The organism is Microbacterium lacus, from assembly GCF_002812805.1.
GTDB lineage: Bacteria > Actinomycetota > Actinomycetes > Actinomycetales > Microbacteriaceae > Microbacterium > Microbacterium lacus_A.
This window is the reverse complement of record NZ_NMUM01000027.1, coordinates 1-57,671: the sequence shown is the minus strand read 5'-3', so window position 1 is coordinate 57,671 and position 57,671 is coordinate 1. Positions and strand designations below refer to the sequence as shown.

The window sequence follows — 57,671 nt, the reverse complement described above, 5'->3', positions numbered from 1 at the left end:
GATGAGTTTCGATGCCGCTTCGCGTGGGCCGCGGTCAGCAATATATGAAGGCCGGGCCTTGATGACTACGAGCGATCCTTCGGCGTCAGCGCCTTCCTGAATTGCATTGGCGAGCTGCTGGGGCAAGTTCCTCTTGCAGTTGTGGCCGGGTGCTCAGAATTTCACGACTCCGCCCGATCGAACCGAAACCCCCCCCCGACCACTCGGCATGACGTTGATGGGCCTCCGGACCTTCATTAGGACGCCCCTCGAATCTGCGTCCATTGTCTCGCATCGGCTCAAGCGCATCCCTCGAATCGTTCGCGAACTGGCGAATATGGAGAGCAGCATGCTGGCTGGGCTCGAAGACACTGGGGGTACGTGCGTTTTCACAGGTGCGTCAGTGATCTCCAACCTTCATCCGACGATGCTCACGACGGATGGACCGCCGACTTAGACGGATCGGACGCCAAGCTATCTGACTTCGTCGCGTGACCCAGATGTGGATGCCTGTGCGGGATTGTGTCCGCCGTCGTGAGGGTCCGCATGACCTCGTCGAGTACTTCGCCCACCGACGTGTACCGAGAGGAAAGCACTAGGTCACGCAACCACACGACCTCGGTAAGTTCCGCGACGCACGCCACTGCGCATCGCGGATCGTTGTGCGGAAACCAGTGATCCTGGATGATCGACTCCGTCGCCGTGAGACGACGCAACTCGAATCGGGGGCTATCACACACTGACATGCTCACTCCCAAAGTCAAATCTGACCTGCGCACGAGCCTCCGTGACACCCCGAGAATAACCCTGGCGATACGACCAGGCAAGGGGGCCCCGCAGCGAAGCCGTCATCCCCGTGCGCGCGCTACGTCGGAGCGCTCCGCAGTGGATAGCCGCACCAGGTGGGGGAGGACTCACGACATGGGCGGTGGTGTTCGACTGCCGCTCAAACAGAAATGCCCCGCCAGGTGCTGTGACCGGACGGGGCCGGCGAGAACCAGCCTCGGATTTTTGGACTCGCCGTGCTCAAGGATATCTACCCGGATGGGGAGCGCCGATACGCCCAGTCCGTATGCTGCCCGTCTAGCTCGGCTTGTGCCTTCGCGACGACAACGATCGAACCCAAAAAATATTTGGATGCACTCTCGAGTCACTCCGGTCAATTCGCGCCTTCGGGCCCCTTCGTCGCCTCGGGCGAGCCGGCATGCGTTCTCGTCGTCTTCCCGGCACATTCCCGGCACATGACGCCCAGACGTGCGGGTACAAAAGGATGCTGAATTGACTGGAGGGCTTAGTGTCCGGTGCGGACGGTCAGCGATAAATGCCAGCTAGTCAGGGAATTAGAGAAACCCCCGCGAGTAGAAGCCTCACGAGGGTTTCAGTGGCTCCGACGGGCGTCGATCCCGTGACCTCACGATTTTCAGTCGTGCGCTCTACCAACTGAGCTACAGAGCCTCGCGGCGTCCGCTCGAAAGCGAGTCTGCCGCGATCTAGACGAAAGGCCCTCTCATAAGAAAGGGCCCGTCGCTTAGAGCGACCCTGACGGGACTTGAACCCGCGACCTCCGCCGTGACAGGGCGGCACGCTAACCAACTGCGCTACAGGGCCATGCTATTTAGTTGTACGAGTGACCCCAACGGGATTCGAACCCGTGCTACCGCCGTGAAAGGGCGGCGTCCTAGGCCGCTAAACGATGGGGCCGAATGAACCCGAGGGCTCACGCTTACCGACGCTCAAGCATACGCATTCCCCGACCAAACCGCCAATCGCGGGCGCGCCGACCCGTGCCAACCGAGACGGGCAGGGATGCTGGTGGTCTACGCCCATATAAGTCGTCGACCGACATGGACTGGGAATCGCCCCGAACTGGGCGAATACTTGCAGCACAAGACATCGCATGTTACGAATGTTAAAGATGTTGTTAGTGTGATTTATGTTACTGGCGTAGCAATCGGGAGGAACGACGTGTCAGCTCTGCACGGCGATGCCTTCGTGCGCGACGCATCCGGTCCCGATCCGGACTGCGGGTGTGCTCCGACTCCGGCCGAAATGCGGGCCAACGCCGCAATCGCGAAGCGGTCCGTATCCCGTCGCTGGCTACTCGGCGCTGGTGCGCTCGGTCTGGTCGCCGCCGGTGCGATCGGCGGACCCATGATTCCCGCCGCGTTCGCCGCCACCTACCCCTCGTGGGATGACGTTCAGCGCGCCAAGGGCAACGAAGCATCCAAGGCCAGCGAGGTCACTCGCATCGAGGGCCTCATCAACCAGCTCCAGGCCAACGTCGCAGCCACGCAGGCCGCCGCCGAGCAGGCCTCGATGGAGTACTTCGAGGCCGAAGAGGAATACCTCAACTCGGTCATGATCGCCGATGATCTGCAAGCCCAGGCTGACGCCCAGGGCGCGGCGGCGAGCGCGGCATCACAGCGCGCGGGCAAGGTCGCCTCGCAGCTGTACCGCAGCGGCGGCGACGACACCTCGCTCGAACTGTTCTTCGCAGGGTCCGCGACGGGGGCAGACGACCTGCTCGGACGCCTCGGCCGCATGGACAAGGTGCTCGAGCGGAACAAAGACACCTTCGCCAGTGCGGTCACGGCCCAGAACTCCGCGCAGTCGCTGAGCGACCAGGCATCCGTCGCCCGCGACGAGCGTGACCGCCTGAAGCAGGTCGCCGAACAGAAGATGGTCGAATCCCAGGCTGCTGCGGATGCCGCCCAGGCGGCCCTGGACGCTCAGTCCGAGCACCTCGTCGTGCTCGAGGCGCAGCTCGCCGCCCTCAAAGACCAGACCGCGCAGACCGTCGCCGGGTATCAGGCGGGTGTCGAAGCCAAGCGCAAGGCTGAAGAAGAGGCTCGGCGCCGTGCGGAGGAAGAAGCGCGTCGCCTCGCCGCGGAAGCCGCTGCGGCAGCTGCTGCGAACGGCGGCGGCGGCGGCGGTGGAGGCGGCGGTGGCGGTGGCGGCGGACAGGTCGGCACCACCGGTTGGGCCCGCCCATCCAGTGGGCGTCAGAGCGACCGCTACGGGTCTCGCGCCACGCTGTGTACACCGGGATACGGATGCACGGGCTTCCACAACGGCACCGACATGTCGACCGGCTGCGGCGCCGGCGTTTTCGCCGCGTACAGCGGTCGGGTGACCTACGCAGCCGCCAACGGGCAGAGCGGCAACCAGATCCACATCGACCACGGCGGTGGCGTCGTGACGCGGTACTCGCACATCCAGAACGGCGGCTTCATGGTCGGCTACGGTGCGAACGTCAGCTCCGGCCAGCTCATCGGCCGGGAGGGTATGACGGGCCTGTCGTACGGGTGCCACCTGCACTTCGAGGTCTGGATCAACGGCTACCGCACGAATCCCGAAGTGTTCATGCGCGCCCGGGGCATCTCGATCTAGCTGGGCGAAACCTGACGACCTTTCTGTGGGTTTGCGTCGGGTCGGGGGGTCGTGCCTAGCCTGGTAACGACCCGATCGGAGATCCCGTGCCCGAACCCTGGTCAACACTTCTGACCTTTTCCCTCGCCCTCGTCGGCGCGCTCATCGCCGTCCTCATCATCTCGGCGATTGCGTCCGTCATCGTCCGGACGACGTCCCGCCACAGGCAATGGGCGACCACGCTCATCGCGCGCGCACGGTGGCCGTTCCGCGTCACTCTGCTCATCGTCGGGGTGTGGATCGCCGTGGCGATCAGCTTTCCGGGGGCCGACTGGCGCGATGTCGTCGATCACGCACTGCTGATCGCGCTGATCTCATCCGGCGCGTGGCTCGTCTGCCAGCTACTGCTGTTCATCGCCGACCTCAGCCTCAGTCGCTATCGCCTCGACGTACCCGACAACCGCGTCGCGCGTCGCCTGCACACGCAGCTGCAGATCGTTCGTCGTCTGGTGGTCGTCATCGTGGTGATCGTCGCGATCGGTGCCTGCCTTCTCACCTTCGACGGTGTGCGAGCCGTGGGCGCGAGCGTCCTCGCATCTGCGGGTATCGCCTCGATCGTCGCCGGTCTCGCCGCGCAGTCCGTGCTCGCGAACGTGTTCGCCGGCGTGCAACTGGCTTTTTCGGAGGCCATCCGCGTCGACGACGTCGTGGTCGTGGACGGCCAGTGGGGCCGTATCCACGAGATCACGCTCACCTACGTCGTCGTCATGACCTGGGATCAGCGCACCGTGGTGCTCCCCTGCAACTACTTCACCTCGACCGCGTTCGAGAACTGGACCAAGTACGGCAGCGAAATCGTCGGATCGGTCGAGCTGGACGTCGACTGGCGCGTCTCGACGGATGCCATGCGCGCCCGACTCGAGGCCGTGCTGGCCGAGTCGTCGCTCTGGGATGGCCGCACGCAGGTGCTGCAGGTGACCGAGGCGACGGGCGGCATGGTGCGGGTGCGTGTGCTGGTCAGCGCGGCGGACTCGGCAGCGCTCTGGGATCTGCGGTGCGTCGTGCGCGAATCCCTCGTCGAATGGGTGCGCGATGAGGATGCGGCATCCCTGCCGCTACAGCGTGTTCTGGTCGGCGATCCCGGTCAGCAGCGCTCGTCGGCCGTGAAATCGGCAGCGCCCGCCGAAGCGCGTGACCGCGCCGGACTCTTCTCGGGCAATGCCGATGGGGAGGCCCGGGCATCCGAGTTCACCGCCGCGATACCCGTCCAGATGGACGACCGCGACAGCCGCGAGCATCCGCTGCTCGAGCCCGCCCGCGACGACGACTGACGCGCCGACGGGCTCCGGACCGGGTCAGATGGACTTGGGCGCTTCGCCCTCACCCTGCGTCTTGGTCTGACCCTCGTGCTCTTCGAAGCGGACGATGGACTCGGCAACGAGGCGCTCGGCCTCGGTGACATCGCCCCACGCGTCGACCTTGACCCACTTGTTCGGCTCGAGGTCCTTGTAGTGCTCGAAGAAGTGCGCGATCTCTTTCTTCGTGAACTCGGGAATGTCGTTGACGTCCTGGATGTGGGACCAGCGCGGGTCCTTCGCCAGCACGGCGACGAGCTTGTCGTCGCCGCCGGCCTCGTCGCTCATCTTCAGCACGCCGACGGGGCGGACGGTCACCATGACGCCCGGAAAGAGCGTGACATCGAGCAGCACGAGCACATCGAGCGGGTCGCCGTCCTCGCCGAGGGTGTTCTCGAAGAATCCGTAGTCGGCGGGGTAACCCATGGGTGTGAACAGCACGCGGTCGAGGAACACGCGGCCGGTGCCGTGGTCGACCTCGTACTTGACGCGGCTGCCGCGGGGGATCTCGATGACGGCGTCGTACGCGCCCATGCGTGGCTCCTCGATATAGATGGTGCGAAAAATGAGTGGCGGACCTGCTGATCGCCGCGTTCCAGCCTAGTCAACCGGTGCAGGGCGTAAATCTGACAGGAATCTCGGATCCCCCGGGCCCCGATGGGGTGGATTTCGAGGTCTGAGGTGTCGTGGTTCCTTTCAGATTTACGGCACACCACGGCGGGTACGGTGGGGGCGTGCCCGAGACTGCCGACCACAGCGCCCACCGCGGGCGTCTCGACCCCGCCGTTGCGGCCGTGCGGTCGGCGGTTCGTGCGGCCCTGACACCCCTGCGCGGTGAGCCCGGCGCCGCGGAAGCCCGCGTGCTCGTCGCTCTCTCGGGCGGTGCCGACTCGCTCGCGTTGACCGCGGCGGTCGCGTTCGAGGCGCCACGGCTCGGCATTGAAGCCTCTGCCGTCGTGGTGGACCACGGACTGCAGGATGCCTCGGCCGCACAAGCCGAGGCCGCGGCCGGTGCCGCACGGACCCTCGGGCTCACCGCGATGGTCGTCCCAGTCGAGGTTGCAGCGGATGGTGGGCCCGAGGCCGCTGCCCGGGACGCGCGCTACGGTGCGCTGCGTGCCGAGGCCGAGCGCACCGGCGCTGTCGCTGTGCTGCTCGGCCACACCCTCGACGATCAGGCCGAAACCGTGTTGCTCGGCCTCGCGCGTGGTTCGGGTGGATCGAGTCTGATGGGCATGGCGCCCGTGCGGGCGGACGAGACATCCGGTGTGCTCTGGATGCGTCCGCTACTCGCCGTGCGCCGCGAAGCAACCCGCGCGGCATGCGCGGCCGAAGGACTGGCGCCGTGGGATGACCCGCACAACGCAGATCCCCGATTCGCCCGTGTGCGCGTCCGCAACCGGGTGCTGCCGCTGCTGGAGGACGAACTCGGGCCCGGCGTCGCCGAGGCCCTCGCGCGCACCGCCGAGCAGCTGCGAGAGGACGCCGAAGCGTTCCGCGACATGATCGACGAGACGATCGAAGACATCGTCGAGCACGCCGAGGCGGGCATTTCGGTCTCTGTCGCCGCGCTCGCCGCCAACCCGGCAGCGCTGCGTCATCGCGTGATTCGCCACGTCGTGCAGAGCGAGTTCGGGGTCAGCCTGACCCGCTCGCAAACCCTGGAGGTTGCGCGACTCGTGACCGACTGGCACGGTCAGGCCCCGATCGATCTGCCCGGCTGCTTGGCCGAGCGCCGCGGCGCCCGGCTGGTGTTCACGGCTCGCGCCTGACTTTCGGATGCCCCGGCCCCGGAGCCTAGACTCGAGCCCATGCGCGCCGCCGATATCGCCGATGACCTGACGGATGTCCTCGTGACCGAGGAGCAGATCCTCGCCAAACTGCAGGAGCTGGCCGCACAGGTCGCCAAAGATTACGCGGGCAAGGACCTGGTGCTCGTGGGCGTGCTGAAGGGTGCCGTCATGGTCATGGCGGACTTCGCCCGTGCGCTGCCGATGCTGGTGCCGATGGACTGGATGGCCGTCTCCTCCTATGGGGCCGGCACCAAGTCGAGTGGTGTGGTGCAGATCCGCAAGGACCTCGACACCGATCTGCACGACAAGCACGTGCTGATCGTCGAAGACATCATCGACTCGGGGCTCACGCTGAGCTGGTTGCTCGACAACTTCCGCGTCCGCGGTGCGGCGTCGGTCGAGGTGCTCGCGCTGCTGCGCAAGCCCAAGTCGGTCAAGGTGCATGTCGACGTCAAGTACGTCGGCTTCGACATCCCGAGCGAATTCGTCGTCGGCTACGGTCTCGACTACGCCGAGCAGTACCGCAACCTCCGCGACGTCGCGGTGCTGGCGCCGCACGTCTACTCCTGATCGCCCATGTCCCACTTCTAGGCGCATGTGTCCCACTTCTCACCGGTAAACGGTCGCCAAACCGGCAGAAAGTGGGACATCACAGGCCGGGCCGGCGCTGTACGCCGTGGGCGAATGCACAGCCGGTGCAAAGCGGGGGAGCGATACCCTGTCTGAACCGCCCTGGTGCGGCACGTCGACGAAAGGCTTCGGGCTCGCCCCGCCACCATGGACTTCAAGAAGATCTCCCGTAATCCCCTGATCTATGTGCTGTTGATCGGGGTCTTCCTCATCGTGGGCTTCACGCTGATCTCGAGCCTCGGCGGAGCCAAGCAGATCTCGACGCAACAGGGACTCGAGCTCCTCAGCGGGGGCACCGTCACGGAGGTCGTCACGACCGACGGCGACCAGCGCGTCGACATGACCCTGTCGGAGGCCTACGAGGGCTCGACGGACGTCCAGTTCTACTACGTGACCGCTCGCGCGGAAGAGGTCGTCAACGCGATCAATGCCGCGGACCCGTCCGACGGATTTAATGACGTCGTGCCCCAGGCATCCTGGTTCGACGGCTTCCTCTCTCTCATGATCCCGCTGCTGCTGCTGGGTCTGCTCTTCTGGTTCCTGCTCTCGTCCGCCCAGGGTGGCGGTAGCAAGGTCATGCAGTTCGGCAAGTCCAAGGCCAAGCTGGTCTCGAAGGAGTCGCCGACGGTCACGTTCGCGGATGTCGCGGGTGCTGACGAGGCGATCGAAGAGATGCAGGAGATCAAGGACTTCCTGAAGGATCCGACGAAGTTCCAGGCTGTCGGTGCCCGCATCCCTAAGGGCGTGCTGCTGTACGGCCCTCCCGGAACCGGTAAGACCCTGCTCGCTCGCGCCGTCGCGGGGGAGGCGGGCGTGCCGTTCTATTCGATCTCGGGTTCGGACTTCGTCGAGATGTTCGTGGGTGTCGGCGCGAGCCGCGTGCGCGACCTGTTCAACCAGGCCAAGGAGAACTCGCCGGCGATCATCTTCATCGATGAGATCGATGCCGTCGGTCGTCACCGTGGGGCCGGTATGGGTGGCGGGCACGACGAACGCGAGCAGACGCTCAACCAGATGCTCGTCGAGATGGACGGCTTCGACCCCAAGGTCAACGTCATCGTGATCGCGGCGACGAACCGCCCCGACATCCTCGACCCGGCTCTGCTTCGTCCCGGCCGCTTCGACCGTCAGATCGGCGTCGACGCCCCCGACCTGCAGGGCCGCAAGCGCATCCTCGAGGTGCACGGCCGCGGCAAGCCGCTCGCCGACGGGGTCGACCTCGAGGTCGTCGCTCGGAAGACGCCCGGCTTCACGGGCGCCGATCTCGCCAACGTTCTGAACGAGGCCGCTCTGCTGACAGCTCGCTCGAACGCGCAACTGATCGACAACCGCGCGCTCGACGAGGCAATCGACCGCGTGATCGCGGGACCGCAGCGCCGCACGCGCATCATGAAGGACAAGGAACGCCTGATCACGGCGTACCACGAGGGTGGGCACGCGCTCGCCGCGGCGGCGATGAACCACACCGACCCCGTGACGAAGGTCACGATCCTGCCGCGCGGCAAGGCGCTCGGATACACGATGGTGCTGCCGCTCGACGACAAGTACTCGGTCACCCGCAACGAGCTTCAGGATCAGCTGACGTACGCGATGGGTGGTCGCGTGGCCGAAGAGATCGTCTTCCACGACCCGACCACGGGTGCGTCGAACGACATCGAGAAGGCGACGAACATCGCCCGCAAGATGGTCACCGAGTACGGAATGACGATGCAGCTCGGGCCGGTCAAGCTCGGCGCCGCGAGCGGTGAGGTCTTCATGGGCCGTGACATGGGTCACGGCCGCGAGTATTCCGAGTCGATCGCCGAGCGCGTCGATGCCGAGGTGCGCGCGCTCATCGAGCAGGCGCACAACGAGGCCTACCAGGTGATCAGCGACAACCGCGACGTGCTCGACAAGCTTGCGCTCGAGCTGCTCGAGAAAGAGACGCTCGATCACCTGCAGCTCGCCGAGATCTTCACCGAGGTGCGTCGCCTGCCGCCGCGTCCGCAGTGGCTTTCGAGCGAGAAGCGGCCCGTGTCGGCCCTTCCCCCGGTCGAGGTCCCGAAGCAAACCCTGCCGGAGGGTCTCGCGGCGGACATGCCTGCCGAGGAGGTCGTCGCCGAGAAGCAGCCGCGCCGGCGGCCGTCGGGTCAGGCACGCCCGGCTACGGCGTAGTTCATGGCTGTCGACTCCGGGCGCGTCGAGGCGCTCGTTCGTGAACTGCTGGTCGCCATCGGCGAGGACCCCGATCGTCCGGGTCTGAAGCGGACCCCGCAACGTGTCGCCGAGGCTTACACCGAGTTCTTTTCCGGGCTGGACCAGGATCCCGCCGAGCCGCTCGGCAACCCGATCTCGGTCGCGCGCGGACCCGAGCCCGAGACGGTTGCCTCGGGCGCGGTGCTGCTGCGCGACATCGCCTTCCGTTCGGTGTGCGAGCACCACTTGCTGCTCTTCCGCGGTGTGGCGCACGTCGCCTATCTGCCGGGCGACACCGTGGTCGGGCTGGGCGCTCTTCCGCGGGTCGTCGACATCCTCGCGGCGCGCCCGCAGGTGCAGGAGCGGCTCGGCGAGCAGATCGCCGACACGATCCAGAACGAGCTCGACGCGCGCGGTGTTCTGGTCGTACTCGATGCGCGTCACGGATGCGTCACCATGCGTGGCGGTCGTCAACCGGATGCGTCGACCGTCACGGTTGCTGCCCGCGGCGAACTCGCCGAGCCCGCAGCTCGGGCCGAATTGATCGGTTTGATCGGCGGCGTCCGCTCGTGAGCGCGGCGAACATCGAACCCGTGGTAGGCACCGTGAGCGCGGCGAACACGGGCGGCACCGTGATCATGGGGATCGTCAACGCGACGCCCGACTCTTTCAGCGATGGCGGACAGTATCTCGACCCCGAAGTCGCGATCGCGCACGCGCTCGAACTCGTCGCCGACGGCGCGAGCGTGATCGATGTCGGAGGCGAGTCCACCCGGCCCGGCGCGGAACGTGTGGCCGTCGCCGAGGAGATCCGGCGGGTTCTGCCGGTCGTGACCGCCCTCGCGGGGCGCGGCGTCGTGGTCAGCATCGACACGATGAACGCCGGGACGGCCGTCGCGGCGGTCGAGGCGGGCGCGCGGATCGTGAACGATGTTTCGGGTGGGCTCGCCGACCCCGGCATGCTCGCCGCGGTGGCCGAGACATCCGCCGACTTCGTGCTGGGTCATTGGCGGGGGCCGTCGTCGGACATGTACGCGCGCGCGGCCTACGCAGATGTCGCGCGGGATGTGACGGCCGAACTCGCCGACCGAGTGCGCGATGCGGCCCGCGCGGGCCTTGCCCCGTCGCGGGTGATCCTCGACCCGGGCATCGGTTTCGGGAAGACGGCCGAGCAGAACTGGGCGATGCTCGCGGGCCTCGACCGCCTCGTCGCCCTGGGGCCTCGCGTTCTGGTCGGCACGTCACGCAAGCGATTCCTGTCCGCGGCGCTGGCCGGGACATCCGGTGACGAACCCTCGATCACCCGCCGGGACGCCGCGACCGCTGTGACGAGTGTGCTGGCCGAGCGCGCGGGCGCGTGGGGTGTTCGTGTGCATGACGTCACGGCGACCCGGGACGCCCTCGTGATCGCGGCGGCCTGGAGGGAGGGGGCACCGTGGACGGCCTAGATGAGATCACGCTGACCGGCCTGCGGGTCTTCGGGCGACACGGGGTGTTCGACTTCGAGCGCGAGCAGGGCCAGCACTTCGTGATCGACGTCGTGCTCAAACTCCGCACCGCCGAGGCGGCCCGCACGGACGACGTGCGCGACACCGTCCACTACGGCGAGGTCGCCGACGCGATCGTCGCGATCGTCGCGGGCGAGCCGGTCAACCTGATCGAGACGCTCGCCGAGCGGATCGCGGTGGCGGTGCTCGCAGATCGGCGGCTGGCTTCCGTCCGCGTGACCGTCCACAAGCCGAGCGCGCCCATCGAGGCCGAGTTCTCGGACGTCTCGGTCAGTATCGAACGAGCCAGCATCGAACGAGCCAGCATCGAACGAGCCGCGATCGACTTCCCCCGGAGCACCCCATGAGCCGCCGCCTGGCCGAAGAACTCCCGCCCCGCGACGCGCGGCCCGAAAACGAAACGATCGTGGCCGTTGTGGCACTCGGCAGCAACCTCGGTGACCGGGGGGCAACGCTCGAGGATGCGGTGCGCGAGATCGCCCGGCTGCCTCTCGTTGATCACGTGCGGGTGTCGCCGACGCGCGAGACGGTTGCCCTGCGCCCGGATGGTCCGGATGCCTCAGCGCCGGCGTACCTGAACGCCGTCGCCCTCGTCTCGACCCGTCTGGCCCCGAGCGTTCTGCTGGCGATGCTGCACCGCATTGAGGCTGAGCACGGACGTCAGCGCCACGAGAAGTGGGGCGACCGCACGCTCGACCTCGATCTGATCGCCTACGGCGACGTGCAGTCGGACGACCCGAACCTGACCCTGCCGCACCCGCGCGCCGCGGAGCGGGACTTCGTGCTCGAGCCGTGGCTCGAGGCGGACCCCGCGGCCGTGCTGGTGGGTCACGGAGCGGTGCGCGATCTCGTCGAGCGGCTCCGCGCACAGGCGGCGGACACACATCCGGATGCTTCGGGTGGGGACCGCGCGTGAAGCGCACCAGTCCGCTCGCCCTGGTCTCGGCCGCCGTGCTCGGTGCGCTCGCCGGCTTCCTGTTCGATCACCTCCTAACGGTCTCAGGCCGCCCAACCTTCACACCGTTCATCTCGCTGCCGATCATGCTGCTGCTGCTCGGTGCGATCGTGGTGGTTCTGGCGTTGCCCATCCGCCGAGCGATCCGGGGCCCGCGCGGCGAGAGCGGCGCCGTCGCCGCGGGATCGCAGCCCGCATCCGGGCCCCCGGTCAATCCCTTCCGCGCTTTGCGGATCGCGATCCTGGCCAAGGCGTCGAGCATCGTGGGCGCGGCGACCGGGGGAGCCGGCGCGGGTTTGGCCCTCTACCTGCTGACACGCCCGGTGCCGCCGCCGTTAGGCTCGATCACGGCGGTCGTCGCCACCGCCGTTGCGGGGGCGATCCTCGTCGCCGCGGCACTCGTCGCCGAGAACATGTGCATCATCCGGAAGGACGACGATGACGAACCCCCAGAGCCCGCCGCCGGAGGCGACACCCACCCCTGGTGAAAGCACCAGTCTCGCGGCGCCCGTGAATGAGATCCCCGTTGACGAGAGCCCGGTCGCTGAGGGCGATACAGATTCGCTCGACTCCGAGTCGCTGGATGCCGGCACCTTCACCGCGCTCGTCGAACCGCGCTCGCCCAGTCGGCTCGAGCTGGACGGCGGCGATTGGCACCAGATTTCGCCGAAGTACGTCTGGGTCCAGCTCATCTCGAGCGGCGTGCTGATCGTTTTCGTGGCTGCCGCCATGCTGTTTCTGACGCTATTCCTGCACCAGACGTGGGCCTACATCCCGGGCGGCATCATCCTGGCGATCTCGATCTGGACGACCGCCATCGTCCCCCGCCAGGCGCGCTCGATCGGGTATCGCCTGCGCCAGGACGACCTGGTGTTCCGTCGCGGCATCCTGTGGCAACGCCTGGTCGCCGTGCCGTATGGACGGATGCAGCTGATCGACATCACCCACGGCCCCCTCGATCGGGGGTTCGGTATCGCGCAACTCAAGTTCGTGACGGCCGCCGCCGCGACGGGAGTCACGATCCCCGGCCTGGAGCAACAGACCGCCGAACACCTGCGTGACCTGCTGGTCGAGGTCGCCGAATCGCGACGGACGGGGCTGTGAGCGAATCCGCAGCGCCCGGTGCGACGCCCGAGGCGTCCGCGCCGAAAACGGATGCGGCCGCGACGGATGCGGCCGCGACGGATGCGGCCGCGACGGATGTGCCCGTGCCCGGTGAGCCGTTCGAGGCGCGCAGCGAGCTGAGCGATGGCGAGTGGCACCGGATGCATCCGCTGTCCCCGATCTTCCGGGGCGGCATCTTCCTCGTCGTGGTGATCGGCATCGTGATCGCCAACCTGCGCGACAGGCTGGTGGCGATCTTTCTGCCTTCGGTGCTGCCCGAGCTTCCCGACGGTGAAGAGTGGAACTCGGGCGACCCGGTCGACTGGGTGCTCGACAACGGGCTCCTGCTTCTGGCAAGCCTCGCCGTTCTAGGTGCGCTCCTGCTCGTCGTCGGCGGCTTCTACCTGTCGTGGCGGTTCCACACTTTCCGGATCACGGAGGATGACGTCGAGGTCAAGCAGGGCATCCTGTTCCGCTCGCAACGGCGTGCACCGCTCGACCGTGTTCAGGGCGTCAACCTCACGCGCCCTCTCGTGGCGCGTCTCGTCGGACTCGCGAAGCTCGAGGTTGTCGGTGCGGGCACAGATGCGAACGTCAAGCTCGACTACCTGTCGACGGGTAACGCCGAGAGGGTGCGCGCCGACATCCTGCGCCTGGCCTCGGGCCGTCAGCTCGCCGAGGCGTCCGGGTCCGTCGCATCCATGAACCGCATTCGCGGTGCATCGAGCGCCGTTAGCGAGGGCATCACCGGACTCATCGCCGGGGCCGAAGGGCCGGCGAGCGAGCCCGAGAGCGTCGTCCATATCTCGACCGGGCGACTGATCGCCTCGCAGGTGCTCGGGGGCAGCACGGTCGCCTTGCTCGTGATGACGGGCGTCGCGATCGCCGGTGGAATCTGGGGGTCACCGTGGGTACTGCTCGGCCTCGTACCGGCATTGCTCGGATTCGGTGCCTACTGGGTGTCGCAGATCGTGAAGTCCCTGCGGTACTCGATCGCGCCCACGCGGCACGGGCTGCGGGTGACGTTCGGGCTGTTCACGACCGTCACCGAGATCATTCCCCCGGGCCGCGTGCACGCGATCGAGGTGCGGCAGTCGATCTTCTGGCGCCCTTTCGGATGGTGGCTGATCAAGATCAACCGCCTGACGGGGCGAAGCGCGGGTGACACCTCGACCGATCAGTTCACGACGGTCCTGCCGGTCGGTACCCGTGCCGACGTCGAGCGCGTCCTGCGCCTGGTGCTGCCCGGCACGCGCGACGACGAGTGGTCGCTGCTCTTCGAGCACGGGATCCTCGGCCCGCGCGAGGGTGACCCGTACTCGCAGACCCCCCGTCGCGCCTGGTTCATCCGGCCCTTCTCGTGGCGGCGCAACGGATTTTTCGTCTCACCGCACGCGCTGCTGCTCCGTCGCGGTCAGATCTGGCGGTCGCTCGCGATCTTCCCCTTCGCCCGCATGCAGAGCGTCGGCCTGCATCAGGGGCCGCTCGACCGGTCGCTGCGCGTCGCGTCCCTTCGCCCGCACACCGTCGCCGGACCCGTCTACGGCTACGTCGCCGCGCTCGATCGGGACGACGCGTTGGCGGCCTTCGCGGATGTCACGGCTCGGGCATCCGCCGCCTCCACCGCGGATCGCAGCCACCGGTGGGCGGAAACCGTCGTGGCCGAGGTGCCGGACCACGTACCGGATTCGACAGCGGAACCGGAGTCGATGGTGGGCCAGGCGCCGGAATCGACGTCCGGCCAGGCGCCGGGGACGACGTGAACCGGGCGGGACGCCTCGGCGTCGGGATCATCGGCGCTGGACGCGTCGGCCCGATCATCGGCGCCGCGCTCGGCGGGGCCGGGCACGCGCTGACGGGCATCACTCCCGGGTCCGACCCGGACCGCGTCGAGGCGATCCTCCCGGGTGTTCCGCACCTGGATCCGCCCGAGATTGCGCGGCGCAGCGAGCTCGTCATCCTCGCCGTGCCGAGTGATCAGCTCGCCGAACTGGTCGCCGGCCTGGCAGCGGTGTCGGCCTGGCAGCCGGGCCAACTCGTGCTGCACACGGATGCGCGATTCGGCACCGACATCCTTCGTCCGGCTGTCGAGCAGGGAGTCATCCCCCTCGCCGTTCACCCCGCAATCACCTTCACCGGTACGAGCATCGACCTGCGACAGCTGCAAGCGGGGTACGCGGCCGTTACGGCACCCGCTGCCGTGCTGCCGATCGCGCAGGCCCTCGCGGTCGAACTCGGCTGCGAGCCCGTCGTCATCGCCGAAGCGGATCGCGCCTCGTACGCCGAGGCGATCGCGACGGCGACGGAGTTCTCCCGCGCCGTCGTCCAGCAGTCCACGTCGCTGCTGCGCGGTATCGGCATCGACAACCCGGGCGGATACCTGTCGGCACTCGTCCGCTCGACCGTCGACCAGGCGCTCACCCTGGAAACGACGCCCGATTGGGAGGGCATCGTGCGGGGCGGTCCTCGCGATGGCAATTCGGGCGGTGGGGGTTGGGCCGAGCTGGACGGCCCGGATGCGCTGCCGGGGTAGCATCCAAGGATGATCAGCTCCATCGCCGAGCTGCGCACCCGACTGGCGGAAGCCAGAAGCGCAGCACGGACGACGGGGGACGCGGCGCGAGATATTTCCGCCGAGCCCACCGTCGCACTCATCTCCACCATCGGCGCGCTCCACGACGGGCACATCGACCTCATCCACCTGGCCCGGGAACGCGCCGACGTCGTGGTGGTATCGGTCTTCGTCAACCCGCTGCGCTTCGCCACGACGAGCGCTTTCGAGGCCTATCCGCGGACGCCCGACGCGGATGCTGCGCTGCTCGAGTCTCTCGGAGTCGACATCGTCTTCGCGCCGAGCGCCGAGGAACTTCTGCCGCACGGGTCGCAGACGACGAAGATCACCGCGGGCGACCTCGGTTTGCGCTTCGAGGGACGTGCCCGGCCGGGCTACTTCGATGGGCTGCTGACGGTCGAGGCGAAGCTCATGAACCTCGTCCGGCCCGACTTCGCCGTCTACGGTCGCCGCGACGCGCAGCGCATCTTCCTTGTCCGCCGCATGGTGCGTGACCTGTACCTCGATGTCGACGTGCTGGAGGCAGACACCGTCCGCGACGACAACGGCCTGCCGATCTCGACCCGTATCGGCATGCTCGAGGAGCGCGATCTCGCGGCGGCAAGCAAGCTCGTGGCCGCCCTCGATGCGGCGGCATCCAACGCCGACCGCGGCATCGACGCGTGCATCGCCGCCGCGCAGTCGTCGCTCATGGGGGAGCAGCGGATCCGGCTCGAGTATCTCAGCGTCGTTGATCCCGAGACCTTTTTGCCCGCCGACGAGGGGCACCAGGGCACGGCTCTCGTGCTGATCGCGGCGACGGTCGCGGGGCACCGGTTCATCGACAATGCCGAGGTCTACATCCGCTGACCCCGCGGCCGATGGCGGTTCCTCCGCGCGCCGGGGCGCGCGGAGGTGCGCGGATAGACTTGTGTCGACTTTCGAGGAGCCCCCGCAGATGACCGATTCTTCCGTTCCGCCTGCCGTGGCAGCATCCGACGCTTCTGTTCCGGAAGGCTCGGTCGACCAGGAGGACGTCTTCGAGCAGAAGGCGGTCCGGCTCGCCAAGCGCGAGCGCCTGCAGGACGAGCGGACGGATGCCTCGGGTGGCGCCTACCCCGTCAGCGTGCCGGTGACCGACACGATCGCGGCGCTCCGCGAGGCATACGGCGAGCTCGAGGCCGACACGGCCACGGGCGTGCGCGCCGCGGTCGCCGGCCGCATCGTCTTCAGTCGCAACACCGGCAAGCTCTGCTTCGCGACGCTCCAGGCCGGCGACGGCAGCCGGATCCAGGCGATGGTGTCGCTCGCGGGGGTCGGTGAGGAGTCCCTGCAGCGCTGGAAGGAGCTCGTCGACCTGGGCGATCACGTCTTCGTCGCCGGTGAGGTCATCTCCAGTCGCCGCGGCGAGCTCTCGATCATGGTCGACGAGTGGCAGATCGCGGCCAAGGCGATCCTGCCGCTGCCGAACATGTACTCCGAGCTCAACGAGGAGAGCCGCGTGCGCGCGCGGTACCTCGACCTGATCGTGCGCGACCAGGCGCGCCAGACGGTGCGGGCCCGCGCGGCGGTCAACGCGAGCCTGCGCGCGACGTTCGCGGCACACGACTTCCTCGAGGTTGAGACGCCGATGCTGCAGGTGCAGCACGGCGGTGCGGCGGCTCGTCCGTTCGTGACGCACTCCAATGCGTTCGACACCGAGTTGTTCCTGCGGATCGCGCCCGAGCTGTTCCTGAAGCGCGCCGTCGTCGGGGGTCTGGACCGGGTGTTCGAGATCAACCGCAACTTCCGCAACGAGGGCGCCGACTCGACGCACAGTCCCGAGTTCGCGATGCTCGAGGCGTACCAGTCGTACTCCGACTACAACGGCATCGCCGACCTGACGCAGGAGCTCATCCAGAACGCCGCGCGCGCCGTATCGGGCTCGACAGATTCTCCCGGGACGACCATCGTCACCTGGGCCGATGGTACCGAGTACGACCTGGGCGGCGATTGGGACCGCATCTCCATGTACGAGTCGTTGTCGGCGGCGAGCGGGCACGATGTCACTCCTCAGACATCCGTTGACGAACTGCTCGCTCTCGCCGCGGCATCCGGTGTCGACGCGCCCGCGCACGTCACGCACGGCAAGCTGGTCGAGGAGCTGTGGGAGCACTTCGTGAAGGGTGGCCTCGAGCGCCCGACCTTCGTTCTGGACTTCCCGGTCGACACGAGCCCACTCGTGCGGGCCCACCGCTCGATCGAGGGCGTCGTGGAAAAGTGGGATCTCTACATTCGCGGATTCGAATTGGCCACGGGCTACTCCGAACTCGTCGACCCCGTGATCCAGCGTGAGCGCTTCGTCGAGCAAGCCGTTCTGGCCTCGCGGGGGGATGTCGAGGCCATGCGCATCGACGAGGACTTCCTCCGTGCCCTCGAGCACGGCATGCCGCCCTCGGGGGGAATGGGCATGGGGATCGACCGTCTGCTGATGGCGATCACGGGGCTCGGCATCCGCGAGACGATCCTGTTTCCGCTCGTCAAGTAGCGTCATTTCGTATCGACCCTGCGGGTCTCGCTCAATGACCGGCGGGCTGCACGCACTCACTCGCGGGCGAACGCCCACTGCGCTCACTCGCGGGCGAACGCCCACTCTGGCAAGTGCGATGCCGCGCACATGGTCATCACGATTTGCGACAGACCGTGCCCGGGGTCGATCTCGAGCGCTCTCTCGGCGTACCAGCCCGCGTGCGTCGAACCGCCCAGCGCCCAGCTGAGCCACGCTGCCGCAGCCAGGGGTCCCGGCCGAGCATCGCGCGGAGCGGCGGCCGCGATGCGCCGCACGAGGTTGCGCGCGCGGTGCAAGCGACCCGGATCGGGGCGTGGCCCCTCCCCGCAGAACCGAGCGCCGAGCTCGACCGGATATTCGTGGCCCGCCTCCCAGCGCAGTTGAGCGTCGAGGGCGAGCTCGCCGGAGCGGATGTCACCGGCCCACTGCTGTAGGGCCACATCGCGCAAGGCCGGGCGGCACAGACACCACAGCAAAGCGGCACCCGAAAACGCGTCGAGGGCCTCGGTATCCCAGTGGAGCGCGTCCTCCAGCAGCTCCGGAAGATCGTCCAGAGCACCGACCGCCGCGAGCGCTCGGGGGTCCAATCGCGCCAACGAGGGGACATCGGCGTCCTCGGCGTCCGCGGGTGCGGCCAGGAGCACCTCGGCCGCAGCGTCGATCGCGAGGAGAGCCCGCCCGAGTCGTTCCTTCTCGGCCAGGTCGACCTCGGGGAGGTAGGCGCCGGCGCCCTGATCTCCCGTCGGCACCTGCATCGGCAGCTCTGCCTCGCGCTGAAGCACCTCGGAGAGGGGTCGCGCCTCGGCATCCTCGTACGATCCCCACGCGTCGCCGGCGACGCAGAGCGCCTCCACCACCCGCAGACCGCAGACATGCGCCCGCTTCTCGAGCGCCGCGACGAGCTTCTGCCACGCGATCGGGCCCGATGGGTCGTCACGGAAACCCCCGTCCGTGTAGATGACGATCGCAATGCCGTCGATGCGGTCGACCTTGCAGGCGAGCCCGATCGTGGTCGAGGCCATCGCTTCGACCGCATCGGGGTCCGGCAGGTCGTAGCGCATGACGCCCGCGGTGCGTTTGCCGCGGAACAGCACGAGAGCGAGGCTCTGGCGGGGGCGATACCCGGCCAGGGCGGGAACGAGGGCGAGAAAGTCTGCGGCGTCGGAGGCCTTGATGATTGTGGGCATGCGGCCAGCGTGGCGTGCGGGCTCCTGCCGCGAGCGGCCGAAAGGCGGAATCGGGGGACGACCGGCTCCGCGACGTGCTGTTGAGGAGACATCCGAACGTCCGTCGCTTCTCCGCAGACGTATCCTGGAGGGGTGGAAGGCTACTGGGCGGCACTGATCTGGTCGATACTGCCGACCCTCGTGGTCTCGGCGGTTTTCTTCTTCGTGCTGCGCGGCATCATTCGCATGGACCGCACCGAGCGCCGCGTCTACGCCCAGATCGAGGCTGAAGAGCGCGCAAAGCGGGGCATGGCTCCCGCGCCGGAAGACCCGCGTCCCGCGGCACCCTGACCCGCCCCGCTACGCTGAGCACGAGCCGGCGGAGGGAAACGGGTGCTCGTCCTCAATTTCGATGTCACGTGGTGGCTGGTCGCCGTCCTCATTTTCGACCTCACCATCCGCATCTGGGCGATCATCGTCATTCCGCGGAACCGCCGCCCCACAGCGGCGACGGCCTGGTTGCTGGCCATCTACTTCATCCCGTTCATCGGGCTGCTGCTCTTCTTCCTGATCGGTAACCCTCGTCTGCCGCGTGTTCGCCGCCGCAAGCAGCGCCAGATCAACGAGTACATCCACGACGCGACCGAGAACCTCGAGTTCGGGTCGTTGCGCCCGGATGCTCCGGCGTGGTTCACATCGCTGGTCACCATGAATCGCAACCTGGGTGCGATGCCCCTGGCCGGCGACAACACCGTGACGCTGATCGCCGAGTATCAGCAGAGTCTTGACGCGATGGCCGACGCGGTTCGCGCAGCCGAGCACTACGCGCACGTCGAGTTCTACATCCTGCAGGCGGATGCCGCGACCGACAACCTGTTCCGGGCCATGGAAGAGGCGTGCGCCCGCGGGATCACGGTGCGCGTGCTGCTGGACCACTGGGCCAATCGCGGCAAACCCAACTACAAGGCGACGCTGAAGCGGCTCGACGCGATGGGTGCTCAGTGGCACTTGATGCTTCCCGTGCAGCCGTTCAAGGGCAAGTACCAGCGTCCCGACCTGCGCAACCACCGCAAGCTCCTGGTCGTCGACGGCAACGTCGCGTTCATGGGCTCGCAGAACGTCACCGACTCGACCTATAACCTGCCCAAGAACATTCGCCGAGGCCTGCACTGGGTCGACCTGATGGTGCGGTTGCAGGGGCCGGTCGTCGCGAGCGTCAACGCCGTGTTCCTCTCGGACTGGTACAGCGAGACCGACGAAGAACTCTCCGCCGAGTTCGACCTCGAGAACCTCGATACGGGACCGGGCGATCTCGATGCTCAGGTCGTGCCATCCGGTCCGGGATTCGACTCCGAGAACAACCTGCGCCTCTTCCTCGGGCTGCTCTACGCGGCCGAGCGCAAGGTCATCATCGTGAGCCCCTACTTCGTGCCGGACGAGTCGTTGCTGCTGGCGGTGACGACCGCGTGTCACCGCGGCGTGCACGTCGAACTCTTCGTCAGCGAAGAGGGCGATCAGGCCATCGTCTACCACGCGCAGCGCAGCTACTACGAGGCACTGTTGCGCGCGGGCGTGAAGATCTGGATGTACCGGAAGCCCTTCATCCTGCATTCCAAGAGCCTGACGATCGACGATGAGACCGCTGTGATCGGCTCGAGCAACATGGACATGCGCTCGTTCGGTTTGAACATGGAGATCTCGCTGCTGGTTCGTGGCAGCGAGTTCGCGGATCAGATGCGTGCCGTCGAGGACCGGTACCGGTCGCTCAGCCGCGAGCTGACTCTCGAAGAGTGGAAGCAACAGCCCCTCCGCTCGACGGTGCTCGACAACCTGGCGCGACTGACCTCGGCCCTGCAGTAGGAACGGGGCCCGTTTTCGGGTCGTTCGAGCGTTACCGACTTGAGTGGCGATCGTTATCGCGCTGTCACCGTCTTCGCGTGATGCGTCCGGTGTGATCGGTCAGGATGGATGAGCGGACGACAGCACGCCCGCAGGGTACGGGACGAGGCATCCCGCCCGGAGAGGTTTCATCGTGGCTGTTCGGAAAGCACTCACCGCGCTCAGCGCCGGAGCGGTCGCGCTCCTCGTGCTTGCGGGCTGCACGGCCACGCCCGCGTCGCCGGGAAGCAGCAGCTCCGTACCCGCCGACGGTGCTGTCTCTGACGTCGAGGTCGATGCGACCTGGCTCGACGACGGCCGGATGATCGGCATCATCACCTACGGGTCGTCGACCTGCATCCCGGTCGTCGAAGATGCGGCGCTGCAGGACAACGGCACCTTCGCCGTCATCCTCGCCGACGCCGATACCGACGACGTGTGCACGGCGGACATGGTTCCGCGGGTGACCCTCGTCGAGGCGCTCCCAGACATGGACCCCGCGGTGGACCTCGAGATCACGATCGCGGGCGACGGATTCACGGGCGACACCGACCTCGACGGCGTGCAGGGACTCGACCCCACCAATACGGCCTCGGAGTACGCACCGAGCGCCGGATGGATCGACGAGGACGACTCCTTCGTGCTCGTGACCTGGGGCAGCTCGACGTGCGTTCCGGTCGTCGCTTCGACAGAGGTCGTGGCACCGTCCGAGGTGACGGTCACGTTCGTCGACCCTCCGGCCGACCAGGTCTGCACCATGGACATGGTGCCTCGCGCGCTGATCACGTCGGTATCCGGTCTCGACGAAGACGAGGGCGTCACGGCCGTGCTCGTCGGGGACGACTTCGACGGGCTGCGCGTTCCGATCTACGGCTCCAACTAGACCGCGCGCGGGGGAGCGGCAACGGCGCCGTCCCCGCGCGTCTTTCGCCGGGCCGCCTTGGCGTGCCCGGCCTATCTGCGCGGTCGCGCACCCGAGCCATCCGTCGCCGAAACACCTCTCGTGCGACGAAACACCCACTGGCGCGGGGTGTTTCGTCGCGGCAGAGGTGTTTCGGACGTCGGCCGTTCACGCGCCGGCCCATCGAGCGCGTAAAGCGTCACGCCCACGGCGAACACCGGCTCACGGCATCCGTCCGCTGGTTACCCTCGATGTAACACGCGAGCCGTAGGGACGCGTGCGGCCGATGCCGAGGAGCCTGCAATGTTCGAGAGATTTACCGACCGTGCCCGACGTGTGGTTGTGCTCGCCCAAGAAGAGGCGAAGATGCTCAACCACAACTACATCGGTACCGAGCACATCCTGCTCGGCCTGATCCACGAGGGCGAGGGAGTCGCCGCCAAGGCGCTCGAGTCCCTCGGCATCTCGCTCGATGCCGTCCGTGAGCAGGTTCAGGACATCATCGGCCAGGGCCAGCAGCAGCCGACGGGTCACATCCCGTTCACGCCGCGCGCCAAGAAGGTGCTCGAGCTTTCGCTTCGCGAAGCCCTGCAGCTCGGCCACAACTACATCGGTACCGAGCACATCTTGCTCGGGCTCATCCGCGAGGGTGAGGGCGTCGCCGCCCAGGTCTTGGTCAAGCTCGGCGCCGACCTGAACAAGGTGCGCCAGCAGGTCATCCAGCTGCTCTCGGGCTACCAGGGCAAGGAGCCCGCGGCCGTCAGCGGCGCCGCGAACGAGACCCAGGCCGCGCAGGGCGGATCCGCCGTGCTCGACCAGTTCGGGCGCAACCTCACGCAGGCCGCCCGCGACAACAAGCTCGACCCCGTGATCGGGCGCGAGAAAGAGATCGAGCGGGTCATGCAGATCCTCTCGCGCCGCTCGAAGAACAACCCCGTGCTGATCGGCGAGCCCGGCGTCGGCAAGACCGCCGTCGTCGAGGGACTTGCTCAGGCCATCGTCAAGGGCGACGTGCCCGAGACGCTCAAGGACAAGCAGGTCTACTCGCTCGACCTCGGCTCGCTCATCGCCGGATCCCGCTACCGCGGTGACTTCGAAGAGCGCCTCAAGAAGGTCACGAAAGAGATCCGCACGCGCGGTGACATCATCGTCTTCATCGACGAGATCCACACCCTCGTGGGTGCGGGGGCCGCCGAGGGCGCGATCGACGCCGCATCCATCCTCAAGCCGCTCCTCGCCCGCGGAGAGCTGCAGACGATCGGTGCGACCACGCTCGACGAGTACCGCAAGCACTTCGAGAAGGATGCTGCGCTCGAGCGCCGCTTCCAGCCGATCCAGGTCGCCGAGCCGTCGCTGCCCCACACGATCAACATCCTCAAGGGGCTGCGCGATCGCTACGAGACGCACCACAAGGTGCAGATCACGGACGGCGCGATCGTCGCCGCGGCGAACCTCGCCGATCGCTACGTCGCCGACCGCTTCCTGCCTGACAAGGCGATCGACCTGATCGACGAGGCCGGCGCACGCCTGCGTCTGTCGATCCTGTCGTCGCCCCCCGAGCTGCGGGAGTTCGACGACAAGATCGCGGCCGTCCGTGCGCAGAAGGAGGAGGCCTCCGAGGAGCAGGACTTCGAGAAGGCAGCCGGCCTGCGCGACGAAGAGAAGTCCCTCCTCGCCGAGCGTCTGCGCCTCGAGAAGCAGTGGCGCTCGGGCGACGTTGCGTCCCACGCGGTCGTCGACGAGGGCCTGATCGCCGAGGTCTTGGCTCAGGCGACCGGAATCCCGGTCTTCAAGCTGACCGAGGAAGAGACCAGCCGTCTTGTCTTCATGGAGAAGGCGCTGCACCAGCGCGTCATCGGCCAGGAAGAGGCGATCGCGGCACTGTCGAAGACGATCCGTCGTCAGCGTGCGGGCCTCAAGGACCCGAAGCGCCCCTCGGGCTCGTTCATCTTCGCCGGCCCCACGGGTGTCGGAAAGACCGAGCTCGCCAAGGCGCTCGCCGAGTTCTTGTTCGACGACGAGGGCGCGCTGATCTCGCTCGACATGTCGGAGTTCGGTGAGAAGCACACCGTCTCGCGTCTGTTCGGTGCCCCTCCGGGCTTCGTCGGATTCGAAGAGGGCGGCCAGCTCACCGAGAAGGTGCGTCGCAAGCCGTTCTCGGTCGTGCTCTTCGACGAGATCGAGAAGGCCCACCCCGACATCTTCAACTCGCTGCTGCAGATCCTCGAAGAGGGTCGCCTGACCGACGGTCAGGGTCGCGTCGTCGACTTCAAGAACACGGTGATCATCATGACCACCAACCTCGGATCGTCGGCCATCGCCGGTGGACCCGTCGGGTTCCAGGTCGAGGGTGACGCGCAGACGAGCTACGACCGGATGAAGGGCAAGGTCGACGAAGAGCTGAAGCGCCACTTCAAGCCCGAGTTCCTGAACCGTCTCGACGACGTCATCGTGTTCCCGCAGCTGTCCAAGCCGGAGCTCGTGCAGATCGTGGATCTGTTCACCAAGCGCCTGGCCGATCGCCTGCTGGATCGCGACATGACGATCAAGCTGTCGCAGCCGGCGAAGGAGCGCCTGATCGAGATCGGGTTCGACCCGACCCTCGGTGCTCGCCCGCTGCGTCGAGCGATGCAGCACGAGATCGAGGACCGTCTCAGCGAGCGCATCCTGCACGGCGAGCTGAACCCCGGCGACCACATCACTGTTGACGTCGAGAGCGGCGAGTTCGTGTTCGAGACCAAGCCGCGCGGCGACAAGGTCGCGGTCGGCGTGACCTCGGCGGGCGAGATCTCGTCCACGCCGGACCTCGCGATCACGAGCGACTGAATCGGCCCGGGTTTCGACCCGGACACACGAAGAGCGGATGCCTGAGGCATCCGCTCTTCGTCGTTTGCGGACACTCTGGTGTTCGCAATTCAGTCCCTGCGAGTGACGGACGGCCCGCGGCTGCCGTCGTTCCAGGGACCGGCTGGAGTGGCGCCGGTGCGCAGACTGAATTGTGAACGCGAGGCGCGGCAGACCGGCGCAACAGGTGCGGGGATAGGCTGAGTGGATGGCTGAGTTCAGGGTGCGGGCGGCGCGGACGACCGACGTCGTCGGCATCCGCGACATGCTCGAGCCCTTCGTGCAGCGCCGCATCCTGCTCGGCAAAGACCTGGTCGTGCTCTACGAATCGGTTCAGCAGTTCGTCGTGGCCGAGGTCGACGGGCAGCTGGTCGGTTGCGGAGCCCTGCACGTCATGTGGGAGGACCTCGGCGAGGTGCGCACCCTCATCGTGACGGACGACTGGCTGCACCGCGGTGTCGGCCGCGCGATCGTCGAGGCGCTCGAGAACAACGCCCGGCAGCTCGGATTGACGCGTCTGTTCTGTCTGACGTTCGAGGTCGACTTCTTCTCGGCCCGCGGCTTCACGACCATCGGCGAGCAGGTCGTGCCGCCGGACGTCTATTCGCAGTTGCTCCGCAGCCCCGACGAAGGTGTGGCCGAATTCCTCGACCTCGCACACGTCAAGCCGAACACCCTCGGCAACACCCGGATGCTCAAAACGCTCTCGTTCTGATCAGAACATGTGCATGCCCTGATCAATGCTGAGGTGCTCGGACGTGATCAGGCGAGCGTCATCGGACACCAGGAACGCCACCGCGTTGGCGATGTCTTCCGGCTCGGCGGCGTACACCGGGAGGAAGGGCGTACCCATGCCGTTCAGCGTCGGGGACGTCTCGGCAGCCGTGGTCAGGGCATCGATCATGGTGCCCGACCCCATGGGGGTGTTGACGCCGCCTGGGTGGATGCTGTTGACACGGATGTTGTGGCGCCCGAGTTCTGCGGAAAAGGCGCGGGCCATCCCGGTGACGGCGTGCTTGCTGGCGGTGTAGTGCACCATGAACGGTTGCATCTTCTTGCCGGCGTACGAGCTGGTGAGGACGATCGCGCCACCTCGACCGCCCGCGATGATGTGCGGGGCACCCGCGACGACGCTGTTGAAGACGCCGTCGACGTTGGTCTCCATCGTGAAGCGGAACGTCTCGGGGGTGATCGCATCCCAGGCTTCGGGGATGCAGATGCCGGCGTTGGCGACGACGATGTCGAGGCCGCCCAGCGCGGCGACTCCTTCGTCGACGGCCGCTCGTAGAGCCGCGCCGTCGCGCACGTCGGCAATCGTGGCGACGATTCGACGGTCTTCTGCCTCGACCAGTCGCACGGTTTCGGCGAGGTCTTCGGGGGTGGGGGAGTCGTACGGCACGTGGTCAATGTGACCGGCGAGGTCGACGGCGATGATATCCGCCCCCTCGCGCGCCAGCTTGACGGCGTGCGCCCTGCCTTGACCTCTCGCCGCGCCGGTGATGAATGCCACTTTGCCCTGCAGTCGACCAGTCATGGTTGTGACCTCTCTGTCAGATTTCGAAGCTCGTCATTGAGCCGTCCCTCGGATTATGGCACCGGGTGCACTAAGAAGCTACGAGCCGAAGATCCGCCCGATTGCGGGCGCAACATCTCGGTGTCCGTGCACGACGCGGCACGTGCCGCGCCCCCGCGCGGCGAGTTCTCGACCGAGTTCGACGTCCTTCTCGCCGGTCGCGTCGAGGAGTACGTCGAGCCGCGGAAGTCGTGCCGCGAGCGGACGCGGATCGGGGCCGGCGTTGTGAACGCAGTCCGAGAGCAGGAGCACGCGCGCATCGCGGGCCGGGACCCGCGCAAGCTGCCGGGACGCAACCTCCAGGGGGAACGCGATGTTCGTCAGCCCCCGCGCGGGGATCCGCAGGATGGTGTCGACGATCTCGGCGGAATTGACGGGTGACCCAAGGGGGAGGAGTACCGCCGCATCCGACCAGAACGCCACGAGACCCAGGTCGTCGTGGGACAGCTCCGCGGACAGTGCGCCGACCGTGGCGGCTGCCGTCTTGATCCGCTCGCCCCGCATCGACCCCGAGACATCGACCAGCAGCACAACCGAACGCCGCGCGCGCACCCGTTCTCGGACGACGATGTCCTCGTCGTCGGGGACAGGACGCTCGGCGAGCACCTCGATGGTCCGGTCGAGGTCGATGTCGTCCGAGGCGCCGCGGTAGGGCACGCTCACAAGGTTGCCGACGCCGCGTCGCGCGGTGGCATCACGACGCGGGCGTGGCACGGCAAGTCGCGCCGCGATCTCGCGGGCACGCGCGCGCACCGACGGATCCACCTCGACCGTTTCGTCGGGGAGTGGGACGAGCGCCCCGGTCTCGTCCGTCTCGCCTCGCGCCGTTCCCCCGGGCGGCGCCGCAGCTCCCCGGCGCGGCGGTCCACCCCCACGCAGAACCATCCCGCCGGCGCCCGATGATGCCTCGAAGAGCGTGGGAGGCGCGTCGAGCTGCTTCGGCTTCCGGCGGAGCGGCACCCCGCGCGTCGATGTCGTGCGCCGGGCGCCTCGCACGGGCGTATCGGCGGCAACGTCTCTTCAACCCGGATCGGCGCGGTGGGGTTCGAGGACGAACCGGTCCTCCCAGATCTCGCGGAGCACGCGCTCGGGTGTCGTGTCGAGCGCTTCGTCGAGGTGGATGCGCCCGGAGAGGGCCACGATCATCGCGTCGTAGACGAGTTCGGGGTAGTCGGGTGAGTCCGGATCGTCGAGGTCGCGGAGCGCCGCCAAGCGCAACGCCACGAGGACGGTGTCGATCGCGCCGCGCACGCTCGAGCCCTGTCGGATGTCCGGATGATCGCGCGTCGCCCGGGCCACCGCGACCGCATCGCGCACGAGGCGTGCGCCGAGAGGGGCGGTGCCCCCGGCATCTGCGCCGGTGCGCAGGATCACGATGCGCTCTTCGGCATCCGAATCCTGATAGTCGACGGCCAGGCGATTCAGACGATCGTGCACGCTGGTCGACAGCCGCGTCGTACCGACGTTGTCGTACGGATTCATCGACGCAATCACGCGGAACGTCGGTTCGGCGCGGATGCGCCCGACCCGCGGGATCGCGAGCGAGCGATCGGCCATTGCCGTCAGGAGTGTGTTGAGCGTGTCTTCCGGCGCGCGATTGAACTCTTCGATGTAGAGAAAACCACCCCGCTGCATCGCCTCGACGAGGGGACCGGGCACGAAGTTATCCGCGGAATAGTCCTCGCGCAGCACCCGCGCGGGGTTGTGATGCCCGACGAGCTTCGCGGGCGTCAGGTCGGCGTTGCCCTCGACGAAGAGCAGAGGGATGCCCCATTCTTCGGTGATCGCGCCGAGGATCGTCGTCTTGCTCGTGCCCGGAGGGCCCTCGAGCACGATGTCCCGTCCCGCGGCGACGGCCGCGAGCGTGAGCTCCAACTCACGCTCGCGGCCGACGAGGTGGCGGGCGATGCGCTCGCGGCTGCGCTGGAGCCCGGCGGCGTCCGTCGGTGCCGTCGCGACGTCGTCCACTGTCATTTCACGAGGCCTGTCATTTCACGAGGCCTGTCATTTCACGAGGCCTGTCATTTCACGGGGCCCGTCATTTCTGCGTGGATCCCGCGTCGACCGGCAGCATGACTCCCGTCACGTAGCGCGACTCGTCCGATGCCAGCCACAGCACAGCGTTGGAGATGTCTACCGGCTCAACCCACGGAATCGGCAGCGCGTTGAGCGACTGGAACCGAGCGCCCAGCGTCTCGCGCGTGCGCTCTTCGACCGGGAGATCCGGGGCGAAGAGCGCGTACAGCGAGTCGTTCTGGATCATGTCGGTGTCGACGCTCGTGGGGTGGACCGAGTTGACCCGGATGAAGTCCGGAGCCAGCTCGAGCGCGAGGGTGCGCATGATCCCCACCACGCCGTGCTTGGCGGCGACGTAGTGCACGAAGTTCGGGAATCCCTTGATCCCCGCCGTCGAGCTCGTCAGGATCATCGACCCCCCGCCAGCCGCCCTCAGGTGCGGGATCGCCGCCTTGGCGGTGTGCCAGACACCGGTGAGGTTGACGCCGATCATGTCGTTCCACGCCGTGTCCGTCAGTTCTTCCGCGGTCGCGTTGGAGAAGATCCCGGCGTTCGCGCTGACGATGTCGACCCGCCCGAGCTGAGCGACCCCCTCGTCAACCGCGGCGCTCAGCGCGTCGTAGTCGCGTACGTCGGCCTCGCTGGCGACGATCCGTCGGTCGAGCGCCTCGACCTGGCGCACGGTTTCGGCGAGATCCTCGGCCGTCGCCATTCCATACGGCACCGTTTCGATCTGCTTCGAGATGTCGATCGCGATGATGTCGGCGCCCTCCTGCGCCATCCGCAGAGCGTGGGCGCGTCCCTGGCCACGGGCGGCTCCGGTGATGAAGGCGACTTTGCCATCCAGTCTTCCCATGATGTTCTCTTCCTCTCGCTACTTCGCGTTGGCGCCGGCGTCTACCGGCAGGGCGACGCCCGTGACGTAGCGGGCCTCGTCGGAGGCGAGCCACAACACGGCGTTGGAGATGTCGACCGCTTCGACCCAAGGGATCGGCAGGGCATTGATCATGGTTGCTGCCGCCTTGAAGTCCTCCACCCCGGGGTTCTCGATGTCCGGCCGGAACAGCCGGAAGGTCGCCTCGTTGTTGACCATCGGTGTGTCCACGACCGTGGGGTGCACGCTGTTGACGCGGATCATGTCCGGCGCCAGCTCCAGGGCGAGCGTGCGCATGAGTCCCACGACCCCGTGTTTGGCCGAGACGTAGTGGGCGATGTTCGGGAACGCGAAGAGCCCCGCGTCCGAACTCGTGAGAATCATGGACCCGCCGCCGGCAGCCTTCAGATGCGGGATCGCGGCCTTGCACGTACGCCATACCCCGTTCAGGTTGACGTCGATCATGTCGAGCCAGATCTCTTCCGACAGATCCTGCGCCGGGGCCATCGAGGTGGAGATCCCGGCGTTGGCACAGACGATGTTGAGTCGGCCCAGTTCGGCGACGCCCGCCTCGAGAGCGGCGTTCAATCCCGACTGATCGCGTACGTCGGCCTTGCGGGCCACGATCCTGCGGTCGAGAGCCTCGACTTGCGCGACGGTTTCTGCGAGGTCTTCCTCGGTCGCGGGCCCGTAGGGCGCCCCGGGGATCTCCTCGAGGACGTCGACAGCGATGATGTCGGCTCCCTCTTGTGCCAGCCTCACGGCGTGCGAGCGACCTTGCCCGCGCGCCGCTCCTGTGATGAAGGCGACTTTGCCTTCGACCCTTCCCATAACCTGCTCCTCTCTCTTCTCGCGCTACGGCGAGCCTCTTTTCGGTTGTGAGGTCACGAGACCGGCGCGGCACATCGTCGGGCCGCGGAGGAAGTCGGAGTTGGGGTCTCAGGCGGTGCGGGCGCCTCCGGTTGGGGCGTGACACGGCCGGGCAGCGCATCGGGCTGCAGGCGAAACGAGGGAGCGCAGGGGGTTCGCCGAAGGCTCAGGCTGTGACGGCGTCGTCTGCGAATCCATCGGATGCTCCTTGTGGGCGGACATCTGCGTCGCGCCCTGCGGGTGTAACCGATGCTAATGACACTCGGTGCCGAATGGAAGGGCATAGGCGCAACCCCGAACCCGACCCGCAACCCGAGCCGGTGGGCGCACCGGGTGTCACGTCGGAGGGCGTGCCGCGCCGGGGACGGACCGACCCGCGCTTAGCCTGAAGGCATGAGCAGCGAAGGCACGCGACGGCGTCGTCCGTCGCCCGCGGTGTATCGGCGGCGACGGGCCGTCGTCTTGATCGGGTTGCTCGTGATCGTCGCCCTCGTCGTGTGGTTGCTCGTCGCGCAACCGTGGCGCGGATCCGCCGAATCGACGACCCCGGCGGCAAGCCAGAGTTCGCCGTCGCCCTCGCCGAGCGACACCACACCGACGCTGCCTGATCCTGCTGCGACGGGTGGCTCCAATCCCGCGGATGCCCTTCCGGAAGAAGTGGCGACGGATGCTGCAGCCGAACTGACCCCCGAGGCTTGCGCTGCAGACAGCGTGCTGGTCGAGGCGCTGACGGACAAAGAGTCGTACGCGGCGGGGGAGGTCCCCCAGCTGAGCATCCGTCTCACGAACACCAGCGCCACCCCGTGCACGATCAACGTCGGCACGACGCAGCAGAGCTTCACGATCACGAGCGGCAACGACGCGTGGTGGCGTTCGACCGACTGCCAGGCTGCACCGAGCGACATGGTCGTCACGCTGACGGCCGGGCAGGTCGTCGAGAGTTCGGCGCCGATCGCGTGGGACCGCACTCGCTCATCCGTCGACACCTGCGAGGGCGATCGACAGCGTGCGCCGGGTGGGGGAGCGTCGTATCACCTGGATGTGTCGATCGGCGGGATCCCGTCGCAGACGTCGCGACAGATCCTGCTCTACTGACGCCCCGGCTACCCTGGAGGGGTGGCACGACAGAGCGGTAGACCCGGCAAGAGCGGCAAACCCGGCAAATCCGAGGGGCGCGTGAAGAAGGCGGGCGCCGCGACTTTCCGATCTGAGGCGCTGGCTCAGGCGCTCGCGAAGCAGGACATGGCGGCGGTCGCCCTGGCGCTGCGGAACGGCAACACGGTCGTGCCCTTGATGGCGCCGACAGACCGCGACAATCCGCTCGATGTCGGCGAGGTCTGGACCTACCGCGACCCGAACACGGGCGAAATCGCGCTTCTGCTGTTCAGCGACGCGGCACACAAGCCCGAGAACCTGCCGCCCGCGATCGGCCTGCAGTCACCCGGCTGGTTGCTCGCATTTCTGCGAACGCATCGCGATGCAATCACGACGGTGTTTCTCGACATCGCGGGTCCGCACCCGATGCAGGCTTCGCCTGCGGACCTGATCGACGCCCTCGCCGACTGACGCGGCCTCGCGCGGTCAGAACTCCGGAACGTCGCTCGGGCCACGGCTCTGACGATCGAGCGGCCCGCGCCCGCCACGGGCGGCGCGATCGGCGTGGCCGCGAACAGTGTCGAGGGCCGCCGGCAGGTGCTTGGACCCGGCATCGACGAAGTGCACAAAACCGAGACGGGATGCCTCGCTGCGACGCTGTGCCAGCTGCGCGACCGCTCGGATCTCACCCGAGAGGCTCAGCTCGCCGACCGCCGCGACCTGGTGTGGGATGGCGAACTCGCCGAGAGCGCTGGCGATGGCCAAGGCGATGGCCAAATCGGCGGCCGGTTCGGTGAGGCGAACTCCGCCCACCGTCGAGACGTAGACGTCGAGGGCGCTCAGCTTCAGCCCGGCGCGGCGTTCGAGAACCGCCAGGATCATGGCGACTCGCGACGAATCGACGCCGTTCACGACGCGACGAGGGTTCGGGGTCGAGCTCGGATTGACCAGGGCCTGGATCTCGACGGGCAGGGCGCGACGGCCTTCGAGCGCGACCGTGACGCACGAGCCGCTGACAGGGGTGCCGTGCCCCAGAAACAGCCCGCTCGGATCGGGAACCTCGGCAATGCCGTCGCCGGTCATCTCGAAGCATCCGACCTCGTCCGTCGGCCCGAAACGGTTCTTCAGTGCCCGTACGAAGCGCAGCGCGGTCTGACGGTCGCCTTCGAAATGACAGACGACATCGACGAGGTGCTCGAGCAACCGCGGCCCGGCGATCGAGCCGTCTTTCGTCACGTGACCGACGATCAGCACCGGCAGATCGCGTTCTTTCGCGATGCGAACGAGCGTCGCCGCGACCTCGCGCACCTGACTGGGATGCCCCGCCAGTCCCTCGCTGAGCGAGGACGAGACGGTCTGCACCGAGTCGACAATCAGAAGTGTGGGCACGACCTGGTCGATCTGGCCGACGAGTGTTGCCAGGTCGGTTTCGCTCGCGATGAACAGCTCGTCGTGGAGCGCGCCGGTGCGCTCGGCACGGAGCCGTACCTGCGCGGTCGACTCCTCGGCGCTCACGTACAGCACGCGCCGACCGGAGCGTGCGGCGCGCGCCGCAACCTCGAGTAGCAGCGTCGACTTACCGACACCGGGCTCACCCGAGATCAGGATCGTCGCGCCCGCAACGAGTCCGCCGCCGAGGACGCGATCGAATTCACCCACACCTGTGGGGCGTCGCGGAGCCTCGATCGTCGCAACGTCGGTTATCGGTCGCGCAACGCGATCGGCCGTCGGCGCGTGAGGTGTGAATCCGCGCAGGATGCCGGTCTGTTCCGCGACCTCGGTGACCGTGCCCCACTGCTGGCACTCGCCGCAGCGACCCACCCATTTGACGCTCGTCCACCCGCATTCCGCGCAGCGATAGGCCGTGCTGGGCTTTCGAGTTGCCATGGGCCCAGGTTAGGCGCCCCCACCGACAGAGGGCGTCAGTCGAGCGGCCAGTCCAGCGTTCGGGCCAGGGCATCCTGCCACCGCGCGAGCATGTGTGTGCGCTCGGCCTCGCTCGACGTCGGCTCCCACCGGCGGTCCTCGCTCCACAGGTCCGAGAGCTCGGGCAGCCCCGCCCAATAGCCGACCGCGAGCCCGGCGGCGAAGGCCGCACCGAGCGCGGTCGTCTCGACGTTCACCGGTCGGATGACCGGAATACCCAAGGCATCCGCCTGCATCTGCATGAGCGTGCCGTTGGCGACCATGCCGCCATCGACGCGAAGCTCGGTGATGGCAGAGCCCAGGTCGGCGTTCGCCGCGTCCACGACCTCGCGGCTCTGCAGTGCGACCGACTCCAGCGCCGCCCGGGCGATGTGCCGACGATCGGCGAAACGGGTGAGGCCCAGGATCGCGCCGCGCGCGTCGGGCCGCCAATGCGGGGCGAACAAGCCCGAGAACGCGGGGACGATGATGACGCCGCCCGAATCCTCGACCTCGTTCGCGAGGGTTTCGACCTCGGTGGCCGACCCGATGATGCCCAGGTTGTCGCGCAGCCACTGCACGAGCGATCCGGTGACCGCGATGGATCCCTCGAGTGCGTACGCGGTTGCGCCGTCGCCGAGCCGGTAGGCCACGGTGGTCAGCAACCCGTGCTCCGAGATGATCGGGCGGTCACCCGTGTTGACCACCAAAAAGTTGCCGGTGCCGTAGGTGTTCTTGCTGTCGCCGGGTGCGAACGCCGCCTGACCGAAGGTCGCCGCCTGCTGATCGCCCATGATGCCCGCGATCGGCACCTCGCGCAGCAGGCTCGACGGCTCGGCGTGCCCGTAGACCTCGGAGGACGAACGGATGTCGGGCAACAACGACTCGGGGATGCCGAAGGCTTCGAGGAGCGACGCATCCCAGTCGAGAGTTTCGAGATTCATCAGCAGGGTCCGGCTGGCGTTCGTGACATCCGTCGCGTGCACGCCGCCGTCCAGTCCGCCGGTCAGGTTCCAGAGCAGCCAGGTGTCGGGTGTGCCGAAGGCGAGGTGTCCTTCGTCGGCGAGCCGCCGCGCCTCGGGCAGGTTCTCGAGCGCCCACGCGATCTTCGTGGCCGAGAAGTACGACGCCAGGGGCAGGCCTGTGAGCCCGCGGAACCTGTCGATGCCTCCGTCCGCGGCGAGCCGGTCGACGATGGTCTGACTGCGCGTGTCCTGCCAGACGATCGCGTTGTGGACCGGTTCGCCCGTCCGGCGGTCCCACAGGATGACCGTCTCGCGCTGGTTCGTGATGCCGATCGCCGCGATGTCGTGCCGCGTGACGTCGGCGCGGGCGAGCGCGACCCCGATGACCTCTTGCGTGTTGTGCCAGATCTCGCTCGCATCGTGCTCGACCCATCCCGCGCGCGGGAAGATCTGTCGGTGCTCGAGCTGGCCGGATGAGACCGAGCGTCCCCGGTGGTCGAAGACGATCGCCCGTGTGCTCGTCGTGCCCTGATCGAGGGCGAGGATGTAGGTCATCGACGATCACTCCTTCGTTTGCGCGACTGCATCGTCTTCGCAGCGTCCGGCCCGCTGTGGGCCCCGGTCCAGAGTACGGAATCCCAGTCCACGGGACTCGATCGACAGGGTTCGCGGGGAATCTGGATAGCGTGGGCCCAGTGTCGGTCCCTCCGCTGAATCCCTCGCCCCCCGTCTTCACTCCGGGGCGTCTCGTCGCGCTCACCGTCGCAGTCATGTTCACGGCGGCGCTGCTACGGGCTCCGATCCTCGCGGTTGCCCCGGTCGCGGGAGTGATCGGCACCGACCTGGGGGTATCCGCCGCGGTCGTGGGTCTTTTGACGAGCATCCCCGTGCTCGCTTTCGCGATCTGCTCGCCGATCGCGGTATGGGTGATCCGGCGCGGCGGCATCGATTTCGCCCTCTCGCTGTGTTTGGCGGGGGCGATCCTCGGATGCCTCATTCGTTCCGCGGGTGGGCTCTCGGCGGCCCTCATCGGCACGGCCGTCATCGGGCTGTTCCTCACGATCGGCAACGTCGTCGTGCCGATCATCATCGCCCGTGAGTTTCCGCGCGAGCGAGCGCACTTCATGACCGGGGTCTACACGTCGGCGATCAACGTCGGCACGATGACGGTGACGTTCGCCACGGCGCCGCTCGCCGAGCAGATCGGGTGGCAGGGTGCCATCGTCGTGTGGGCAGGTTTCGGAGTGGTTGCGCTCGCCGTGTGGATCGGCCTGCACGGGGTTCGCGGGGCGCTGCTGCCGCGCGCGAGCGTGACGCCCGTGCCGAGCGGCGAGGCTGCGCCGCACGTGATGCGATCCGCGTCGACGTGGTTTCTCGCCGCGGCATTCGCCGGCCAGGCATTCAGCTTCTACGGGGTGACGGCCTGGCTGCCGTCGCTGCTCGAGGACGAGGGATTCGCCGCGGCCGCCGCGGGTGGCATCGCGGCGATCTTCCAGGTCGCGGGCGTGGCCGGGGCCCTCCTGATCCCGATCCTGACGACGCGCGTCTCGATCCTTGCGGGCGTGATTTTTGTGGCCGTCGGATGGCTTGCGATTCCCGTCGGGTTCGCGGTGGATCCGAGCCTCTGGTGGCTCTGGTGTGCGGTCGGCGGTATCGCTCAGGGCGGCGGATTGACCGTGGTGTTCATCACGATCGGCGCGCTCGGGGGCGGAGAGCGTACGGTTGCCGGCCGATCCGGGATCGTTCAGGGCGTCGGTTATGGGTTGGCGGCGGCCGGTCCGATCGCCCTCGGCGGGATCCACGAGGCTAGCGGCACGTGGTTGCCGGTGCTGATCGTCGTCGGGGGAGCGGTCGTGTTGTTCGGGGTGGCGGGTTCCCTCGCTGCCGCGCCGCTGCGGCGTCGCTGACGGCGGACCCTGCGTCGCGCGAAACCGAGGACTTCGGTGCGAAATGAGGACAATCCGGCCCCAGACATCCTCTTGCGGCGCTGAACTCCTCTGTTCGGGTCAGCCTCGGAGCGAGTCCGCCACCGTCCGCAGGGCATCGGCAGAGTCGCGCAGCAGGTCGAGCTCATGCGGCGAGAAGACGGTCTCGCGGATCGGCACCGCGCCGCGAGCGCTGACGATCGATGGGACCGACAGGGCCACCCCGTCGATCCCGTGGAAGTCGCGCAGCACGGTGCTGACCGGCATCACGGCGTTCTCGTCGTTCAGGATCGCCTCGACGATGCGTGCGCTCGAGAGCCCGATCGCGTAGTTCGTCGCCCCCTTGCCGAGGATGACCTTGTACGCGGCATCCCGCACATCGATGGCGATCGCGTCGAGCTCGTCCTGAGACATCCGGGGGTGTCCGGGCGACACCCAGTCGAGGATCGGAACCGAGCCGATCGTGGCCTTCGACCACATCGGGAACTCGGTGTCACCGTGCTCGCCGACGATGTACGCGTGCACGCTCGAGGTCGAAACCCCTGCGCGTTCGGCGAGCTTCCAGCGCAGACGAGACGTGTCGAGCACGGTTCCCGAGGCGAAGATCCGCTCGGGCGGGAGGGCCGTCGCCTCTTGCGCGAGGACGGTCAGAACGTCGCAGGGATTGGTGACGACGACGTAGACGGCGTCGGGCGCGACCGAGAGCAGCTCGGGCATCATCGTGCGCAGGATCCCGGCGTTGACCTCGGCGAGTTCGATGCGCGACTGACCCGGCTTCTGCTTTGCGCCCGCCGTGATGACGACGACGTGGGATCCCTCGACGACGGAGAGGTCGCTGCCGCCGATGATGTCGCTCGCGCCGGTGAACTGGGTGCCGTGCGCCAGGTCGAGCACCTCGGCCTCGACCTTCGCGGTGGCGATGTCGTAGAGCGCCACGTGGCGCGCTGACCCGCGGATGAGTGCGGCGTAGGCGGTGCTTGCCCCCACGCTTCCCGCGCCGACGACGGTGAGTTTGGAGTTCTCGATAGCGCTCATGTCGTCAGTCTCGCAGGGGGCTGACGATAAAGGCAGGGGTAGGGCCCGGAACTAAGGGGCCGATGCGTTTCGACTCACTGCGCTTGATCAACGACCGGGGTGGTGACGCGCGGCGGATTGCGGATGCCGGCGAACGAGACGAGCCCCCCGACTGCCATGAGTGCGGCCGTGACGATCGCCGCGCGGTGGAAGCCGTCGAGGTCGAGCGATCCGCCGACGATCGTCGCCAGCAACGCGATCACGATCAGGCCGGCTACGCGCGACACGGCGTTGTTGACGGCCGAGGCGATGCCCGAGCGATCGGTGTCGATCGCGCCCAGAATGGCTGATGTCAGCGGAGCCACCGTCAGTGAGATCCCGAGACCGAAGACCAGGATGCCGGGCAGCACCTGCGTCCAATACGAGAAGTCGTCGCGGACGGTGAGAAGAAGGAGCGCGCCCGCGGCCATCACCAGCGGTCCGACCGTCATGAACAGGCGCGGGCCGAATCGACCCGAGAGGGCGCCCACGCGGGAGCTCAGCAGGATCAACAGCACCGTGCCCGGCAGGCTCGCGAGGCCCGCGAGGGTGGCGCTCAGGCCGGCGCCCTGCTGCAGGTAGACGCCGACGACGAAGCCGTTCAGGCTCAGCGCGCCGTAGACGAAAGCGGTCGCGACGTTGCCGGTCCAGAAGTTGCGGACTCGGAAGAGGTCGAGCGGCAGGATCGGCGACCGCACGGTCCGCTGGCGCAGCAGGAACGCGATGAACATGGCGAGACCGCCGATGCCCGGGATCAGGATGGCGGGGGATCCCCACCCGAGGTTCGGTTGCTCGATGAGGGCGAACACGAACCCGCCGAGCCCGAGAGTGCAGAGCGCCGCGCCGAGCCAGTCGATCGAGGCATCCGGTCGCCGAACGTCGCGGTGGGTGAGGCGCGTCAGAAGCCAGAGCGTGATCGCGATCGGAAGGACGTTGATCAAGAAGACGAGGCGCCACGAGAGCAGGTCGACGAAGATGCCACCGAGGACGGGTCCCGTAAGCATTGCGCAGGTCGTCAGCGCGGTCCAGATGCCGATCGCCCGCCCCTGCGCGGCGTCGCGGAAGGTCGAGGTGATCAGGGCCAGAGAGCTCGGGACGAGGAACGCCCCGGCGGCGCCCTGCAACGCGCGAGCCACGATCAACACGATCGGGTCGGGCGCCACCGCGATGGCGACCGAGGCGATGCCGAAGCCGATCAGACCGATCCGCAGCACGACGATCCGTCCGAATGCGTCGCTCACCGACCCCGCCAGCAGAATGAGCGCGCCGAGGGTGATGAGGTAGGCATCCACCACCCATTGTTGGGTGGTCAACCCGCCGCCGAGCTCTTCGTCTATCGCGGGCAGTGCGACAGTGACGACCGTGCCGTCGAGGAACGCGACGAACGAGGCGAGCACGGCAACCGCCAGAACGAGGCGCTGTTGGCGGGTCATCGGGGAGGCCATGGGGACAACCTAGCCCTCGACTGGGCTGTGGTGGGCGAGTTCGCGAGCGGATGTGTGCGCGCAGGCGATCGCCCACGATGCGGCAGAACGGCGGCCGTGTCAACCCCCGATCAGAACCCGTGGTGTCGACCGTAATCTCGTCACCTCACCGGCTTCGCTCCGCGTTGCTCGTTCGCCGCATGACTCGTCTCGGAGGCCCCGATGCACAGCCCACCGCGCCCCGCTGCCAAGTACCCACTCACACGGATCGCCGGCCCGTACGGTCACCCATTTCATCCGATCGCCGTGATCATCCCGATCGGTGCATGGGTGTCGAGCGTCGTGTTCGACTTCATCGCGATCACGCAGTCCTCGCCCGCTCCATTCGTGATGGGGGCGAGGATCTTGATCGTCATCGGGCTGATCGGCGCCGTCGTTGCTGCCGTCCTGGGGTTTCTGGACTGGCTGACTATTCCGCGCGGCACGCCCGCCCGGGCTACGGGCACGACGCATATGATCCTCAACCTGATCGCCATGGGGATCTTCCTCGCGAGCCTGTTGCTGCGCGGCGGCATTTTCAGCGACAGCGAAGGTGTCTCGACGTTCGCCGTCATCCTCAGCGTCAGCGGCCTCGCGATCCTCAGCCTCTCGGGTTGGCTCGGCGGAAAACTCGCGCATACCTTCGGTGTTCGCGTCGCGGACGAGCAAACCCAGCGCGAAGGTCTCGAGCCGCTGCCGTGAACCGAACCGTCACCCACCCAGGAGGTACGCATGCCCGATGAAGACATCTCGTCCGCAAAGCGCCCGGCGACCGTTCTGGCCGGACCTTACGGGCATCCGTTCCATCCGATCGCCGTGACGATCCCGATCGGTGCGTGGATCGCCAGCCTCGTGTTCGACATCATCGGACTCGTCTCTGCGAACCCCGAGCCATTCGCGATCGGGTCGCGGGTGCTGATCGTGATCGGTCTGCTGGGGAGCATCGCCGCGATCTTCTTCGGTGTGCTGGACTACCTGCGCATTCCCGACCGTACCCAGGCCTCGAGCACGGCGACCTTCCATATGGGTCTGAACATCACCGTCTGCGGCGCATACGCCGTGCAGCTCTTCTTCCGCAGCACCACGGACGAGATCCCGGTCGGGGCGTTCGTCGTCAGCATCCTGAGCCTGTTGGTCTTGAGCATTTCGGGATGGCTCGGCGGCAAGCTCTCCTATCGCTACGGGGTGCGCGTGGCCAGCGAGGCGAAGCAGGCGGAGGCGTTCCGCGTGGAGTGAGCCGGGCGCTGGACTTGTGCGATTGGCGGGGGGACGTGCGGGCACGTAAGCTATTCCGCGGTGACGTGTCCGAGCGGCCGAAGGTGCAACTCTCGAAAAGTTGTGTAGGGTAACCCCCTACCGTGGGTTCAAATCCCACCGTCACCGCCATCGTCGAAGCCCCGCGAACCCTTGGAAACACTGGGATCGCGGGGCTTCTGTCTTTCACGAATTCGGCTTGTGGGAAAGATTTGGGAAAGAACGTGCTTCCCAGCGGCCTATTCGGAGCGTTCCGGGCGCCCGGAACGACGCGCGAGAACAGCTCGAGGTGTCGTTTAGCGGGCAGGGTTGTAGCTGCCTGGAGCGATTCCGGGCGGGATGTACGGGCCTGTTGCGTGCGGGTCGCTCGGCGAGGTTCTCGGCGACTCATGAAGAGTGACAGTGCGTGCGTCGCGTGCGCGGCTGAGTGCGTGTGCGACGAGGTCGAGGTCGTCGTCGAAGAGGTCGGCGTAGGTGTCGAGGGTCATCGCGGCGGAGGCGTGTCCGAGCATGCGCTGGACGGCTTTCACGTTCGCTCCGGCGCTGATAGCAAGGCTGGCTGCGGTGTGGCGCAGGTCGTGCGGTGTGACATGAGGGAAGGTGGGGTCGATCGCACCAGCGCGGCGGACCGCCCCAGCGAACCATCCGTCCTGCGAGTTCGGCAACAGCATGTGGGATGCGCCATCGCCGAGCAGGAGATCGCTTTGAGACTTGCCGATCATCTTGGCGTGAAGCATTGGCTCGATGAACTCGGGGTAGGGCACTGATCGGGTGACGTGTGATTTGGGAGTACCTGTATGGATCGTGCCATTGACCATCACGGCATTCTCTTGCACCTGCACGCGGCCACGGCTGATGTCGACATCTCTTACCCGCAGACCCGTCGCTTCTCCCCACCGCAGGCCGGTATAGGCGAGGAAGTAGATGACCTCCGGGTACAACGACTGGCGGGCGAGAAGGTCCACCTGCGTGTGAGTCAGGTAAACCCGCCGCTTCGCGCGCTTCTTCGGTAACCGGATGCCGCGCGCGGGGTTCTCGGGAATGCGCCGATCGCGCACGGCGATGTCGAGGATCGAGGAGAGGATGCCGTACGCCCTGATGACGGTGGTCGCGCCCCGCTTGCCGGCGAGCGTGGTGACCCACGACCGCACATCGCTGTAGCGCACGGCACCGATCTGCACCCGGCCCCAGCGCGGTTGCACGTGGACCCGCCACACGGACTGGAGTGGGTGGTAGGAGGAAGGCTTCAGTACCGCGGCCTGGTCCTGCAGCCAGGTTGTGCCGAGCTCGTCGATCGTGATCTTGCCGTCGACCGGATCGATAAATTGGCTGCTTGAGATCGATACGGTGACAGTTGCGAGGAACTCTTCGGCGTCGAACTTGGTACGGAAGCCGCGCTTGTTGCCTTGGCGGCCATCGGGCTTCTTGAAGCGGACGAGATACCGCTTGCCTTCTTTCGTCTTGTAAGGGTGGACGCTACCCATCCGCCTGTCGGCCGGGCGTGTAGCTCATTCCTTCGAGGCGTCCTGCGGCGCGGGCTTTGTAGATCCAGTCCGCGGCGGTGCGGTGGGGGACGCCGAGTTCGACTTGGACGGCTTTGACGGGGGGTAGTCCGGCGAGGGCTGCGGTGCCGTAGAGGATTTCGATGACGTCCAGGCGTTCGGCTTTCATGCCGCGCTTGACGACTGCTTCGGCCATCCATTCTGGGATGACTCGTCCGTCGCTTGCGGTGAGATCCGCGACGGTGATCCACGCCCCATCATCCGAATCGGACAGTTGCAGGGCGATGCAGTGCGGGATCGCGGCTTGCAGGATTGCCTGCGTTACCACGCGGCGTAGTGCGGTTTCGTCGAAGTCGTCTCCGACGGCCCGGTTGACGACGGTGGTCATCACGTATCGGCCGGCGTCGGGGACGTATTTCGCTTCGATCGCGGTTTCGATTCCGGTGTCCTGGTTCACGGCTGTGGCGATGAATTGGGGGGCTATGCGCAGCGCGGACCCGACGGGCAGTGTCGCTGCCAGGGCGGTCATGGTGTCGCCGTTGGGTGTCTTCACGTCGACCTTCACCTCCTTAGTTTGCCTTACCGCGCTACGGATTCACGAGAACCCCTTGACTAAGTGAATATCTAAGTACAACACTCTTGTCAATCCCACTGTTGGAAATGCAGGAGAGGTTGAGAGATGGCAATGACAGCGGACCGGCCCACGATCGGGCTTCCCGAGGTGTACCTCACGCCCGCGCAGGTCGCAGAGCAGCTCCCCGGTGTGACGGAGAACGCGCTCGCGATCTGGCGGCACCGACGGCAGGGTCCACCGTTCTGCCGTCTCGGCCGCACTGTCGTCTACCCGCTGGAGCCGCTGACGTCGTGGGTGGCCAGCCACACATTCCCCGGAGGCTCTCGTGGACGCTAACCAGTCCCTGCGCATCGTTGCGGTCGTGAACCAGAAGGGCGGGGTGGGGAAGTCGACTATCGCCATTCAACTCGCGGCGACCCTGTCCCGGCGGTGTCGGGTGTTGGTGGTGGATGTGGACCCGCAGCAGTCCAGCGTCTGGTGGGCAGGCAATGCCCGCGCCGGGCTGCCGTTCGATTTCGCGGGCAGGCAGCATCCGAACGTCCTCGTTCGGCTGCGTGAGCTGCACGCGACGTACGGCGTCGTCTTGGTCGACACCCCCAGGATGCTGGAGGACACCAAGCCGGTGGAGACGGTCCTGGATGCGGCAGACTTCGCCATCGTCCCGCTCACGCCGGAGCCGCTCGCGGTCGAACCGACCATTCGGACGATCACGACGCTGATCGAACCGCGGCATGTTCGGCACGCCGTGGTGTTGAACCGGATCGATCCGCGCATCCCCACCCAACTGTCCACATGGCAGGCTCTCCTGGACTCCACGTGGGGCATCCCCCGTTTCGACACCCACCTGCGGCAATACAAAACCCACGCCGACGCACCCGTACTCGGACAGGTCGTGACAACGCTTCGCGACAACCGGTCCACCGCGGGCGTCATCGCGGACGTCACCCGACTCGGCCACGAACTGTCCGGGATGCTCGAGCCCGCACCCGTGGGGAGCTGGTGAGTGCCATGCCGCGCATCGACCTCGCCGCGACCCTCACCGACACCCGAACCTGGGCACACGCGGAGGACACGGATCCGTCGGTGCCGATGTTCGCGCGGCTGACCCGCAAGGAAGCACGCGTGCGGGAAGACCAGTACGCCGCGCTCTCCGCCCTCGCGCGAACGCTGATGCGCCGCCGGACAGTGCGGGCAGAACGGATCACGGAGAACACCCTCATCCGTGTCGCGATCGATTTGCTCCTCACCCACCAGCACCTCCTGACCGGGTCCACTGAGGAAGCTCTCCGACGCTCCGTTACCACCGGACTCACGGACTCCAGCACATCCGCACACCGCGCGGGCGGGGGAGCGATAGGGGAGGTGTCGTGATGGTCACCGTCGCCGTCTACACGACGGGGCCGGCGTGCGTGCAGTGCCGGCTCACTCGCCGACGCCTCGACGAAGCGGGTATCCGCTACACGGAGATCGATCTCACCCTCGACGCCAACGCCGCGGCCCGTGACTACGTCACCGACGAACTCGGCTACAGCCAAGCACCCGTGGTCATTGTCGACGGTGAGCCCGAACATCACTGGTCCGGCTTCCGCCCCGACCGCATCGACCACCTCGCATCCCTCAACCAGCTGACGCGGAATGCACCATATGGTCCCGGCGTTGCGCTGGCCTCCGTCACCGCAGGGATGGGCATGTCATGACCGACGACGAACGACCGCGCGTACCCCGGCGGGTCCGGAGCAAGGAATCGCCTGAGTTGCAGGAGTGGAAGGACCAGCGTGAACGCGACGGCCTGCCCATCCACGGCCCCGAGTATCAGCGCGAGAAGGGCAAGTGGTATCGGGAACTCACCCGGGACAGGCGGCGGGAGTTGCAGGCGGCGTATAAGGAGCGGAACCGGGAACACGTCCGCACCTACAACCGCGAATACATGCGCGCCCAGGCGCAGCGGAGACGCGCGGAGGAGGAGAAGCATGCGAGGCGTGCGGAGCAGTCCCGGCAGTACTACGCGGCGAATAAGGACAAGTGGGTCGGATACTCCCGCGCATACGTCGCTCGACAACGGGCGGAGGACCCGGACGGGTTTCGCGAGCGGCGCCGCGCGAATAACGCGGCGGACTATCAGCGGCACCGCGAGGAACGACTTGCCGCGAAACGCGACGCACACCGTGACAACCCCGACGCCCGCCGAGCTGCCGCACGGGACTACTACGAACGGCACAAAGATGAGGTGAAAGCGAAAAGCCGCGATCGCTACCAGGCGAACAAGGAACGAGCGAAAACGGCGGCGGCGGCGTGGCGTCGGCGGGAGAAGAACCGCCAACAGGGCGGGCTGCCCACTGAGCGACTGCACGGGACCAGCAGTGCGGAACGCGCGGAGAACCGCGCCTCCGCGACCGCGTTCTTCACCACCCCGCGCACTCCGGAACAGATCGCGCGACTAAAGGAAGAATGTGCGGTCAGCACGGCGATGATCGCGGCCTGGGAACGGGACTGCCAACGGGCTCGCGCTGACGTCTACCTGGCCGGTCAACCGACGATCGGACACAAATTCGTGGACCCGACGGATAAGGAGGTGTTTCGACGGATCGCTCGTGAACGCGAGCAGGCCCGCAGGGACGCCGCACAGGCTGCGGAGGATGCCCGGCTGGATGAGATCGCTCGCAACGTCAACGACACTCTCCGCCACACACCGCGCCTCCCCAATCGCCGACCCGACGCGCTAGGCCCCCACGCCGGACCCGCAACACCGGGGAGAGGCCTCGGGCTGTGACACTGAAGACAACCAGGAAGGCATACCACCATGCTTGACCGCGCAGACGCAGAAGCCGTCATCTACCGCACCGCCGTGGCGGCATTCTCCTGGTACCCCACCAAACACCAGGAAGAACCCGGCTACAGCATCCAAGAAGACATCGACTGGTGCGTCGAGCCCCTCGGCGACCAGTTCCTCCCACACCGCCGTGGCCTGAGCGACCGGATCCGCCAACTTATCACCGACCCCACCGCCGATCGCCGCAGCTTCGTTCGAGATCTCATGGCCCTCACGACCGACTGACCGGCACGAGGAGATTCTCGCGTTCGAACGCGGCGGCCGCACGTCGAACACAACCGCCACGAACAATTCACCCACCTCCGCGAAGGAGGCGAGTGGTTCACTGCCAGCCCCGAACTCCTCGCACACACCACCGAGGTCGCCGCCAGCCGGGACCCGTGGAACACCTATCTCCGCTGGATCAGCGACGCCCCTCCACGCACTCACGTGATCGCGAACGCCGACTGGGCTTCCTGGGCGGCGAGATTGTAGCGGGCCGGGCGGTGCTCCGTTCCGGGCTTTCGCGGCATATGCTCCCTCACTGCCGCTCGGTCCGCTATTCCACGACCCGGCACTACGCACCACCCGACCCGCTAACCGCAGCCGACTATCCCAGGACACCCGCAGACCGAAGCAACCATCCGCAAACTATCGGACTCCCGAAGTTCGCAACTCCGGACCTCCCAGAGTCACTGACGGCCGAAGCGCTGGAGTTCCGAAGTCACCGGCACCTGCAGCTCCCGGCTCATCGAGACACGCCCCCGCGGTCAGGGCTGGCAGGACCGACGACCGGACCCGTCGCGTCGACTGTCTCCGTCGGCGCCAACGTCCGGCGCAGCTCGACCAGTCGGGTAGCGATGCTCCGCTCCTGGACGGAGAGCACATCGGAGCCCTCGAAGGACGGCAGCTGCGGGTTCACCTCCCGCAATGCAAGATCGTGCAACTCGACTAGAGCCTCGAGCACCTCTCGGTCCGGTCGGCGCAGCGACTGCACGAACTCAGTCACCCGGCGAAGCTCACCCAACCACTCCACCATGTCCATCGTCGAGGGCGGCGCGGACTGCGCCTCGACGAGCGCTTCAACACCGCTGCCGCCCTGGTCAGGTACCCTCGTCTCGCTGTCGAAGACAGCGCGACCGCGACGGTCGAGCACCACGAGCCCACTCTTGGAGGCGTCGGTCTCGACTGCAGCGACGAGCGCCCGTGTCGAATCGAAGCCTGCCTGGTGGTCACGCGCGTCAGTGAACTGCGACGAACGGCCAGCCCGGATACGTGAGACGTGCGTCGACGCCAACGTCAGCAGACTCTCGCGCGCTGGCACGCCGACCATGATCACGCGCGTCCGAAACCCCTGCTCCGCGAACAACCGCAGAGTCCCTGTGACGGCCTCCGGGTTCTCAAACGACCCCTCCAGTAGCACCGACCGTCGATGATCCCGCGCATACGCGATGCAGGCGCCCACCCACTGGGCCGCCGCGTCCGACAACTCAACCTCACCGTCGACAGTGCCGACGAGCTCGGTGTACCGCGGATGGAAGGCACGCAACTCATCGCCGCTCACTACGGCGAGACGATGCTGCGCTGCGGACTGGATGCGCAGAATCGCCTGCGCGCGACCTGACCCGTGCTGCCCCGACAGGATCACGAGCTCAGGCGCGATGTCCTCGAGGTCGGCGAAAACGAGCGGGCGGATGTCGCGGTCGAAGATCCGGTCGATCTCATCGGAGAGCATCAGTCACGTGCCCCGCCGTGCTTCATCGAGCTCTGACTGCAACTCGGCAATCGCGCCAGCAATCGCCTCCGCTTCGTAGCCGTCAATGGCCTGGACGAGCGAGCGCAACTCACGAACTCGTGCGGCAGCTTCTTCCGCGGGCATGCGGCCGGTCCGAGATTGCGCAAGGAGTGTCGCGATCGACTGATGGGCGACTTCGTTGAGCGCTTCGAAAGCGGGGGCATCCCGGAAACGCCACGGCGAGAAATCAACGCGCATCTGCCCTCCTTCCGGAAGGTTATCGGTTGGGCGACGGGGTTCGAAGTCAGTCACCTGCCGATGTTGCACATCCGTCGCGCTGCGTGTGGCGCTTTCGCGCGTGGCCTCGGGCCTCGCCGCACTCCAGTCCTGCGGTACTCCTCGGTCTCCATACTCCGCGTGGCGGAGGTGCTGGGAGAAGCCGGGAGCGCCGGGGGTGAGAAGAACTGAGGTGCACGCGGGGGATCCTCAACGGGCAGTGCCGAGTGGCGTGATGCCCCGCTGGAGTCGCATCATTAAGCTCGCGGCCAGGAGCCACCCCTCTGCAGTCCCTTCGACCAGGAAATGCGCAGGCCGATGAACGACAGTCCCCCGTCCGCAGGAGAGCGCGCGGCGATCGCAGGTTACTCTGCGCAGTACGGGATAGCTGCAGAGATCGTGCGGCGCCATCTTCGCGACCTTCAATGGATTCGACTTGCAGACCCGACGGCAGGTGTGGCGGACGACTTCCAGTTCGGAACCAGCAACGCTCGCCACGCCATCCAGGTGAAGTGGGCTCTGTACCCTGACTCGTTCTCTTGGTCAGATCTCTTTGGAACTCCCAACTCCGAAACCTCCCTGTTCGGGGACCTTGCAACTGCCTGGCGACGGCTTAGGGATGAGAGGGATGGTGTCCTTCGAATCCATCTGTGCTCCAACAGATACGCATCGAGCGCAACACCGCAGGCAGGCAGTCCTCTCCAGCAGGTCACGGCGACGGGGCCGCATCACCTCGCGGCTTTTCTTGCGCGGTCGTTCCAACCGGTCCAACACTTGATCGCTTGTGGTCTTGACGATTGGTCGACCATCGAGGACCACGACCTAGTTAGAGAGTGGAGATCGGCGTGGGACCGAGTCCAAGCCGCGAGTGGGCTCTCCGACGTGGACTTTGTGGCCTATCTCGCTGCGATCGAGGTCAGGCTGGGAATTTCCGCACCCCACGAGCTTCTTGCTGATAGCGAGCAGTCGTCTGATCAACACCACATTGCACAGACGATCCAACGTCTGGTAAGCGACGCCAGGCACATCGTGCACCTAACGCGGGACGAACTACTCACGGAGCTTGGATGGTGGAACCGGCTCGCCTACCGTCATCCACACCGATTCCCGGTGCCCGAGGTTTACACCCCGAATGCTGCAGCCGTAGCGTCTCTCAGCGAAGCGCTCAAGGATCATGAGTCTGGCTATCTCGCGTTGGTGGGCGCGGCCGGAACTGGCAAGTCAACGCTTCTCGAGAGCTTCCGGGCGGACGCGGCCGTCGTCCGCTACTACGCGTTCGTGCCTGATTCCACCGGACCCATAAGCGCTCGAGGTGAGGCCCAGGCCTTTCTTCATGATCTGAACTTGGCCCTCCAAGACACCGGTCTCTACTCGCGACACTTCGGGGCCGACTTGACGGGCCAAAGATCGGTTCTTGCTTCCCTCTTGGAAGACGCTCATCGTCGTTACGAGAGAGAGGGCCGCCCAACGATCGTCATTGTTGACGGGCTTGATCACATCTCTCGCGAGCAATCTCCGACTCGATCTCTAATTGACGAGTTGCCAGCGCCCGAACTTCTCCAGTCTGGTGTCTACTTTGCACTCGGCTCGCAGTCCGTCGCGATGCTCCCTTCCAACATTCGAGACACCCTCGCGGAATCCCGACATATTGAGCTTCCAGCGCTCGCGCGCGCCGAGGTGGATTCGATCATCGACAAGAGCGGCGTGGGGGCGTGGATCACGGAGTCAGTGCGAGAAGCCCTGCACAACGAGAGTGAGGGGCATCCCCTCGCTCTCACCTATCTCCTGCAAGATCTGGCCGATGTCGAATCATCTGTGGGTAATGCAAGCGACCGCAATCTCGAAGCAACAAGCCGTTTGCGGGAATTGACGGCCTTTAGGGGCGATGTCCTTCGCCGCTACAACGGTTACCTAGAGTCGGTCGGTGGAGACGCAGCACTGATGGAACTGCTCGCCGTTGTATCGAGGGTTCGCGCGCCCGTTCGAATTGACTGGCTGGCGAGCTGGACGAGTGCTGAGCTCGCCGAGAAGTTCACTAGCAGGACGTACCCCTTCTTCGCGCGAGCAGGAGACGAGTGGCATTTCATCCACAACAGCTTTCGACTCTTTCTCATCGAGAGGACATCTGCGGTCGCTGGAGTCTTCAGCGGCGAGCGGGACCGTAGCCAGTACGCCCGGACGGCTGATATATGCGCGACAAGCTCCTCCGTCGTCTACCGAGACGAGGAGCTGAGTCATCGATACCTTGCCGGTCAGCTTCACCGTGTCGTGGAGCTCGCCACACCAGCGGCTTTGAGATCGAGACTGGTTCAACTTCGCCCGACGCGGGTCGTTCGCTCGCACGCCAACATTGCGTTGCGGGCTGCGTCAGAGCTTGGTGATCTGGCCGCGATGGTGCCGTTGTTCCTGTTCGCTGCCGAACTTGTACAGCGCGACTACATTCTTAACCCATCGACGCTAGCTGAAGCGGCGGTGGAGGTCCTGCCCCCGGGGGAGGTACGTGAGCACTTACTTCAAAGCGGCCGACTTGTAGTTGAGGACGCCGCGGCCTTCCGGGCAGCCGCGCATCTCGCGAGCGCGGGCTCCTACCTGCTTGCCGATGAGCTGCTCCGCGCTGCCGACGATCCCAGGTCTTCCCTCGGGAGACGCAGTCGTAGCGAGGGAAGCCGGACGGATACGATCACGGCGTGGACGCGGGCTCACTATCTTCTCGGGGGATTTGACCGGGTGCTCGCCGCTCTGGACGCTGTCGAAGGTCCCCGGCACGTCGACCTAGACGATCAGGATCACGAGGACGCGATCGATTCGACTCGTGTCATACGTCAGCGCGCGCTTGCCTGTTGCAGTGAGCTGGCGGCGGAAGTACGAGACAACGAGGCTCTTGAGCGCATCTCGGCCGAAGTCTCTGCCATCGGCGATCCGAACTGGATCGCCCGCATGCACGTCGTTCGTGCTCGAACTGCCGCGGAGGATGGGCTCCTGGGGGAGGTGGCCCAACATGCTCAATCCGTCGTTTCACTCGACCGGCGCTCCGTGCAACCCCCGCCGGACCCTAACCTTGGTGAAGATTCGCACGCAGCGAGGGGGTCTCACCTCATCGTTGAAGCGCTGCGTCACGCCATGCTCGAGACTTTGCTGAGATCAGGACTCGGCGACCTGAGCGAGGCGTCGATCCTCGCGGAGCGACCACTTATGCGCCGCTGGCCGGACACCTCGCTTTCTGGTCAGGGTCTCGCACCTTTTCTGCCCTACCTCGCGACAACTCGGCTGGAGCTGGTCCTCCCACATCACGATGCAGTTGCGGCGACCCCTACGCACTCCGACTTGGATCCTCGCCATGCCGGGCGTCGCCGCTTCGAGGAGGCGCTACGCGTCCTGGCACAGATTGAGACGCTCGCTTGGCCTTCTCCAACCGTGGAACCTGGGACGACTCCACCAATTTCGTCCCTTGCGGATCCGATCGTGCGCTTGCTCGAGGTACCTAGTCGCCAGACTCACGACTGGTCCAGCTGGTATTCATTCCGGGACGCAGCGCCGGAGTTATGGGAGCGACTCCTTGCTTCCGCTCTCGCGTCACCCTACGACACCGTGGAGAGCGTGATCCGGCTCTTCCAGGACGCTTGGTCATCGAGTACCCGCAGGGTCTACTGGCACCCGTCCCTTCGAACGGGAATCGTCAAATGGGTCGCAGAGCACGTTCCCGGATTGACCGATTTGACGCAGGAAATCTTGACGAGCATCGATACGGAAATCGATGGCGCTGCCTGGGATGTCCATGACCGAGTCGACACCTGGCTAACGCAATCCCGTAGCTGGGCTGCTGCAGGATTCGAGAACCGGGCGAGGGTGGCACTTCAATCAGCAGTCGAGCAAGGGTGGGGGCCAAGCCAAAACGACGAAAACGAGCAGCTCGCGCACTATGCGGAGTGGCTCGAACTGGCCTTCGAAAGCGGCGCGATCGGGGTTAATCCATTCGTGGAGGACATCTTGGATTTCGCCAGCCGAGTGGAGCGCGCATCGGCAGACGCTTCAAGCCAGGCGAAAGCGGCCGCGGAAGCAATCACCATCGCCGCCTTCCGCGCGAGCCCCGCTCTCGCATGCCAGTTGGCTACGTTCTTCTGCGATCTGGGAGTGTTCGAGGAGAGTGCCGCCATCGGGTCGATCGTGCGCGGACTCGTCGCGTCTACGGACGGAGCTGAGGTCGGTTTGTCGATCTACTGCCACATGCTCGCCCCCACATCGCAATACATCGCTCCCGCTGTGCGGGCCGACGTCACCCGGGCGGCATCACAGTCGGCTTCGAAAGCAACCTTGGCCTGGGCCGAATCGCTTCGGATCGGTTCGGAGAACGGCGCCGGAACCAGCGAGACCGATGCTGAACAGCCACCCGGACCTGATGAGCCCCAGGCGGTTCCCCCGCCTATTCCTGGGAGCCCTTCCGCGCTGCTCCGACAGATGCGCGAAGCAGATGCAGCGGACGTCAGCGGTGCGACCCTGGCAGCCTGGGAAGCGGCGCTCGCCGAATCGACTCACCTTCCGTCGCGCCCGGTAGCCGAAGCGCTTGTTGATGAGGGCCGCAGGATGGGTCTCACAGGCCCATTCATGGGCTCGGTGATCGCAATCTGCGCGGCCGCTGGCGGCGGTAAGAAGGCTACGGATGCGCTTAGCGAAGCGCTCACACGCTTGCCCATAACTGGGTGGTGGCGCCGCTACGACGGCGGGACCCGGCTCGCCCTGGTAAAGGCGGCGCTGGGCGGAAATGATCCGGAGCTTCAGCGCATCAGTCTGAACGACTTTGCCGGAGCGATCACCTCGGGCGCCTTGTCGGCAGATATCCCGATCCATGACCTCCTCCATATTCTCGGCGTCCTCGTAGGTGACCGGGCGGTGGGCGATGCCTGGGTATCGGCACGACCGAGTCTCGACATCTTCGCACCAAGCGCTACCAGACCTGCATCACTCACGGCCCCCACCGATGCAATCAGCCCCGCTGAAGCGGGGGCGAAGTGGGTGTCTGGGTTCGTTGGACACCCCACCCGAGCCATAGACTTCGGCGCGCGCAACGTGCTTGAGGCGCTGATCAACGCACGCAGCGCGTCAGCAGAACTCGCTACAGTCGACTTGCTCGCCAGCGGTGGATGGCTAGCCGAAGGCGCGCTTGCCATCCTGCTTCGCGCAGCCGCTCACGGACACCGTCTCAGCGACGCCGCGCTTGGAGAAATCGCGGTTGCCGCGCGAAACGACGACCTCATCGTCCGTGCGCTCGCGCAAGAAGTCCTAGTCACGAGTGGGGTGGATCCCCCGACTCTGCCGGTCCGCGAGCTGCCGCCGGCAATCCGGCTGTCGTTTCCGCCGCTCTCCGGGTACAAGAGCTACCTCGTCGATGCTGAAGGGGTGCCCGTGGTCGACATGACCAACCCCCTCGAAGTCGTTGCCCCGTATGAGGACCTACTTCTGAAGATCGCGGATGTATCGGGGCTCGACGAGTCTGCGGTGCTTCACTACGCCAGCGAGATCGCGCGCACCCAAACCGACCTATGGCTCGCAGGCGGGCACAGGGCGCAGGCAGAACGGCTAAAGCGCCGCGGCCAGAAGCTGATCTATCGGCCTTGGGCGCTGATGGTTGGGCGAAGAGCCGTGGGGCACGTCGCCGCCCTGCTGCACGACAGCGGCAACCTTCGCTCAGCGGGCAATCTCGCAGTCGAAATGGGCCTTCTCGACAGCATTGACTCGCCTACTCCGCGGCCGTTGAATGCATCGACGCCTCTTCCTTGGCGCGACGAGTCTGTGCGCGGATATGACACCCGCACTTGGACTGAAGAGGCGACCGCTGCCGCTGAGGCGTATGCGAGCGCCCATCGTGATGCTGAGACCTTCGTCCTTGCCGAGGTGGGTGAATGGAAGTCACTCGTGTGGAACACTCCCAGCGAGCGTCGAACCCTCGTGCCGGTGGTTGGACTCCGGTCCAAAGGCCTGCGCCTGATACGGACTGCGTCGGTGACGAGCCTGGACCTCGAGTCCCGCGCCTATGAAGAGTTCGATTCGGGCGACAAGACTCTCGTGGTCCGTTCCGAGGAGTTTCTGTCCGACCCGGAGCGCCCTCAGTGGATCGCAATCAACCCGTCCTTCGCTCGCCGGCTCGGGTGGAGACCGTCGATGGACGTGCCGTTTGAGTGGCTGGGGGAGGACGGGACATGGAGGGCGAGAACTGTCTTTCGCGTGCGTGGGGATCTCGGCTTCGCCCCGCCCGAGGACGACTACGCGGGAAGTGTCTGGCAGGTCGAACTGAGCGAGGCTGGCGAGCGCGACTTGCGATCAGTCGAACCGACGTTCAGCAGACTGTTGCGGGTGAAGCGGCGCGTCAAGCGTGACGACGGCGAAGATTCAGCAACGGCGCAGGTGGAGCTCCCGGAAACCGGTCCAATCAGATGACGGCTGCCGTTACGTCAGTCCACGGGCACTGCGTTTCTGGACATGTCCGACCAGATCGCGCGCTGCATCTCACTGACCGCGGGCATCGGGCCCTCGCCGCAGCCCGTGAAAAGGGCGACGCATCAGAAGTTCGGCGACCGCGAGTTCAGCGGAACGGACGCCTCCTCTTGACCGTCACATGTGCGGGGGTGCGTCCGGCGAGAACGGGTCGTAATCCATCTGATGGATTGGCTCGAACCCGGTCCGCTCCCAATGGATCCCAGCGGTGTCACGGAACCTGAGCACGGGAACCCAGCGGAGGGCGACCAGTTCCGGATCGGTCTCCTGAAGGTTGGTGCCCGGGAGCAGGGGGACGACCACGAACACCTTCTGCTCCTTGGCGGGAAGGATGACTTCCGTCGGGACACCTACGGGCGTCTTCTCGCCCCTGTGAACGTCGGTCGCGAACAGCTGGACGGGTCCCACTATCTCGTCGCTGCTATTGTGCACGACGAACTCGAGCTGCAGCGCGTTCGCGGTGTACTGCCAGGCGCCCGCGGGCGGCTTCCCGCGGTACTCCGGTGCTGTGCTCGGCTCCCGAAGGTCCGAGCTGTAGATGATGTTGGTCTCCGACGGCGCCGGTTGCTTCGCGTACTGGTACCTCGGCACACCTGTGGTTGTGTACACCTTCCGCGCCTGGGCTTCGATGCGGACCTTCGCGTCCGACAGGAACGCATCGACAGCAATCTCGGCGGAGTCCTTCGCGCTCTGGGCGGCATCCCTCGTGCTCTTTGCGGAGCTGGCCGCGTAGAAACCCGCAACGACGGCAGCGGCGAGCGCCAGGGCAGCGATGAACGCGGTCACCCACTCCGCCCACGAGCCAGCGGTGACGTCTTTAGTCGCGTGACACCAGAGCGCGTAGATGAAACAGAAGCAATCCACCTGGTCAGCATGGCAGAGCCGCCCGCGCACGAAAGTACACAGAGGGCTCTGCGGCCTTGACAGATGACCCCTCAGCAGCGCTCACCCGCCGCAACTCGTTCCGGCCGTACGCGAAACAGGGTCGCCTTGCGCGCGGCGCAGCACGTCCGCGAGCACATACGCGCTCAATGCGGACTTTGCAACGGTCTCGGCGCTCAGTCCCCAATGCCTTACCGTGACTTCATGCTCCACTCGACCCGGCAAGGCTCCGGCAAGCCACTGCTGTTGGTCCATGGGCTCGGTTCCAGCATCGGCAACTGGGACCCGGTAGTCCCGGCCCTGGCCGCTGAACGCGAGGTGATTGCCGTCGACCTCCCCGGTTGCGGCGAATCTCCGCCGCTGGCCGGGGAAACGACGATCGCTACGCTGACCGGTGCCGTCGAAGCCTTCATCCGCGACGCGGAACTGGGCGACATCGATGTGGTCGGCAGCTCCATGGGCGCCCGTATCGCCATGGAGATGGCACGTCGAGGGCACGCCGGCACGACTGTCGCGCTGGACCCCGGTGGATTCTGGAACGACCGCCAGGCAGCGATTTTCGGCGCGAGTGTCAAGGCGTCGGTCGCGCTGGTGCGCCGCATCCAACCAGCGCTCCCCTTCCTCACCGGCAATCCTGTTGGCCGCACTGCCCTGCTGTTGCAGTTCTCTGCCCATCCCTGGAAGCTGCCGCAGGATCTGGTCCTGCACGAGCTCCGCGGCTTCAAGACCTCGACCAGCCTGGACCCGGCCCTCAAGGCGCTGGTTCACGGGCCTCGCCAAAAGGGAGCGCCGGCCGGTTCCCTCAAGGGCAAAATGGTCATCGGTTGGGGGCGGAAGGACAGGGTTACCGTTCCCAGCGAGGCAACGCGGGCAACGGAGCTGTTCCCAGATGCCACGCTGCACTGGTTCGAAAACTGCGGACACTTCCCGCACTGGGACCGGCCAACGGAAGCGACACGCCTGATCCTCAAAAGCACCGCTTGAACTGCCACTCCGCGTCGGGGCGAAGCCTGTTTGCGGCGGTCGTCACATTGCGTCTGCAGGATGATCGCCCTCCGCGGCTGTTCGAACCTATCGGCTGAAACAGGATCGGAGTCAGCGGCCCAACGCCCGGTGGGGCGAGCTGAGGGTTCAGTCGGCGCGATCGAGCGTCCTCGTGCGGCCTAACGAGCGAGTTGCGCGGCGGGATCTTCTAGCTGGCCGCGGCTGAGTCGGATTGGACATCCGACTCAGATGACCGCGGCCGAGGGGGCGTTAGAAGATGTGCGCTTCGCAGCCCGTGAGGAACTTCTCCCGGCGATGCTGAAGCTCGCGATAGACGGTGGCGCGCGAGACGCTGAACAGTTCCGCGATCTCGGTCTGGGTGTACTCGCCTCGGTCGTGCACCTCGAACAGCAACGCTCTCTGCGTCTTCGACAGCTTCGGCTGCTTGCCCTTCAGTCTTCCTTTGGCACGGGCGACCGCCATCCCTTCCCGCGTGCGCATGCTGATGAGATCTCGCTCGAACTCCGCAACCATGGCGAGCACGTTGAACAACAGTCGCCCGACGGGATCGGTCGGGTCGTAACGGCTCCCGCCGAGACTGAGCGCGACGCCCTTGCCCGTGAGTTCATCCGCAATCTCGCGAGCGTCCCGCAGCGACCGGGCGAGGCGGTCAAGCTTCGTCACGACGAGCGTGTCGCCGCTTCGCACCGCAGCGAGCGCCTCCCGCAAGCCCGGCCGGGCGCGATTCGCGCCGGTCATGCCGTGGTCGACGTAGATGTGCTCATCGTGAACGCCCAAACGCAGTAGTGCGTCGCGTTGAGCGGTGAGGTCTTGATCCGTAGTCGAGACCCTGGCGTATCCAATCTGTATTCCATCCATTGCCCAAGCGTCGCCCTCCGTGGTCCACGCCACACGATTCGGATCCTTCGCCGGGCACCTCGACCCCGTTACGGCGGTCGTAGTTCGTGTAGGGAGCCGAGGCGTGCAGCTGAACAGGGCTCTTGCCTGCAAGGTCACCGGTGTGCGACTCATCCGTAGCGCCTGCCGTTGCGGTGACGATATGTCGAGTGTCAAGTGAGCGCCGCCTCGGTCGCGTGAACGGTCGTCTTCCCAGCGTCAAACGACAGGCTGCCCGCGACCGGGTCACCGACGGCTACCGCGCGACCGGCAAAGCGGACCCTAGGGTAATCGCATGACGACGGACGGCTTCCACCGCTTCGCAGGCCTGGTGGGCACATACATTCAGCGTCACGGCGACGAGGTCTCTGAGCAGGAAGCGCAGCAGAAGCTCGGCGGCCTTCTCGAGGTGTGGCGAAGGTCGATGCACGACCGTGACGGCGTGATGTCCCGCGAGGACGGTTCCGACCTTCGCGGGGATGAGCTCAGGTTGCCGAAGCTCCCGGCGACCGAGCGGAGCGTCGCAACGAAGAACGATCCGCTGCTACACGTGACCCCCGCGCAGCAGGCGGACCACGCCATCCTCACGTTCCACAACCTGATGCGCGGATTCGACAGCATGGTGGTCAACGACAACCGCGACGAGTTGCGCCTGCACCTATCTGAAGCGCCCCAGGTTTGATGCCGCATCCTTTTGAGTTGGAAGGATGTATGTCATGCCGAAGAAGATCGATCCTGCCCTGCGTGAGCGCGCTGTCCGGCTGGTGCGTGAGCATCGTTCGGAGTATCCCTCGTTGACGGCCGCGTCAGCGGCCGTTGCCCGCCAGGTCGGCGTGGGCCACGAGTCGGTGCGCCGGTGGGTGCTGCAAGCCGATATCGACGACGGCACCCGCGACGGGATCACCAGCGTCGAGCATGCCGAGATCAAGCGGCTCAAGGCCGAGAACAGTCGTCTGCGGGAGGATGTCGCGATCCTGAGAGCTGCGACGACTTTCTTCGCGGGGGAACTCGACCCCCGCAACCGTTGATGCTGGGCTTCATTGACACGATGAGAGCCGAAGGTCACGCGGTCGAGTCGATCATCCGGGTCCTGCAAGCGCAGGGCGTGAAGATCGCCGCGCGCACCTACCGAGCCCACCGGCAAGGCATCGTCGCAGTGCGGACGATCACGGACGCGCAGGTCCAGGACGCTGTCCGCGCCGCGGCATGGACCATTGTCGAACGCAACGGGACGATGCGTCGCGTGCTGACTCCCGAGGGCCTCTACGGGCGGCGGAAGATGACCGCGCTGATCCGCCGCACGTCGATCCCCGGCGCGTCGCGAGGCGCGGTCGACCGGGCCATGCGCTCGCTCGGGCTGTCGGGAATCCGTCGCGACAAGGGCACCCGCACTACGATCCCCGCCAAGGACGGGGTCCGTGCCGGCGACCTGCTGAACCGCGACTTCACCGCGCCCCGGCCGGATCACACCTGGGTGATGGACTTCACCTATTGCCGCACCTGGGCGGGCTGGGTCTACGTCGCCTTCATCGTCGATGTCTACTCGCAACGCATCGTGGCCTGGCACGCACAGACCACCAAGCACGTCGAGCTGGTGATGATCCCGCTGCGCATGGCCCTCTGGGAACGAGCGCGTGATGGGCACCCGGTCCAGCCCGAGCAGCTGCGGGCACATTCGGACGCCGGGTCTCAATACGTCTCGCTGGCCTACACCGAGAAGCTGGCGCTCGATGGCATCGCACCCTCGATCGGGTCCGTCGGCGACGCGTTCGAT

51 protein-coding genes, 4 tRNA genes and 1 pseudogene are annotated in these 57,671 nt (G+C 66.6%); 36 read left to right on the top strand and 20 right to left on the bottom strand.

Going from position 1 to position 57,671, the window contains the following annotated elements; all coding sequences use genetic code 11:
* Positions 1-1,361: 1,361 nt before the first annotated feature.
* The 3 genes from CGU34_RS09865 to CGU34_RS09855 form a co-directional block, all read right to left on the bottom strand.
* Positions 1,362-1,434, bottom strand: a tRNA-Phe gene (locus CGU34_RS09865).
* Between the two features lie 79 nt (positions 1,435-1,513).
* Positions 1,514-1,587, bottom strand: a tRNA-Asp gene (locus CGU34_RS09860).
* Between the two features lie 20 nt (positions 1,588-1,607).
* Positions 1,608-1,680, bottom strand: a tRNA-Glu gene (locus CGU34_RS09855).
* A gap of 264 nt (positions 1,681-1,944) precedes the next feature.
* On the opposite strand from CGU34_RS09855, the gene CGU34_RS09850 reads away from it, so the two are divergent.
* Positions 1,945-3,369: a M23 family metallopeptidase gene (locus CGU34_RS09850; protein WP_332870616.1), complete on the top strand. Its 1,425-nt coding sequence runs from the start codon at positions 1,945-1,947 to the stop codon at positions 3,367-3,369.
* 86 nt (positions 3,370-3,455) lie between these two features.
* Positions 3,456-4,679, top strand: coding sequence for a mechanosensitive ion channel family protein (locus CGU34_RS09845; RefSeq protein WP_232711622.1), 1,224 nt, complete (start codon positions 3,456-3,458; stop codon positions 4,677-4,679).
* 24 nt (positions 4,680-4,703) lie between these two features.
* Here CGU34_RS09845 and ppa read toward each other — a convergent pair whose 3' ends face one another.
* Positions 4,704-5,237, bottom strand: a complete 534-nt coding sequence (gene ppa / locus CGU34_RS09840) for an inorganic diphosphatase (protein WP_100813997.1) — start codon at positions 5,235-5,237, stop codon at positions 4,704-4,706.
* A 200-nt stretch (positions 5,238-5,437) separates the two neighbouring features.
* On the opposite strand from ppa, the gene tilS reads away from it, so the two are divergent.
* From tilS to lysS, 13 genes are all read left to right on the top strand, one after another.
* Positions 5,438-6,475: a tRNA lysidine(34) synthetase TilS gene (gene tilS / locus CGU34_RS09835; RefSeq protein ID WP_100813996.1), complete on the top strand. Its 1,038-nt coding sequence runs from the start codon at positions 5,438-5,440 to the stop codon at positions 6,473-6,475.
* 39 nt (positions 6,476-6,514) lie between these two features.
* The gene (gene hpt / locus CGU34_RS09830) at positions 6,515-7,066 is read left to right on the top strand and encodes a hypoxanthine phosphoribosyltransferase (protein WP_036298955.1); all 552 of its coding nucleotides are present in this window, start codon (positions 6,515-6,517) and stop codon (positions 7,064-7,066) included.
* A gap of 207 nt (positions 7,067-7,273) precedes the next feature.
* The gene (gene ftsH, locus CGU34_RS09825; RefSeq protein ID WP_036298958.1) at positions 7,274-9,280 is read left to right on the top strand and encodes an ATP-dependent zinc metalloprotease FtsH; all 2,007 of its coding nucleotides are present in this window, start codon (positions 7,274-7,276) and stop codon (positions 9,278-9,280) included.
* A 3-nt stretch (positions 9,281-9,283) separates the two neighbouring features.
* Positions 9,284-9,874, top strand: a complete 591-nt coding sequence (gene folE, locus CGU34_RS09820) for a GTP cyclohydrolase I (protein ID WP_036298960.1) — start codon at positions 9,284-9,286, stop codon at positions 9,872-9,874.
* A gap of 65 nt (positions 9,875-9,939) precedes the next feature.
* A complete protein-coding gene (gene folP / locus CGU34_RS09815; RefSeq protein ID WP_100814001.1) occupies positions 9,940-10,749 on the top strand; it encodes a dihydropteroate synthase in 810 nt (269 codons plus the stop codon).
* A complete protein-coding gene (folB, locus tag CGU34_RS09810) occupies positions 10,737-11,156 on the top strand; it encodes a dihydroneopterin aldolase (RefSeq protein ID WP_100813995.1) in 420 nt (139 codons plus the stop codon). The genes folP and folB overlap by 13 nt, the downstream gene beginning before the upstream one ends.
* Positions 11,153-11,725, top strand: a complete 573-nt coding sequence (gene folK, locus CGU34_RS09805) for a 2-amino-4-hydroxy-6-hydroxymethyldihydropteridine diphosphokinase (RefSeq protein ID WP_051513550.1) — start codon at positions 11,153-11,155, stop codon at positions 11,723-11,725. Before folB ends, folK begins: the two co-directional genes overlap by 4 nt.
* The gene (locus tag CGU34_RS09800) at positions 11,722-12,252 is read left to right on the top strand and encodes a DUF3180 domain-containing protein (protein WP_100813994.1); all 531 of its coding nucleotides are present in this window, start codon (positions 11,722-11,724) and stop codon (positions 12,250-12,252) included. Before folK ends, CGU34_RS09800 begins: the two co-directional genes overlap by 4 nt.
* Positions 12,253-12,343: 91 nt before the next feature.
* The gene (locus CGU34_RS09795; RefSeq protein ID WP_232711623.1) at positions 12,344-12,868 is read left to right on the top strand and encodes a PH domain-containing protein; all 525 of its coding nucleotides are present in this window, start codon (positions 12,344-12,346) and stop codon (positions 12,866-12,868) included.
* Positions 12,865-14,631 carry a PH domain-containing protein gene (locus CGU34_RS09790; RefSeq protein ID WP_232711621.1) on the top strand — a complete coding sequence of 589 codons (1,767 nt, stop codon included), beginning with the start codon at positions 12,865-12,867 and terminating at the stop codon, positions 14,629-14,631. Before CGU34_RS09795 ends, CGU34_RS09790 begins: the two co-directional genes overlap by 4 nt.
* The gene (locus CGU34_RS09785) at positions 14,628-15,401 is read left to right on the top strand and encodes a DUF2520 domain-containing protein (protein WP_100813992.1); all 774 of its coding nucleotides are present in this window, start codon (positions 14,628-14,630) and stop codon (positions 15,399-15,401) included. Before CGU34_RS09790 ends, CGU34_RS09785 begins: the two co-directional genes overlap by 4 nt.
* 9 nt (positions 15,402-15,410) lie before the next feature.
* Positions 15,411-16,289, top strand: coding sequence for a pantoate--beta-alanine ligase (panC, locus tag CGU34_RS09780; RefSeq protein WP_100813991.1), 879 nt, complete (start codon positions 15,411-15,413; stop codon positions 16,287-16,289).
* Positions 16,290-16,377: 88 nt separating this feature from the next.
* The gene (gene lysS, locus CGU34_RS09775; RefSeq protein WP_100813999.1) at positions 16,378-17,946 is read left to right on the top strand and encodes a lysine--tRNA ligase; all 1,569 of its coding nucleotides are present in this window, start codon (positions 16,378-16,380) and stop codon (positions 17,944-17,946) included.
* 83 nt (positions 17,947-18,029) lie between these two features.
* Here the strand turns inward: lysS and CGU34_RS09770 are convergent, their stop codons facing one another.
* Positions 18,030-19,154 (bottom strand): DUF4192 family protein, encoded by a 1,125-nt coding sequence (locus CGU34_RS09770; protein ID WP_036301601.1) that lies wholly within the window; start codon positions 19,152-19,154, stop codon positions 18,030-18,032.
* A 132-nt stretch (positions 19,155-19,286) separates the two neighbouring features.
* Between CGU34_RS09770 and CGU34_RS09765 the strand changes: the two genes are divergently transcribed.
* From CGU34_RS09765 to CGU34_RS09745, 5 genes are all read left to right on the top strand, one after another.
* Positions 19,287-19,484 (top strand): hypothetical protein, encoded by a 198-nt coding sequence (locus CGU34_RS09765; protein ID WP_036301599.1) that lies wholly within the window; start codon positions 19,287-19,289, stop codon positions 19,482-19,484.
* Between the two features lie 42 nt (positions 19,485-19,526).
* On the top strand, positions 19,527-20,993 hold the full coding sequence (gene cls / locus CGU34_RS09760) for a cardiolipin synthase (protein WP_036301597.1): 1,467 nt from the start codon (positions 19,527-19,529) through the stop codon (positions 20,991-20,993).
* Positions 20,994-21,165: 172 nt separating this feature from the next.
* Positions 21,166-21,894 (top strand): hypothetical protein, encoded by a 729-nt coding sequence (locus CGU34_RS09755; RefSeq protein WP_051514140.1) that lies wholly within the window; start codon positions 21,166-21,168, stop codon positions 21,892-21,894.
* Between the two features lie 321 nt (positions 21,895-22,215).
* Positions 22,216-24,738 carry an ATP-dependent Clp protease ATP-binding subunit gene (locus CGU34_RS09750; RefSeq protein ID WP_036301592.1) on the top strand — a complete coding sequence of 841 codons (2,523 nt, stop codon included), beginning with the start codon at positions 22,216-22,218 and terminating at the stop codon, positions 24,736-24,738.
* A gap of 226 nt (positions 24,739-24,964) precedes the next feature.
* Complete coding sequence (locus tag CGU34_RS09745; RefSeq protein ID WP_036301590.1) at positions 24,965-25,471, top strand: amino-acid N-acetyltransferase; 507 nt, start codon at positions 24,965-24,967, stop codon at positions 25,469-25,471.
* Here CGU34_RS09745 and CGU34_RS09740 read toward each other — a convergent pair whose 3' ends face one another.
* From CGU34_RS09740 to CGU34_RS09720, 5 genes are all read right to left on the bottom strand, one after another.
* The gene (locus tag CGU34_RS09740) at positions 25,472-26,290 is read right to left on the bottom strand and encodes a mycofactocin-coupled SDR family oxidoreductase (RefSeq protein WP_100813990.1); all 819 of its coding nucleotides are present in this window, start codon (positions 26,288-26,290) and stop codon (positions 25,472-25,474) included.
* 78 nt (positions 26,291-26,368) lie between these two features.
* The gene (locus tag CGU34_RS09735) at positions 26,369-27,325 is read right to left on the bottom strand and encodes a vWA domain-containing protein (RefSeq protein ID WP_198517744.1); all 957 of its coding nucleotides are present in this window, start codon (positions 27,323-27,325) and stop codon (positions 26,369-26,371) included.
* 24 nt (positions 27,326-27,349) lie between these two features.
* A complete protein-coding gene (locus tag CGU34_RS09730) occupies positions 27,350-28,303 on the bottom strand; it encodes an AAA family ATPase (RefSeq protein ID WP_100813989.1) in 954 nt (317 codons plus the stop codon).
* Between the two features lie 64 nt (positions 28,304-28,367).
* A complete protein-coding gene (locus CGU34_RS09725; protein WP_081766467.1) occupies positions 28,368-29,201 on the bottom strand; it encodes a mycofactocin-coupled SDR family oxidoreductase in 834 nt (277 codons plus the stop codon).
* An 18-nt stretch (positions 29,202-29,219) separates the two neighbouring features.
* Positions 29,220-30,050, bottom strand: a complete 831-nt coding sequence (locus tag CGU34_RS09720) for a mycofactocin-coupled SDR family oxidoreductase (RefSeq protein WP_036301581.1) — start codon at positions 30,048-30,050, stop codon at positions 29,220-29,222.
* 432 nt (positions 30,051-30,482) lie between these two features.
* On the opposite strand from CGU34_RS09720, the gene CGU34_RS09715 reads away from it, so the two are divergent.
* The gene (locus CGU34_RS09715) at positions 30,483-31,184 is read left to right on the top strand and encodes a hypothetical protein (protein ID WP_051514137.1); all 702 of its coding nucleotides are present in this window, start codon (positions 30,483-30,485) and stop codon (positions 31,182-31,184) included.
* 81 nt (positions 31,185-31,265) lie between these two features.
* Positions 31,266-31,655: a dehydrogenase gene (locus CGU34_RS09710; RefSeq protein WP_100813988.1), complete on the top strand. Its 390-nt coding sequence runs from the start codon at positions 31,266-31,268 to the stop codon at positions 31,653-31,655.
* Positions 31,656-31,670: 15 nt separating this feature from the next.
* On the opposite strand, the gene radA is transcribed toward CGU34_RS09710, so the two are convergent.
* Entirely contained in the window at positions 31,671-33,071 is a 1,401-nt protein-coding gene (gene radA / locus CGU34_RS09705) for a DNA repair protein RadA (RefSeq protein ID WP_100813987.1), read from the bottom strand.
* 35 nt (positions 33,072-33,106) lie between these two features.
* The gene (gene glpK, locus CGU34_RS09700) at positions 33,107-34,609 is read right to left on the bottom strand and encodes a glycerol kinase GlpK (RefSeq protein ID WP_036301577.1); all 1,503 of its coding nucleotides are present in this window, start codon (positions 34,607-34,609) and stop codon (positions 33,107-33,109) included.
* 140 nt (positions 34,610-34,749) lie between these two features.
* On the opposite strand from glpK, the gene CGU34_RS09695 reads away from it, so the two are divergent.
* Positions 34,750-35,961, top strand: coding sequence for an MFS transporter (locus CGU34_RS09695; protein WP_051514134.1), 1,212 nt, complete (start codon positions 34,750-34,752; stop codon positions 35,959-35,961).
* A 99-nt stretch (positions 35,962-36,060) separates the two neighbouring features.
* Here CGU34_RS09695 and CGU34_RS09690 read toward each other — a convergent pair whose 3' ends face one another.
* Entirely contained in the window at positions 36,061-37,014 is a 954-nt protein-coding gene (locus CGU34_RS09690) for an L-lactate dehydrogenase (protein ID WP_100813986.1), read from the bottom strand.
* Positions 37,015-37,088: 74 nt separating this feature from the next.
* Entirely contained in the window at positions 37,089-38,477 is a 1,389-nt protein-coding gene (locus CGU34_RS09685; protein WP_100813985.1) for an MFS transporter, read from the bottom strand.
* A gap of 201 nt (positions 38,478-38,678) precedes the next feature.
* Between CGU34_RS09685 and CGU34_RS17615 the strand changes: the two genes are divergently transcribed.
* The 3 genes from CGU34_RS17615 (at position 38,679) to CGU34_RS09670 (ending at position 39,881) form a co-directional block, all read left to right on the top strand.
* On the top strand, positions 38,679-39,197 hold the full coding sequence (locus CGU34_RS17615; protein ID WP_100813984.1) for a DUF2231 domain-containing protein: 519 nt from the start codon (positions 38,679-38,681) through the stop codon (positions 39,195-39,197).
* Positions 39,198-39,227: 30 nt separating this feature from the next.
* The gene (locus tag CGU34_RS09675; RefSeq protein ID WP_100813983.1) at positions 39,228-39,731 is read left to right on the top strand and encodes a DUF2231 domain-containing protein; all 504 of its coding nucleotides are present in this window, start codon (positions 39,228-39,230) and stop codon (positions 39,729-39,731) included.
* Positions 39,732-39,790: 59 nt separating this feature from the next.
* Positions 39,791-39,881, top strand: a tRNA-Ser gene (locus CGU34_RS09670).
* A gap of 164 nt (positions 39,882-40,045) precedes the next feature.
* On the opposite strand, the gene CGU34_RS09665 is transcribed toward CGU34_RS09670, so the two are convergent.
* Together CGU34_RS09665 and CGU34_RS09660 are read right to left on the bottom strand one after the other, a co-directional pair.
* A complete protein-coding gene (locus CGU34_RS09665) occupies positions 40,046-41,233 on the bottom strand; it encodes a site-specific integrase (protein ID WP_100812244.1) in 1,188 nt (395 codons plus the stop codon).
* Positions 41,226-41,816, bottom strand: a complete 591-nt coding sequence (locus CGU34_RS09660; RefSeq protein WP_232711328.1) for a hypothetical protein — start codon at positions 41,814-41,816, stop codon at positions 41,226-41,228. Before CGU34_RS09660 ends, CGU34_RS09665 begins: the two co-directional genes overlap by 8 nt.
* A gap of 114 nt (positions 41,817-41,930) precedes the next feature.
* On the opposite strand from CGU34_RS09660, the gene CGU34_RS09655 reads away from it, so the two are divergent.
* From CGU34_RS09655 to CGU34_RS09630, 6 genes are read left to right on the top strand one after another with little or no spacing between them, the layout of a single operon-like run.
* Positions 41,931-42,161 (top strand): DNA-binding protein, encoded by a 231-nt coding sequence (locus CGU34_RS09655; RefSeq protein ID WP_100813982.1) that lies wholly within the window; start codon positions 41,931-41,933, stop codon positions 42,159-42,161.
* Positions 42,151-42,828 carry a ParA family protein gene (locus CGU34_RS09650; RefSeq protein ID WP_100813981.1) on the top strand — a complete coding sequence of 226 codons (678 nt, stop codon included), beginning with the start codon at positions 42,151-42,153 and terminating at the stop codon, positions 42,826-42,828. The genes CGU34_RS09655 and CGU34_RS09650 overlap by 11 nt, the downstream gene beginning before the upstream one ends.
* Positions 42,825-43,196: a hypothetical protein gene (locus tag CGU34_RS09645; RefSeq protein ID WP_198517743.1), complete on the top strand. Its 372-nt coding sequence runs from the start codon at positions 42,825-42,827 to the stop codon at positions 43,194-43,196. The genes CGU34_RS09650 and CGU34_RS09645 overlap by 4 nt, the downstream gene beginning before the upstream one ends.
* Positions 43,196-43,522 carry a glutaredoxin family protein gene (locus CGU34_RS09640; RefSeq protein ID WP_100813980.1) on the top strand — a complete coding sequence of 109 codons (327 nt, stop codon included), beginning with the start codon at positions 43,196-43,198 and terminating at the stop codon, positions 43,520-43,522. The genes CGU34_RS09645 and CGU34_RS09640 overlap by 1 nt, the downstream gene beginning before the upstream one ends.
* Positions 43,519-44,595: a hypothetical protein gene (locus CGU34_RS09635; protein WP_157811272.1), complete on the top strand. Its 1,077-nt coding sequence runs from the start codon at positions 43,519-43,521 to the stop codon at positions 44,593-44,595. The genes CGU34_RS09640 and CGU34_RS09635 overlap by 4 nt, the downstream gene beginning before the upstream one ends.
* Positions 44,596-44,625: 30 nt before the next feature.
* Entirely contained in the window at positions 44,626-44,880 is a 255-nt protein-coding gene (locus CGU34_RS09630) for a hypothetical protein (RefSeq protein WP_100812239.1), read from the top strand.
* Between the two features lie 502 nt (positions 44,881-45,382).
* Here the strand turns inward: CGU34_RS09630 and CGU34_RS09625 are convergent.
* Together CGU34_RS09625 and CGU34_RS09620 are read right to left on the bottom strand one after the other, a co-directional pair.
* Positions 45,383-46,369: a zeta toxin family protein gene (locus tag CGU34_RS09625; RefSeq protein ID WP_100812238.1), complete on the bottom strand. Its 987-nt coding sequence runs from the start codon at positions 46,367-46,369 to the stop codon at positions 45,383-45,385.
* Positions 46,370-46,372: 3 nt separating this feature from the next.
* Positions 46,373-46,627: a hypothetical protein gene (locus CGU34_RS09620; protein WP_100812237.1), complete on the bottom strand. Its 255-nt coding sequence runs from the start codon at positions 46,625-46,627 to the stop codon at positions 46,373-46,375.
* 336 nt (positions 46,628-46,963) lie between these two features.
* Here CGU34_RS09620 and CGU34_RS09615 point away from each other — a divergent pair, with 336 nt between their 5' ends.
* Positions 46,964-53,077 (top strand): ATP-binding protein, encoded by a 6,114-nt coding sequence (locus tag CGU34_RS09615; RefSeq protein ID WP_157811271.1) that lies wholly within the window; start codon positions 46,964-46,966, stop codon positions 53,075-53,077.
* A gap of 174 nt (positions 53,078-53,251) precedes the next feature.
* Here the strand turns inward: CGU34_RS09615 and CGU34_RS09610 are convergent, their stop codons facing one another.
* Positions 53,252-53,998, bottom strand: a complete 747-nt coding sequence (locus CGU34_RS09610) for a hypothetical protein (RefSeq protein WP_100813979.1) — start codon at positions 53,996-53,998, stop codon at positions 53,252-53,254.
* 222 nt (positions 53,999-54,220) lie between these two features.
* Here CGU34_RS09610 and CGU34_RS09605 point away from each other — a divergent pair, with 222 nt between their 5' ends.
* Positions 54,221-55,000: an alpha/beta fold hydrolase gene (locus CGU34_RS09605; protein ID WP_100812412.1), complete on the top strand. Its 780-nt coding sequence runs from the start codon at positions 54,221-54,223 to the stop codon at positions 54,998-55,000.
* A gap of 270 nt (positions 55,001-55,270) precedes the next feature.
* Here the strand turns inward: CGU34_RS09605 and CGU34_RS09600 are convergent, their stop codons facing one another.
* Positions 55,271-55,879, bottom strand: coding sequence for a recombinase family protein (locus CGU34_RS09600; protein WP_198517742.1), 609 nt, complete (start codon positions 55,877-55,879; stop codon positions 55,271-55,273).
* 313 nt (positions 55,880-56,192) lie between these two features.
* On the opposite strand from CGU34_RS09600, the gene CGU34_RS09595 reads away from it, so the two are divergent.
* Both CGU34_RS09595 and CGU34_RS09590 read left to right on the top strand, forming a co-directional pair.
* Positions 56,193-56,579, top strand: a complete 387-nt coding sequence (locus CGU34_RS09595; RefSeq protein ID WP_100813978.1) for a hypothetical protein — start codon at positions 56,193-56,195, stop codon at positions 56,577-56,579.
* 34 nt (positions 56,580-56,613) lie between these two features.
* Positions 56,614-57,671: pseudogene (locus CGU34_RS09590) on the top strand (IS3 family transposase); the annotation flags it as partial.

Coding starts and splice junctions, on each gene's coding strand:
- glpK (WP_036301577.1), bottom strand. CDS start 34,609: ATGACCTACATCCTCGCCCTCGATCAGGGCACGACGAGCACACGGGCG.
- CGU34_RS09730 (WP_100813989.1), bottom strand. CDS start 28,303: ATGACAGTGGACGACGTCGCGACGGCACCGACGGACGCCGCCGGGCTC.
- CGU34_RS09620 (WP_100812237.1), bottom strand. CDS start 46,627: ATGCGCGTTGATTTCTCGCCGTGGCGTTTCCGGGATGCCCCCGCTTTC.
- CGU34_RS09685 (WP_100813985.1), bottom strand. CDS start 38,477: ATGGCCTCCCCGATGACCCGCCAACAGCGCCTCGTTCTGGCGGTTGCC.
- radA (WP_100813987.1), bottom strand. CDS start 33,071: ATGGCAACTCGAAAGCCCAGCACGGCCTATCGCTGCGCGGAATGCGGG.
- CGU34_RS09745 (WP_036301590.1), top strand. CDS start 24,965: ATGGCTGAGTTCAGGGTGCGGGCGGCGCGGACGACCGACGTCGTCGGC.
- folP (WP_100814001.1), top strand. CDS start 9,940: ATGGGGATCGTCAACGCGACGCCCGACTCTTTCAGCGATGGCGGACAG.
- CGU34_RS09665 (WP_100812244.1), bottom strand. CDS start 41,233: ATGGGTAGCGTCCACCCTTACAAGACGAAAGAAGGCAAGCGGTATCTC.
- ftsH (WP_036298958.1), top strand. CDS start 7,274: ATGGACTTCAAGAAGATCTCCCGTAATCCCCTGATCTATGTGCTGTTG.
- CGU34_RS09770 (WP_036301601.1), bottom strand. CDS start 19,154: ATGCCCACAATCATCAAGGCCTCCGACGCCGCAGACTTTCTCGCCCTC.
- CGU34_RS09640 (WP_100813980.1), top strand. CDS start 43,196: ATGGTCACCGTCGCCGTCTACACGACGGGGCCGGCGTGCGTGCAGTGC.
- CGU34_RS09655 (WP_100813982.1), top strand. CDS start 41,931: ATGGCAATGACAGCGGACCGGCCCACGATCGGGCTTCCCGAGGTGTAC.
- CGU34_RS17615 (WP_100813984.1), top strand. CDS start 38,679: ATGCACAGCCCACCGCGCCCCGCTGCCAAGTACCCACTCACACGGATC.
- CGU34_RS09740 (WP_100813990.1), bottom strand. CDS start 26,290: ATGACTGGTCGACTGCAGGGCAAAGTGGCATTCATCACCGGCGCGGCG.
- CGU34_RS09715 (WP_051514137.1), top strand. CDS start 30,483: ATGAGCAGCGAAGGCACGCGACGGCGTCGTCCGTCGCCCGCGGTGTAT.
- lysS (WP_100813999.1), top strand. CDS start 16,378: ATGACCGATTCTTCCGTTCCGCCTGCCGTGGCAGCATCCGACGCTTCT.
- CGU34_RS09720 (WP_036301581.1), bottom strand. CDS start 30,050: ATGGGAAGGGTCGAAGGCAAAGTCGCCTTCATCACAGGAGCGGCGCGC.
- CGU34_RS09725 (WP_081766467.1), bottom strand. CDS start 29,201: ATGGGAAGACTGGATGGCAAAGTCGCCTTCATCACCGGAGCCGCCCGT.
- CGU34_RS09675 (WP_100813983.1), top strand. CDS start 39,228: ATGCCCGATGAAGACATCTCGTCCGCAAAGCGCCCGGCGACCGTTCTG.
- CGU34_RS09605 (WP_100812412.1), top strand. CDS start 54,221: ATGCTCCACTCGACCCGGCAAGGCTCCGGCAAGCCACTGCTGTTGGTC.
- CGU34_RS09690 (WP_100813986.1), bottom strand. CDS start 37,014: ATGAGCGCTATCGAGAACTCCAAACTCACCGTCGTCGGCGCGGGAAGC.
- folK (WP_051513550.1), top strand. CDS start 11,153: ATGAGCCGCCGCCTGGCCGAAGAACTCCCGCCCCGCGACGCGCGGCCC.
- hpt (WP_036298955.1), top strand. CDS start 6,515: ATGCGCGCCGCCGATATCGCCGATGACCTGACGGATGTCCTCGTGACC.
- CGU34_RS09625 (WP_100812238.1), bottom strand. CDS start 46,369: ATGCTCTCCGATGAGATCGACCGGATCTTCGACCGCGACATCCGCCCG.
- panC (WP_100813991.1), top strand. CDS start 15,411: ATGATCAGCTCCATCGCCGAGCTGCGCACCCGACTGGCGGAAGCCAGA.
- CGU34_RS09600 (WP_198517742.1), bottom strand. CDS start 55,879: ATGGATGGAATACAGATTGGATACGCCAGGGTCTCGACTACGGATCAA.
- CGU34_RS09615 (WP_157811271.1), top strand. CDS start 46,964: ATGAACGACAGTCCCCCGTCCGCAGGAGAGCGCGCGGCGATCGCAGGT.
- CGU34_RS09595 (WP_100813978.1), top strand. CDS start 56,193: ATGACGACGGACGGCTTCCACCGCTTCGCAGGCCTGGTGGGCACATAC.
- folE (WP_036298960.1), top strand. CDS start 9,284: ATGGCTGTCGACTCCGGGCGCGTCGAGGCGCTCGTTCGTGAACTGCTG.
- ppa (WP_100813997.1), bottom strand. CDS start 5,237: ATGGGCGCGTACGACGCCGTCATCGAGATCCCCCGCGGCAGCCGCGTC.
- CGU34_RS09750 (WP_036301592.1), top strand. CDS start 22,216: ATGTTCGAGAGATTTACCGACCGTGCCCGACGTGTGGTTGTGCTCGCC.
- CGU34_RS09630 (WP_100812239.1), top strand. CDS start 44,626: ATGCTTGACCGCGCAGACGCAGAAGCCGTCATCTACCGCACCGCCGTG.
- CGU34_RS09635 (WP_157811272.1), top strand. CDS start 43,519: ATGACCGACGACGAACGACCGCGCGTACCCCGGCGGGTCCGGAGCAAG.